The following is a 57,671-nucleotide window of genomic DNA, read 5'->3' on the forward strand; positions in this document are numbered from 1 at the left end:
GCGATCGTGCTGCTGTGCAGCGTCGCGTTCGTGCTGCCGGCGCTGATGCGCCTGGTCACCCCGGCGGTCGCGATCGTCGGCTCCGGCGGTTCCGGTCTGACCGCGGCGGGCGGCACCTTGGTCGCCGCGGCCGCGCTCGGCGCGATGGGCACCAAAGCCGTCGGCGTCAAGGGCACCGCGGCGGCCGGCCGGCCGGGTTACGTCAGCGGCAGTGGCACCGGCGGTCCGCCGGGTGGCGCGGGTGGCCCGCGCGGCGGCGGTGGCGCACCGCGTCCGGTCCCGCCGCCCCGGCCCGGCGGCGGTGGCGGCCAAGCACTTACGGGCGAGTCACCGCGCGCCTCCGGGCCCGGCGGCGCGACGGCCGTATCGTCCGGTGCGGCGCGTACGGCCGGCCGCATCGGCGCGGCCAGAGCCGCGACGAGCGGGCTCAGCAATGCCGAACAAAGCATGGGAGACATGGCCGGTGACCGTTGGGCGAACCGTTCGCCCGACCTCGGGAGGAGCACCATTCCGCGATGACGATTACGGATACCTACGAGCGCCGTTCCTACGGCCTCTGGCAGAAGCCGCGCAGCGCGGGCCTTTTCGGCCTGCGCTGGGAGGAGACCGTGATCGGCTTCGTCGTGGTGATCACGGCGCTGATCACCGCGATGGTCGGCGGTTTCAAATGGGGTCTGATCGTCGGTGGTCTCGGCGTTCTGGTGATGGTGCCACTGGTGTGGCGAACCGGAGGGCGCTCCGGCTACGAGACGGGAATTATGATGTTCAACTGGATGCGCTCGCGTAATCGTGGCGAGCACGTGTACCGCGGCGGGCGGTTCTCCCGGATCCCGGGCGGCGTCACCCGGCTGCCCGGCCTGCTGGCCCCGTCCAAGCTCTACGAGGGCATCGACGCCGGCGGCTACAGCTTCGGCATGATCCACCTGCCCCAATTCGCCCAGTACACCGTGGTGTTGCGGGCCTGGCCGCAGGGCCACGAGGCGGTCGACCAGCCGGTGATCGACCGCTGGGTCTCGGCCTGGGGCACCTTCCTGGCCTCGGTCGGCCAGACCTCCGACATCGTCGCGGTGGTGCCGGTCATCGACACCGTCCCCGAGACCGGAAACCGGTTGCTCACCGAGGTTTCCACCATCACCCGCCCGGACGCCCCCGAGCTGGCCCAGCAGGTGATGTACGAGCTGGCCACCGAATTGCCGCAGGAGCGGGTGCAATTGCTGCCGCGGGTGGCGATCACGTTCAAGGCCACCACCGCCGAGCGCCGCAAGAACCCGGCCGAGGAAGCCGTCGAGATCGGCCGGCGGCTGCCGGGCATCTGCGCGGCCCTGGCCGAGGCGGGCGTGCGGGCGCAGCCGATGTCGGCCGACGAGGTGATCGGGTTCATCCGGCGCAGCTACGACCCGGCCTCGCAGGCCGATCTCGAGGTCGCGGCGTCGGATCCCGAAGGGCACGGGCTGGATTGGGCCGACGCGGGCCCGGTCTCGCACGACGAGAAGTGGGATCACCTGATCCACGACGGTGGCCGCTCGGTCACCTGGGAGATGGACGCCGCGCCCGAGGGCGCGGTGGACGAGCGGGTGCTGCAGCGGCTGCTGGCGCCGAACCCGGAGGTGCCGCGCAAGCGGATCGCCATCGTGTACCGGCCGCACTCGGCCGCCGACGCCGCCGAGATCGTCGACGACGACTTCAAGAACGCGTTGGTGGCCCAGCAGAGCGAGCGCGGTGTCGTCTCGGCGGCCGCGACGCTGCGGGTGGGCGCCACCCAGCAGGCCCGCGAGGAGCAGGCCCGGGGTCACGGTGTGACCCGCTTCGGTGCGCTGGTGACCATCACCGAGCCACTGCGTGGCGACCTGCCGCGCATCGAAGCCATTACGCGCGATCTGTCCACACAGGCGCGCTTGAAGATCCGGCGGTGTTACCGCTATCAGTCGGCGGCCTTCGCGGCTTCGCTCGGCTGCGGGGTGATCTTGCCGGAGCACGCGACCATTCCGAAGGCATTGGCGGGGTAGGCGATTCATGGACCACGACGACGATCTGCGCGGCCCCGGCGGCGAGCCGGGGAGTTCGGGTACCGCCGAGCCCGGCGCGTCCGGACGCGACGAGGCGGCGGGCCGCCGCACCCGCCGCGAGGACGACTGGACGCTGCTGCCGGCCGGTGACCGCCCGGGCCGGCCCGAGGCGCCGCGGGTGCGGCAGCGCTCGGGCATCGAGGAGATGCCGGATCGTCGTCGTGCGCCCCGCGCACCGGAGGCGGCCAAGCCGGCCGCGCCGGGCGCGGATCGTCGCCGGACCGCCGAGGAACTCTCCGAGCGGGATCGCCGGGCGAGCCGCGAGCCCCTGGAGCGCCGCCCGCGCCCGGAGAGCCCCCGTCCGGAGCGGTCCCGGGCCGAGCGCCCGGCGGCCGACAAGCCGAGGGCCGCACGCGGTTCCGGCGGTCGCACCGAACCCGGCGTGCCCTCGCGCGACGCCGCCGTCCCGCGGCCGCCGCGCGGCGAACGGGGCGCGCACGCCGCGCGCACCGACCGTCCGGCCAAGCCGCGGGTGGAATCGCAGGCCCGCAAGGACCGCATGACGCCGCGGACCGAGAAGATCGACTACGCCGCCGACCGCGCCATGGGCACGCCGGTGCCGGACAAGGCGGCCAAGCGCGCGAAAGCCAAGGCGGACCGGCGGACCCGGCAGGGCCCCGCGCTGCTGGACGAGGCCACCCGGTCCCGGCTGGAGGTGGCCAGCCGCGAGGGCAACGGCCCGCGCGCCGCCTGGGCCGCGTTCCGGGTCCGCACCGACGACATGCGCCGGCGCAACTACGCCGCGCGCGCCGAACAGGTCATCGTCGACGGGTTCGACCGCACCACCGCGCAACTCACCGACCGCGGCTTCGCCGGCGCGGGCGGCGGCCGGATGAACGTGGTCGGCCGCCCGGTCGAATACCGCGCCACCACCGCCCAGGTCGCGGGCCTGTGGCCGTGGTCGGTCGGCGCGGGCGCGCCGCTGATCGGCACCCCGCTCGGCTCGCACCTGCACACCGGCGCGCCGGTCTGCTTCGACCCGATGAACTGGTTCCTGCGCGGCAGCTTCATCACCGCGCCCAGCCTGTTCGTGCTCGGCCTCAACGGTTTCGGCAAATCCTCGCTGGTGCGCCGGATCGTGCTCGGCGGCGTCGCGCAGGGCATCACGCCGCTGATCCTGGCCGACGTCAAACCGGACTACCGCAAGATGGTGGAACTGGTCGGCGGCCAGGTCATCGACCTGGGCTACGGCCACGGCAAGCTGAACCCGCTGGCCGCGGGCGTGCTCGGCTCGGTGGTCCCGATGCTGGACGAGTTCCCGCCGCTGCAACTGCAAGTGCTGCAGGATCTGCGGGCCCGGCAGGTCACCCTGATCGCCGGTCTGGTGGAACTGGTGCGCGGCGCCCGCGTGCGCGACTACGAGGAAACCCTCATCGCCACCGCGCTGCGCATCCTCTACCAGCCGGGCAGCGGCTACACCCCGGACCAGCCGCCGATCATGGAGAACCTGCTCGAGGTGATCGTCGCGGGCGGCGACGAACTGCGCCTGGACGCCGGCGCGGACGACGTGGACGAGTACAACAACGCGATCAAGGGTCTGCGCCGCTCGCTGCGCGCGCTCACCCAGGGCCCGTTCGGCGCCATCTTCAACGGCCAGACCTCGGTGCCGATCGACACCAGCTCGGTCGCGGTCTGCATCGACGTCTCGCACATCCCGACCGGCGACAAGAAGCTCAAAGCCGCGGTGATGCTGGCCTGCTGGGCCGACGGGTTCGCCTCGGTCGAGGCCGCGCACGTGCTCTCCGACGCGGATCTGGGTCCGCAGCGCTACTTCCAGGTGGTGATGGACGAGCTGTGGCAGGTGCTCGGCCTCGGCGACTTCATGGTCGACCGCGTCGACGAGCTGACCCGCCTGCAGCGCGGCATCGCCACCTCGCTGATCATGATCAGCCACACCATCAAGGACCTGCAGGCCCTGGGCTCGGAGGCCGCCATCGCCAAGGCGCTGGGCTTCCTGGAACGCGCCCGCGCCAAGATCTTCGGCGCGCTCCCGGGCGAGGAGGTCAAGCGGCTGGACAGCATCGTGCCCTTCACCTCCGCGGAGACCGAGATGGTGACCGGCTGGTCCGCGCCCCAGGCGCTGACCGGTGAGGCGCTCAAGCCCGGCCAGCAGCGGCCCTCGCCGCCCGGCACCGGCAAGTTCCTCATCAAGATCGGTGAGGACCGCCGGCCCGGCATTCCGTTCCACATGGAGTTCACCCTCTCGGAGCGGGAGAGCGGGATCCACGACACCAACTCGCGCTTCAGTGAATTCACGGAATCGACTGCGCGCGGGACGGATTCGCCCGGGAGTGCGGCGTGAGAAAGACCCAGTCATGATGCCGCATCGGTCCTATCGCAGAGTGTCGCCGGAGGTGCGCAAGGCCGCCGTCGAGCAGGTCATCGCGCTGACCGGCAAGCTGAGCAGCGAATCGGAGGCCTGCCGGGTGGTCGCCGAGCAGATCGGCGTGCACACCAACTCGGTGCGCAACTGGGTGCGCGCCGCCGAGGGCCCGGCCCTCGATCGCCTGGACGCGACCGCGCTCCGGCGCAAAGTCGCGCTGCTGCAACAACAATTGGCGGCCGCCGCGGAAATGAATCGCACCCTGGCCGACACCCTCAACGAAACCCGCCGCCAGACGTGAAGCCCGGAACGCTATGAACGCCAGGGGCGTGCTGTGGGCTGCCATGGGCATCGTGGTCGGCCTGATGGCCCTGGTCCTGGTGGTGGTGCTGCCCTCGGTCGAGGATCCGTGCGAGGGGACGGCCGTGCTCGGCCCCTCCCAGACCGCGCTGCCGCCGCTGGGCGGCTGGGCGCCGGGCGATCCGCGCGCGGGCGGAACCACCTCGGCCGATCCGTCCGCCCCGCCGGCCGCGAGTGCCACGCCCCGGCTGGCCGCCGGCGCCGGTGCGGTCAACCGGACGATGCCGCTGGCCACGGGCACGTTCACGGTATCGGACACCTTCGGTTCGCGCGGCGGCGAGCATCGCGGCATCGACATGGCGGCCACCGACGGCACCCCGATCTTCTCGGTGTCGGACGGGAAGGTCGTCGCGGCCGGCCCGGCTTCGGGCTTCGGCAACTGGATCGTGGTCGACTCCATCGACACCAACGGTCGCGGCTACTCCGCGGTGTACGGGCACATGTGGGACAACGGCGTGCTGGTGCGCGTCGGCCAGACCGTGTCCGCCGGCCAGCAGATCGGCCTGGTCGGTTCGGCGGGCGAGTCCAGCGGCCCGCACCTGCATTTCGAGATCGTGCCCGGCGGCCGGTTCACCGGTGGCCGCCACATCGACCCGGTGCCCTGGCTCGAGGGCGCGCCGACGCCGGATCTCGGTGGCGCGCAGTGGTATTCGGCCGACCCGCGGTGCAGCCGCGGCTTCGGCACGCAGGGCGGCGCGCTGGCCGACGGCAAGGTGCCCGAGGAACTCGAGATCTGGTACCGCCGCGCGGGCTCGCTGTGCCCCGAGATCACCCCGTCGCTGCTGGCCGCGCAGGCCAAGCAGGAGTCCGGTTTCCGGCGCGGCCTCACCTCGCCGGCGGGCGCGCAGGGCCTGGCGCAGTTCCTGCCCGGCACCGCCAGGTCGATCAATCCCGACGACGGGCAGCCGTATGTGATCGACGCCGACGGCAACGGCGTGGCCAGCGTGTGGGACGACGGCGACGCCATCATCGGCCAGGGCCGCTACATGTGCGCCATCGCGGGCAAGGTGGGCCAGTGGATCTCCGAGGGGCGGGTGCAGGGCGATGTCACCGCGCTCACCCTGGCCGCCTACAACGCCGGTGAGGGCGCGGTGCTCGCCTCCGGCGGCATGCCGAATCAGTATGCGGCGCATATCTCCGAGACCCAGCCCTACGTCCGCAACATCCTCTCGATGGAGCCGCAGTACCGCTCGCCCGGTGCGCAGGGCCGCTTCACCCCCGAGGAGGGCGCGGCCGGTCCGCAGATCGTGGAGGCCGCGCACGATTGGCTCGGCACGCCCTACGTCTGGGGCGCGGGCGGGCCGCAGGGGCCGAGCGGCGGCGGACTGGACGGTCCGGGTCTGACCGCGGCGGCGGTGTTCGCGGCGTCGTCGGGCACCGTCACCCTGGCCCGCACCGTCGAACAGCAGTGGGAGGCAGGCGCCGAGGTGTCGATGAGCAAGATCCAGCCCGGCGACCTGGTCTTCAGTTCGTTCGGGCCGCGCGGGCCCGCCGAGGTCGGAATCTATTCCGGCAACGGCACGATGATCCAGGCCGTGCCCGGAACCGCGGGCGCCGGCGGCGTCAGCGAGGTGCCGGTGCCCGGCGACGCACGCGCCAGGAGGGTGCTGTGAAACACGCCGGGCCGCGAGTTGGGCACGGACCCGCACAGCGGCGCTCCGGGCGGTTAGCCTGGAAGTACAGGAGTTTTGTGTCCGATAGTCCGATTGCATCCGCAAAGCTGGTGGTGATGCTGGTGGTGAGCGTGGCTGTGCTCGGCGCGGGCTGCTCGCGCGGCGGGGACGCGGATTCCGGTGCGCCCCAGTCCGCTACGTCCACCACCCGGTTGCTCGAGAACGTCCCGGCGCCGGATCCGGTCACTCCCGACGGTGTCGCGGTGACGGCGCTGCGGGAGATCTTCACCTGGCGCCCCGCCGCCGAGGCGCCCGGCGCGTCCCTGGAACGGGCGCGGAAGTGGCTGGGGCCCAGTCTGATTCGGGTGCTGGACGCGCAACCCCTGCTGACCACCACCGAGGCGCCCGCCCCGAGCAGTACCCGGGCCACGGGCGTCGGCCCGTTCGCGACCACCGTCGCACCGACGACAACCACCAGGGCGGCGCCGACCAGCGTGGCCGCCCCGGTGGAAACAGCGCCGAAGGTGACGCTGCAGTGGGCGGACTGGGCGAAGGCGAAAGCCGTCGTCGAGGCGTTCGCCTTCGCCTCGGGGGAGAAGCCGCCCGCCGGCGCCGATCCGAACACCGAGCAGTACAAGATCGGCATCGAGCAGACGGTCGTCTACCCGAACGGGCGCAAGGAAGCACTCCCGTCCAGCACCGTGATCGCCACCGTGGTGCGCACCCCGGCGGGCTGGCGGCTCGACGCATACCGCTGACGCACAACAGTTTCGGTACCGCGCGTCTTGGCAGAAAGGATCGAGGAGGCAGGAATGGCGAAGAAAAAGAAGGTGACAGACCCGGCTGCGGTCGGTCCCGATCACACCCTCATCCTCATCTACGTCGGTTTGGGTCTGCTGGGCGCGCTGTGGGTGGCGTTGCATCTGGGCAACGCGCTCGCGGTGGTCCGGCAGGACGTCCCGGTCAACCCGATCACCATCGTGGTCGAGCTGGTCAAGGGCGAGCTGAGCTGGCCCAAACCCGCCACGGTCATCCTGATCGTGATCGCCGGCCTGATCGGCCTGTTCCTGCTGTTCCGCAAGAGCAAGGCCAAGCGCGCGACCATCGGCAAGCTCCCGGTGGACGACAAGGCCGGGCACATGGGCAACGGCGGCGCCATCGCCTCGCTGACCGAGGCCGGGGTGAAGGAGAAGGCCGAGCAGCTCGGCATGAAGCTGGGCTACAAGGACGCCCCCGGCGTGCCCATCGGCGTCGGTGTCGCCGACGGCGTCATGCTCTACGGCTCCTATGAGGATCTGCACCTGGACATCTGGGGTCCGCGCCAGGGCAAGTCGACCTCGCGGGTGATCCCGGCGATCCTGTCCGCGATCGGTCCCGTGGTCACCACCTCCAACAAGCGCGACGTGGTGGACGCGACCCGCGACGTGCGCGAGAACAAGGGCAGCCCCACCTACGTCTTCGACCCGCAGGGCGTCGCCGACGAGGACCCGACCTGGTACTGGAACCCGCTGGACTGGGTGGACGCGCGCCGGGAGGGCTGCGAGATGCGGGCCCACCGCCTGGCCGGTCATTTCGCCGACGCCGACAGCGGCAACGACAGCGCGAAATCCGACGTGTTCTTCGACCCCGAGGCCGAAGACCTGCTGGCCGGCCTGTTCCTCGCCGCGGCCGTCGCGCACCGGCCCATCGTGCAGGTGTGGGATTGGGTCACCAACCCCGGTGACCACGAGCCCATCGAGCTGCTGCGCGCGGCCAGCCACGACTACACGGCCTCCGGTCTGGCCATGCAGTACAACGCCGATCCCCGGACGCGCAGTGGCATCTTCGGCACCGCGAAGAAGATGATCCGCTGCCTGCAGCTATCCAACGTGCACCCGTGGGTGCTGCCGGGCGGGGACCGCCGCCAGTTCGACGAGCTGGAGTTCGTGGAACGCAACGGCACCCTCTACAGCCTCTCGCTCGAGGGGCGCGGCTCGGCCGCACCGCTGGTCAGCGCGCTGACCGAGGCGGTCGTGGACGTGGCCATGCGCAAGGCGTCGCGCTCGCCCGGCGGGCGGCTGCCCATCCCGTTGCTCGCGGTGCTCGACGAGGCCGCGAACGTGGTGCGCTGGAAGGATCTGCCCAAGCAGTACAGCCACTTCGGCTCGCGCGGCATCGTGGTGATGACGGTGCTGCAGTCCTGGGCGCAGGGCGCGCGCTGCTGGGGTGACGCGGGCATGCTCGCGCTCTGGTCGGCCGCCAACATCAAGGTGCTCGGCAGCGGCGTCGACGACATGAACTTCCTGCGCGACCGCTCCGAGGCCATCGGCGAGTTCGAGTCGATCTCCGCGTCGGTCTCGGAATCCAAAGGCGGCAAGAGTTATTCGCGATCGCTCGGTGCGTCCAAGACGTTCTCCGTGCACGCGCTCACCACCCTGCCCAAGGGGCGCGCGATCGTGTTCACCTCCGGTCAGCCGGCGGTGCTTGTTCGCACGGTTCCCTGGTGGGAAGGCGACTACGCTACTGAGGTCAAGGCTTCGATCGCGCATCACGATCCCACCCGCAAGACCACCATCTCCGACTTGATCGGCTCGCCCAAGCTGACCAAAGTCGTTCCGCCCCAAGACTCCGGGCGAGAAGAGGAGGTTCGTCCGCTGTGACCGAACAGCAGCAACAGCCGATGATCTACACCAATGTCGTGGAGTTCGTCGAAAACTATCTGAGTCTGGTCTATCGGCGTCAGGTGACCGACATCAGCGAGACGGTGTGGTGCCCGGAGTGGTGGAAGCATGCCGAGGCGGTGGCGCGGCTGGACGCGCTGTGGCGCTCCTGGGAGCACTACCGGCTCGAACCCAGTACGGGCCTGAGCATCTGGTTCCTCGACCACGCCGATCCGCACATGACCAAGCTGTTCGATCCGCGCGGCCCGTTCAAGTACTGCAGCGTCCGCAACGGCCACAAGGACATGCTCAGTCCGCTGCCGCTGAAGTCGCCGGCGCAGGGCATGTTCGGTGATCCGACGATCGGCGACTTCCGCATGTGATCGCCAGTCGCACAACGAAAAACGCCCGCTGCGCGCAGCGGGCGTTTTCGGTGGTTCAGCGCTACTGTCGCGCGCGTTCCAGGCCGCGGGCTTCCTGCTCGCGGCCACGGGCCGCGGCGGCCCTGGCTTCCTCGTTACGGGCCCGTACGGCCTCTTCCGGGGGTTGCGCCTGCCCTACCTCGATGAGCATGCGGACCGCGGCCAATTCCGGTGCCACCCCGAGCCGGGTGAGGTGGGCCGCGATGGCCTGGCGGCGTTCCTGGGAGTCGTAGCGGACGAGCGGCTGCTTGGCGGCGCTGGCGTTGGCCGCCATGCGCGTGTCCTGGGCTTGGGCGGAGAAGCGATCCTTCTCCAGCGAAATGCCCTTGGCCGGTCCGCCTTTCTCGACCATGCGGGCGAGCTCGACGTTGCGCGGGTCTTTGGCCTTGGAGTCGCGGGCCTCGCGGATCTGCAGTTCCCGGGCCTCTTTGACGCGGGCCTCGGTGACCTTCACGCGGGCTTCGGCTTCTTTTTGACCACGCTCGCGGGTACGCAGTGCGACCAGAGTCGCAAGCGACAACATAGTCCTCATCATGGCCGCGGTCTCTCGGCCGATGTCGTCCAGTTCCTCGGACATGGCTGCTCCCCGATGCTGCAGTGATCACTATGGATGTTGTGGTGCTTCGTCCGGACATCGCCCGCGCGAACTGTAGCCCGTTGGACAATGCCCCGCCTGCAAACGTGGACACCCGGAGGACTCGTGTCGCGGCTTCCCTAGGGGATCGCCCTTGGTGATTTGGGGATGGCTACGCTACGTGTACTCCTTGGTTCGAGATTACCCGAGAAACGCCAGCACCAACCGTACGGACGTGCCGGATCAAGCATATATCGCACAATTCCGTCCCGCATCGGGAAGTTCAGGAGTTAATCAGGTTTAAGGGCACCCTTACCGGATGATTAGGTGTGCCTTGCCTTTTGGGCGCCTACCTGGGGATACGCCACGGGCCCGGCACCAGAGCGGTGCCGGGCCCGAAGTCAATGGCTCTGATCGGGAGTGTCGCGATCAGTTGTCGAGCAGCACCGACCTGATCTCCACCGGCGTGATCGGCTTGCCGTCGCCGGGGCCGTTCGCGTCGTCGCTGCCGCCCGCGGCGATCTTGTCCAGGGTGCCCAGGCTGTTCTCGTCCACCGAACCGAAGATCGTGTACTGCGGCGGCAACTGGGAGTCGCCGTAGACGATGAAGAACTGGCTGCCGTTGGTGCCCGGGCCGGCGTTGGCCATGGCGAGCACGCCGCGCTTGTAGTCGACCGGCAGCTGCGCACTCTGATCGCCCGACGCGTATTGATCGGTCGGGTACTCGTTGCCGAACTGGTAACCGGGACCGCCCATTCCGGTGCCGGTCGGGTCGCCGCACTGCAGCACCTTCAGGCCCTCACCGGTGGTCATCCGGTGGCAGGAGGTGGCGTCGAAGTACTTCTGGTTGGCCAGGCTGACGAAACTGTTGACCGTGCACGGCGACTCGGCGTTGTTCAGCGTCAGGCCGATCGGGCCCGCGCTGGTGTCCATGCTCATGCTGATCTTGGCGTTCGGGCCGGTGGTCGGCACCTCGGCCTTCTCCGGCTTGGTGGCGGGCTTGTCGGCCGGCTTGGCGCTGTCGGAGTAGGTGCAGTTGACCAGATCGGCCTTGGGCTTCGCGGCCGGCGGCGCGGCGGCGGTCAGCGAGGCGTCCGGGGCGGCGGTGTCGTCGGTCTTGGAGTCATCGCTCTTGGTCAGGAAATACACGCCGGTGGCAGCCGCTACCGCGACGACAACGCCGAGCACCGATCCGGCGATGGTCAGTTGCTTGCGCCTGCGCGCCCGCACAGCACGGTTGGCCAGCTGGCGCTCGAGCTTGCGTTTGGCCGCCGCTCGGCGCTGTTCGTTGGTCGGCACTACCACGTTCCTCCCGTTTTCCGGTTCTTCCGGGGATAGAGTGTGCCATCCCTTCCTGAGACACCCGTGCACTTCCCTGAGAACCTGCGCGGCGCGCGCGCTCGTAACCGGTTGGACTTCGGCGGCCACGGTGGTGGAAACTTGCCACCGTGACCAAGACCAGCAGCTTCTCCGCCCCGAAGGGGGTCCCGGATTACGTGCCACCCGGTTCGGCCGAGTTCGTCGCGGTACGCGACGGTCTCCTCCGCGCCGCCCGACTGGCCGGATACGGGCATATCGAGCTGCCGATCTTCGAGGACACCGGGCTGTTCGCGCGTGGCGTCGGCGAGTCGACGGACGTGGTCTCCAAGGAGATGTACACCTTCGCCGATCGCGGCGACCGCAGCGTGACGCTGCGCCCCGAGGGCACCGCCGGGGTGATGCGGGCGGTCATCGAGCACGGCCTCGATCGGGGTCAGCTGCCGGTCAAGCTCGTCTACTCGGGCCCGTTCTTCCGCTACGAGCGCCCGCAGGCCGGCCGCTACCGGCAGTTGCAGCAGGTCGGCGTGGAGGCCATCGGCGTCGACGACCCGGCGCTGGACGCCGAGGTCATCGCCATCGCCGACGCCGGCTACCGCGGCCTGGGCCTGGACGGCTTCCGGCTCGAGCTCACCTCGCTCGGCGACGACACCTGCCGCCCGCAGTACCGCGAGCTGCTCCAGGACTTCCTGTTCAAGCTGCCGCTGGACGAGGAGACCCGCCGCCGGGCCGAACTCAACCCGCTGCGCGTGCTCGACGACAAGCGGCCGGAGGTGCGGGAGCTGACCGCCGACGCGCCGCTGATGATCGACCACCTCTCCGAGACCGCCAAGGCGCACTTCGATCAGGTGCTCGGCTACCTGGACGCGCTCGGCGTGCCGTACGTGGTGAACCCGCGCATGGTCCGCGGCCTGGACTACTACACCAAGACCACCTTCGAGTTCGTGCACGACGGCCTCGGCGCGCAGTCGGGCATCGGCGGCGGCGGTCGCTACGACGGGCTGATGGCCCAGCTCGGCGGGCAGGCGCTCTCGGGCATCGGCTTCGGGCTCGGCGTCGACCGCACGGTGCTGGCGCTGCAGGCCGAGGGCAAGTCCGCCGGTGATCCGGCGCGCTGCGAGGTCTATGGCGTGCCGCTCGGTGATGCCGCCAAGCAGCGGCTCGTGGTCGTGGCGGCGCAGCTGCGGGCGGCGGGCGTGCGCGTCGACCTGGCCTACGGCGGTCGCGGCGTCAAGGGCGCGATGAAGGGCGCCGACAAGTCCGGGGCGAAGTTCACCCTGGTGCTCGGCGATCGCGACCTGGCCGAGAACACCATCGGCGTGAAGGACATGTCGACCGGTGATCAGCGCCAGGTGACCCTCGACGAGGTCGTCGACGTGGTCCGCCGGTCGTTGTAACCCGCACCGCGAACCCTGGTGCGCGGTACCGTATCTGCGCACCCCTGGGTGCTGACCGTTTCGGGCGACCTGCGAGTAGTCGCCGGCGGTGGTGTCGCGGAGAGGCTGGGGTCGTGCAGAGCAATGCTGGGGGCTCGGAGGAGAATTCGCGGATCGGGCTCGACCTGGTCGCCCCCGAGGTGTACACGCCGATGCTGCGCCGGCTGGCGCTGACCGCCACCGGTATCGGCGTCGGGGCCACCCTGCTGGTGGCCATGGTGGCCAGCTGGCCGGTCGCGCTCGCCATCGGGCTGGCCGTGGGCGCGCCCACCGTCGGATACGCACTGGCCTCGCGGCGGCGCCGGATGTGGATGAGCGGCACCACGGTGCACGCGCAGCGTCTGCTCGGGGCCCGGCAGATCGAGGTGGCCGCGGCCAACGGGGTGGAGCTGCTGGTGTTTCCGGGGCGGCTGAGCCGGATCGCCCTGCGCGTCACCACCGGTCCGGACACCCAGATCATTCCGCTGGCGATGTACACCGACGCCGGCAGCGGGCGCGAACTGCACCTGCTCGGCCTGCGCAAACTCGCCGACGCGCTGGCCGCGAGCCAATTGGCCGCGGCCGTCGCCGTTTCCACCGTGCTGGTGCAGCAGTTGCGGGCCGAGGCGCGGGACGCGGCGCTGGGGGAGCGGCCGCTCTATCGGGCCGTGCGGCTGGCCCGGGCCAAGGAGCTGGTCTCACCGATCGTGCTGTCGGATCGCGAAGTCGCCGAGCTCGCTTGACGCAGCGCGTGCGAGTGCGCATGGGGTGCAATATTGCACTGACTGCAACATTGAACGGAATGCGGAAAGTGTTCGGCGCAAGGATGATTCGCGCAGGTAGATAGCCTATCGGCGGTGGGCGGCGAGCGCGTCGACGTTGTCGGAGACACGCTGGAGCAGTCCGATCAGGGTGTCGTAGCCCGCGGTCCCGATGCCGTCGATCAGGGCGGCGCGTTCGGCGTCGACGAGTTCGGCGACGGCGCGGTATTCGGCGGTGCCGGCATCGGTCAGCGCGTAGCGGCCCGCGGTATCGGCGCTGACCCACCCGCGTGCGGCGAGCGCGACGAGGTAGGGCTCGACGGTCGGTTCGGCCGCATCGAGGAAATGCGCGAGCGCGCTGTCCAGACCGGGCAGATCCGCGGGGCCGCGGCCCAGGGTGTTGAGGATCTGCCAGGAGCGGCGGGCCAGGCCGCGATCGCCGAGCCGGGCGGCGAAGTTCTGTTCCAGGCCGGTGTGGATGTGCAGGAGGTAGTAGCCGAGGGGCTTGGCCATGACGGGCTCCATCCGGCGACAGCGGCCATCGAACGCGCGATGGTCGCCATCCGCCGCAGCCAGACCCGGCGCACGCTCAACCGGCTCCGGACGGACGGGCCCGCCATCGACCCGACGGTGTTCGCGGTCCTCGACGCCGTCGAGGAAAGCGACGGTGCGCGCACGGTCGGCGATATCGCGACCGCGCTGGACGTCGACCAGCCCAGGGCAAGCCGGTTGGTAGCCCGCGCGGTCGCCGAGGGTCTGCTCGAGCGCCGCGCCGACCAATCCGACGCGCGCCGCGTGCTGTTGCATCTGACGCCCGCGGCCCGGGTCGCCCTCGCGCACGCGCACGCCGTGCGGCAGGTGTTCTTCGGCCGCGCCACGGCCGGCTGGTCCGGCGCGGACCGCAGCGAGTTCGCGCGGCTGCTCACCCGATTCGTCGCGGACTTCCAGGCCGGCCCCGGTGCGCCGCCGCACCGTGATCGATGACCCACTGTTCTGTTGCTCACGCCTGCGGTCCGCGCGTGGTGCGAATCGATAGGCTGATCGGTGAGTGTCCTTCTATCGCAAGGAGTTCGTCGTGAGCAGCGTTGCCGTCCGGAAGAGCCCCGTTACCGTCACCGTCACCGGGGGTGCCGGGCAGATAGCCTACGGTCTGCTGTTCCGGATCGCCTCCGGCGCGATGCTCGGCCTCGACACTCCGATCCGGTTGCGACTATTGGAGATTCCGGCGGCGGTCGGCTCGCTCGAGGGTGTCGCGATGGAGCTCGACGACGGCGCGTTCCCGCTGCTGGAGTCCATCGACATCAGCGACGATCCGTGGATCGGATTCGACGGCGCGAATATCGGCATCCTGGTCGGCGCGCGCCCCCGGACCGCGGGAATGGAGCGGTCGGATCTGCTGGCCGCCAACGGGCCGATCTTCACCGAGCAGGGGCAGGCGATCAACGCCAGCGCCGCCGGCGACGTGAAGGTGCTCGTGGTGGGCAACCCCGCCAACACCAATGCCTTCATCGCCATGAGCAACGCGCCGGACGTGCCGGCCGAACGATTCACCGCGCTCACCCGGCTCGACCACAATCGCGCGATCGCGCAGCTGGCCAAGAAGACGGGCACGCCCGCCGCGGCCATCGACCGGGTAGCGATCTGGGGCAACCACTCCGCCACCCAGTACCCGGATATCACCCACGCCACCATCGACGGCCGGCGCGCGCTCGACCTGATCGACGACGAGGCCTGGGTGCGCAGCGACTTCATCCCGACCGTGCAGCAGCGCGGCACCGCGATCATCCAGGCGCGCGGCGCGTCCTCGGCGGCGAGTGCGGCCAGCGCGGCGCTCGACCACATCCACGACTGGGTGCTCGGCACCCCGGCGGGTGACTGGACCTCGATGGCGGTGCCCTCGGACGGGTCCTACGGCGTCCCGGCCGGCCTGATCAGCTCCTTCCCGGTGACCTGCGCCGACGGCGCCTATCGCATCGTCGAGCGGCTCGAGGTCGACGATTTCTCGCGCAGCCGGATCGACCTGAGCGTCGCCGAGCTCGAAGCCGAACGGGACGCGGTGATCGACCTGGGGTTCGCCAAGCGCACCTGACAATGCGAAGGCGGTCCCGGCTTCGGCCGGGACCGCCTTTCGCGTTATCGGACTACGTGCCGACGGACCAGGTTTCGGTGCCGGTGAGCAGCGCTTGCAGGGAATCGGGGCCGACGGGCTTGCGCTCCCGGGCCGCCTCGGACTGGGCGCGGACACCGTCGTCGTAGGTGGGGCGGGTGACGGCGCGGAAGACGCCGGTCACCACGTGGCCCAGGTCCTGATCGGAGAGGCGGGACAGAGCGTAGGCGTATTCCGGGTTGTCGGAGTAGGCGTCGTGCACGATGATCTCGGCGTCCGCGACCTCGGCGGCCGGGGCCACCGCGAGCCCGAATCCGTCCTGGACCACCGCGAATTCGCCGTCCGCGCCGAAGCGGATGGGCATGCCGTGGTGCAGCGGGATGAGCCGTGACTCCGAGTCGCCCTTGCGCAGCACATCGAAGGAGCCGTCGTTGAAGATCGGGCAGTCCTGCAGGATCTCCACGAACGACGTGCCGCGGTGCTCGGCGGCCGCGCGCAAGACCTCGGTCAGGCCCGCGCGATCGGAATCCAGCGCCCGCGCGGCGAACGAGGCTTCGGCGCCCAGCGCCACCGACAGCGTGTTGAACGGGTAGTCCACCGACCCCATCGGGGTGGACTTGGTGACCTTCCCCGGCTCCGAGGTCGGGGAGTACTGGCCCTTGGTGAGGCCGTAGATCCGGTTGTTGAACAGCAGGATGGTCATGTTGACGTTGCGGCGCAGCGCGTGGATGAGGTGATTGCCGCCGATCGAGAGGGCATCGCCGTCACCGGTCACCACCCACACCGACAGATCCGGGCGGGTGACCGCCAGCCCGGTGGCGATGGCCGGGGCCCGGCCGTGGATGGAATGGATGCCGTAGGCGTCGAGGTAGTACGGGAACCGGCTGGAGCAGCCGATCCCGGACACGAACATCAGGTTCTCCCGGCGCAATCCGAGCTCGGCGAGGAACCCGCGCACGGTCGCCAGGATGACGTAGTCACCGCAGCCCGGGCACCAGCGCACCTCCTGGTCGGAGGTGAAGTCCTTCACCTTCTGCGCGCCCTCGGCCGCGGGGACGCCGGACAGCCCGGTCAGCCCCAGATCCGTTCCGGCCAGCGAGGTTTCGGCGATGGTCATCGGGTACCCCCGGTCGCGACGTAGGTGGCCCGCGCTCGCGCGGTGAACGCCTTGGCCTGTTCCAGTTCTTCGATCGACCCGTCCAGCGCGGCATCGATGACGCCGACGAGTTCCTGTGCGGAGAAAGCGGTGCCCGCGACCTTGGTCCACGGCCGCACGTCCACCAGGTACTTCCCGCGCAGCAGCAGCGCCAGCTGGCCGCCGTTCATCTCCGGCGCCACCACCGTGCGGTAGCGCCGCAGCACCGTACCGAGGTTGGGCGGCAAGGGATTCAGATGCCGCAGATGGGCCTGCGCCACCGGAACACCGCGCCGGCGCACCCGGCGGCAGGCCTCGCCGATCGGGCCGTAGGAGCTGCCCCAGCCCAGGATCAGCAGTTCGGCATCGCCGTCCGGATCGTCGACCTCGAGGTCGGGCACCGCGATCCCGTCGATCTTGGCCTGCCGCAGCCGCACCATCAGTTCGTGATTGGCCGGTTCGTAGGAGATGTTGCCGCTGCCGTCGGCCTTCTCCAGACCGCCGATCCGGTGCGCGAGCCCCTTCGTGCCGGGCACCGCCAGCGGGCGGGCCAGGGTTTCCGGGTCGCGGGCGTAGGGCTGGAAGTCCTCGTAGCCTTCCGCGGCGAAGCCGGGATCGATGGGTTCCATGGCCGCGACCTCCGGAATCGACCAGGGCTCCGAGCCGTTGGCGATCGCGCCGTCGGACAGCAGCAGCACCGGCGTGCGGTAGGTGAGCGCGATCCGGGCCGCGGCCACCGCGGTCGCGAAGCAGTCGGCGGGGGAGCGCGGCGCGAGCACCGGCACCGGCGATTCGCCGTTGCGCCCGTAGAGCGCCTGGAGCAGGTCGGCCTGTTCGGTCTTGGTCGGCAGGCCGGTGGACGGGCCGCCGCGCTGCACATCGACGATGACCAGCGGCAGTTCGGTCATCACCGCCAGGCCGATGGTCTCGCTCTTGAGCGCGAGCCCCGGCCCGGAGGTGGAGGTGACCCCGAGCGCGCCGCCGAGCGAAGCGCCCAGCGCCGCACCGATTCCGGCGATCTCGTCCTCGGCCTGGAAGGTGGTGACGCCGAAGTTCTTGTGCTTGCTCAGCTCGTGCAGGATGTCGGAGGCGGGCGTGATCGGGTACGTGCCCAGGAACACCTCCAGCCCCGACAGCTGGCCGGCCGTCACCAAGCCGTAGGCCAGCGCGGTGTTTCCGGTGATCTGCCGGTAGGTGCCCGGGGACAGCTTCGCCGGTGCGACCCGATAGGTGGTGGCGAACGCCTCGGTGGTCTCGCCGTAGTTCCAGCCCGCCCGGAACGCCAGCACGTTGGCCTCGGCGATCTCGGGCTTGGCGGCGAACTTCTCCCGCAGGAACCGCTCGGTGCCGCCGATCGGGCGCCCGTACATCCAGGACAGCAGCCCGAGCGCGAACATGTTCTTCGCGCGCTGGCCGTCCTTCTTGCCGACGCCCGCGGGCTCGGTGGCGCCCAGGGTGAGCGAGGTCATCGGCACCCGGTGCAGCACGAAATCGGTGAGGGTGCCGTCGTCCAGGGGGTCGGCCGGGTAGCCGACCTTGGCCAGGTTGCGCTTGGTGAACTCGTCGGTGTTCACGATCACCGTCGCGCCGCGCGGCAGGTCTTCCAGGTTCGCCTTGAGCGCCGCCGGATTCATCGCCACCAGCACGTCGGGCTGATCGCCCGCGGTGAGGATGTCGTAGTCGGCGATCTGGATCTGGAACGAGGAGACGCCCGGCAGGGTGCCCTGGGGTGCGCGGATCTCGGCGGGGAAGTTGGGCTGGGTGGCGAGGTCGTTGCCGAACGCGGCGGCCTCGTGGGTGAAGCGGTCGCCGGTGAGCTGCATGCCGTCACCGGAGTCACCGGCGAACCGGATGACAACCTTCTCCAATTTCGTTGCGGCGGCATCGCTTTGGTCCGCCGGTTGGGTCCACTGCGCCATCGGCCTCGGTCACTTCCTCGTCCTGGACGGGTGCCATTGGCCAAAGTACTCCGATCGCGGGAGCCGGCTCAGGAGAACAGGGTGAGCTGCGGATCGGCGGTGTGCTCCGGCTTGGTTTCGGCTGCCGACGGTAGCCGGGATTCCCTTGTCAGACCGTGCTTTCGCAAAAGCGGGTCCAGCCGCTCGCGCAACCACGCCGCGTACTCCGGCGTCACGTAGGCGCCGCGCCCGTAGAGCTGCCGGTAGCGGCGCAGCAGCGCCGGATGTTCGCGCGCCAGCCACTCCAGGAACCAGCCGCGCGTCGCGCCGCGCAAATGCATCGGGAAGGCCACCGCCGAGGTGGCGCCCGCGGCGGCGATCGCGGCGAACAGTTCGTCGAGATGGGCTTGGCCGTCGGTGAGATACGGAATGACCGGGGCCACCATGACATTCACGTCGAACCCGGACTCGGTGAGCGCCTGCACCAGCTCCAGCCGGGCCCGGGGCGAGGGGGTGCCGGGCTCCAGGCCGCGGTGCAGCTCCAGGTCGTAGATCGCGATCGAGACCGCGATGCGCACCGGCACCACACCGGCCGCCTGGGTCAGCAACGGCAGATCCCGGCGCAGCAGCGTGCCCTTGGTGAGGATGGAGAACGGCGTGCCGAACTCGGCGAGCGCGCGAATGATGCCCGGCATCAGCCGGTACCGGCCCTCCGCGCGCTGATACGGGTCGGTGTTGGTGCCCAGGGCCACCGGCTCCCGATGCCAGGAACGCCGGCCGAGTTCCTTGCGCAGGACCGCGGCGACATTGGTCTTGACCACGATCTGCGCGTCGAAATCCCGGCCGGCGTCCAGATCCAGATATTCGTGCGTGGGGCGGGCGAAGCAGTACCGGCACGCGTGCGAGCAGCCGCGCATCGGGTTGATCGTCCAGGTGAACGGCAGATTCGACGCCTCGGGCGTCTTGTTCAGCGCGCTCTTGCAGAGCACCTCGTGGAAGGTGATGCCGTCGAATTCGGGGGTCTGCACGGTGCGCACGAACCCGGCCCGGTCGAGGCCGGGTAAGGCGCCGTCGTCGGCGTCCAGGGTCTGGTTCTGCCACCGCACCCCCTCAGTCGAACATGTGTTCTAAGTGGTGTCAAGCGATCCGGCGGGTGGCCAGCGGGGCGAAGCCGGCCGGATTATTGAAGAACGCGACCAGGTCGCGCACCGTGTCCTCGGTGGAACGCGGCTGGTAGCCGAGCTCGGTGCCGGCCTTGGTGTGATCGACGATCGGGGCCGAGACGATCGCGCCCAGCGCGGCCTTGGAGAGCACCTCGCTGCCGATCAGCTTGCCGATCGGTTCCAGCACCGGCATGACGCCGGAAACCAGCTTGGCCGGGATGAGGAAGCGCGGGCCCTTCTTGCCGTTGAAGTTCGCGGCCATCTTGCACAGGTCCATGGTGGTCACCATTTCGCTGCCGAGCAGATAGTTCTCGCCGGTGCGGCCCTGCGCGGCGGCCAGGGTCAGGCCGTGCGCGACGTCGCGCACGTCGACCATGTCGAAGCCGCCGCTGATCATCGCCGGAACCCGGCCCGCCGCGGCGTCTTTGAGCGTGCGATTGACCCGCGAGAGTGGGGTGCAGTAATCGGCCGGGCCGAAGACGCCGGTCGGATTGCAGATCACCGCGTCCAGGCCCTTGTCGATGACCTCGCGCAGTTCGACCTCGCCCTGCCACTTGGAGCGGTCGTAGACCGGCAGCGCAAAATCGGTGGAGCGGACGGTGGACTCGTCGATACTGCCGCCGCAGGTGTACTGGTTGAACGCGTGGATCGAGCTGGTGTGCACCATGCGCCGGACCCCGGCCGCGAGCGCGGCCTCGGCGACCACGCGCACGCCCTCGGTGTTGACCTTCCAGGCCAGATCGTTCTTCTCCGAGAGCGTGATCACCGCGACCAGGTGATACACCAGCTCGTGGCCGTCCAGGGCCTCCCGCATCGAGGCGGGATCGAGCACGTTGCCCGAGACCCAGGTGACGCGGGGGTCGGGATTTTCGGGGGCGACCCGATCGATGGCGGTCACCTCGTGTCCCGCCGCGGTGAGCAGGGGGAGCAGGTTACTGCCAAGGTATCCGGCTGCGCCGGTCACTGCGACCTTCATGTGATCGAGAATATAGAACTTGTTCTAATTTGCAACACGTTCCAGTTAGGCATCCGGACACCTGTATCGGCTCGAAAAGAGTCGCCCTTCTCGGCTATATTGAGCGCCAACCGTAGCGGCAGGCTAGAACGCTAGGTGGCGAAACACGGATGTTCACAACAACTTGGGGGGTGCCAACTTGACGAATTTTCTCTCGGCGGACACGGACGCGGTGCGGGTCTTCGGCGCACAGAACGCGGGAATCGCGAGCCAGATCTTCGGGGTGGCGAATGTCGACTCGGCGGCCAGCGTGGCCGCCATGACACCGGTCTTCGGCGTGATCGGCGCCGACTTCCTGATGAGCTTCGCGGCGGCCCAGGTGCTGCAGTCCAAGGACATGAACGAGCTCGCCGCGAAGTACACCGACCTGGCCACCGGCGCGCAGACCGCGGCTCAGGAATACCTCGCGCAGGACGGCACCAACGCGGTCAATCTGGCCGTGCAGAACAACAAGATCTGAGGCGGGGGATATGAAGCCGATCGATTCCGGCAACACCGGCGTGATCGCGCCGCAGGACATTCCGGCCTCGGACACGTTGCAGCACGCCGCGGCCGGTGCGCACGAGCCCGCGATCGCCGCGGTGCAGGCCACCCAGCAGGGGATTCCGGATGTGCCGCTCGGGCAGTGGCCCGCCGAGGTCGCCGAACCCGAGTCGCCCGCACTGGTTTACGCGCGCAAGCTCGCCGAGGATCAGCAGAACGCCGGCACCATGCCGGCCGGGCTCGGTGGTCTCAACGGCCTCAACGGTGCGCCGATCGCCGATCCGCAGAGCGTGCTCAGTGCCGTCCCGACGGATGTGTCGAGCCTGCTCGGCGGCGCGAACACCGCGATCACCGCCGCGGCCCAGCAGGCCCAGACCGCGGCCACCAGCGCGCTCACCGGCGCCGGCAGCGCCCTCACCTCCGGCGAGCTGACCAAGCAGGTGCAGTCGATCGCCGACACCTCCGGGCTGTCCGCGGCGATCAGCGATCCGGCCTCGGCGGTCGATTCGCTGCTGAGCGGCGTCTCGCTACCCGCGCTACCCGGGGTGGACCAGCTCATCAGCCCGATCCTGGAGCTGCTCAGCAGCTTCGGCTCCGGTGTGCTCGGCGCGTTCGACCCGACCCAGATCATGAGCAGCGCCTCCTCGGTCATCGAATCCGCGATGGAGGTGGGCCAGGGCGCCATCACCAGCGTCCAGCAGCTGTGGGAGGGCACCGCCTCCGAGCAGGCCACCACCGCCGCGCAGCAGGCCAACACCCAGGGCACCGAGACCAGCCAGCGCGGTTTCGACATCTCCGATCTCACCCAGAAGGCCGCGGCCGTGGTGCAGACGGGCAACACCCAGTTGACCGGCATCGCAACGTCTTTCGCCTCGCAGGCGGTCGCCATGGCCCCGGTCCTGCTGACGCCGCCCGGCCAGGCCGCCCTGGTGGCCACGGCCACCGAGCACCTGGGCAACGCGGTCTCGGTCGTCAACGCCACCCGCGGTGATCTGTCCGGCAAGACGACCGAGCTGAACGCCATGCTCTCGAACCTGGTGGGCCAGAGCGGATTGCCCTCGGCGCAAGAGGTCGCGGAGACGGTGGCGCAGAACGTCAGTGAGCCGCTGTCCAGCACGGCGCAGGAAGCGGCGACGCAGGCTCAGTCGGCGCTCGGCTCCGGCTCGCCGTCCTCGACCGCGCCGACCACGCCCGCCTCGACGAACCCGTCGGCCGCCACCACCGCCGCACCCGGTACGAGCAGTCTGCTGGGCACGGGCACGCCGAGAACCTCCACGGGCACGCCGCGCACCGGAACCGGCAGCGGCAGTCCCTCCAACGGGAATCCGGCGGCCAAGGGCGTCTCCGGCGTGCCCGGCACCGTCTCGCCGCTGCGCGCCGCGACCGTGCCCACGGGCCTGGGCAGCGGCCTCAACGCCGCGACCACCCCGGCCGGCACGGGTAACTCGTTCATGGGCAACCCGGCCGGCGCCGCGAACCGCGGCAACAACGACGACGACGAGCACGATCGCAACGTCTCGCCGTACCAGAGCCTGACCGGCAACGACGATCTCACCGGCCCGCTCGGTGAATCGACGCCGGATGTCATCGGCGCCACGCACTCCGATGAGATGCTCGGGATGGATTACGAGCAGGATCAGTTCTAGCGGCTCGAAAAACGGTGCCCCGCTTCCGGTTTCCGGAGGCGGGGCACCGTCGCGTTCGGGTCAGTCCTGGACGAAGGCCTCGAGCATCCGGCGATACAGGGCGGTGAAGCGGATCCGCCCGTCCTGCTGCTCGGGCGAGAGGTCCGCGGTGGCGCCCGGGGCGTACAGGATCAGATGCATTTCCTGCCCCTGCTTGGCGGGCATCAGGTCGATGATCTGCTTGCCTTCGTCCTTGACGTCGGGCTCACCCAGGTCGACGTCGTAGAGGGCGCGGATCTCGGCGCGCGCCGCCCGCAGCGCGTCCGGGGGGATCGTCCCGCTGAACTCCTGCGGCGGCACGTCCGGCGCCCGGGCGATATCGAGGACGTCGGGCCGGCGGATCGCCCGCCCGTCGGCATAGATCTCCAGCTCCGGGCGCAGATCGTGGCGCCCGGTCCAGCCGTTCGGGATGAAGGTCAGGATGATCTCGGCCAGGGCCGGCGTGCTCGGCGCGGGGGCCGGGGCCGGCTCGGGCTCGGCGGCGGCCAGGCCGGAACCGGCCGCGCACAGCAGAACCAGAAGCAGAAGAACCGATTTCGTCTTGCGCATAGAACCCCTTATCCGTTGGAACCCGGGTATTGCCTCGACGGTCGACGCGCGGGAACCGGAAGGTTCCCGCGCGTCGGGTGGCGATCATTCTGACAGCGTGGCGCTGCCGGCCGGAGCCGGATCAGCGCACGGCGGGCGGATTGCGTAGATCCGCGGCGCCGAAGGTGTCGCAGCCCTTCAGCTGGCCGGACTTGTAGCCGGACAGGAACCAGGCCTGGCGTTCCTCGGAGGAGCCGTGCGTCCAGGCCTCCGGATTCACCCGGCCCGAGGTCTTGCGCTGGATCCGGTCGTCGCCGACCGCCGCGGCGGCCGAGAGCGCGTCCTGCACGTCCTGATCGGTCAGCGTCTTCAGGAACGGCTGGTCACCGCCCGGTGCGTTCTGCTTGTCGGCGTAGTGCGCCCAGATGCCGGCGTAGCAATCGGCCTGCAGTTCGGTGCGCACCGCGCCGGATTCGGGACCGTTCGGATCCTGCTGGGCCCGGCCCAGATCGCCGAGCATGTTCTGCAGGTGGTGCCCGATCTCGTGCGCCACCACGTACTCCTGGGCCAGCGGGCCGGTGCTCGCGCCGAAGCGGGTGGTCAGCTCGTTGAAGAAGGTGACATCGAAGTAGGCGGTCTGATCGAGCGGGCAATAGAACGGGCCGACCTCGCTGGTGGCGTTGCCGCACCCGGTGGAGGTGGCGCCGGAGAACAGCACGACCTGCGGCTTGACGTACTTCTGGCCGCCGGTCTGCTTCGGAAACTCGGTGCCCCACACCGCGTTCAGGCTGGTGGTGGTGGCCGCGACCCGGCAGTCCAGGAACTTGTTGGCGTCCGCGCCGGTCTTGCAGTGCTCGGGGGTGCCCGCGGTGGGCCCCTGGGCGGTGTCGTCCGCGCCCGTCAGCCCGCCGACGACCGAGCCGGGATCCCCGCCCAGCAGCAGGATGACCACCGTCAGGATCAACCCGCCCAAGCCGCCGCCCAGCGCGATCTTCCCGCCGGGGCCGGGACCACCCCCGCCGGACCTGACCGCGCCCGGATCGATCTGTGTGCCCTCGTTGAAGGTCATGGGTGTCGCTCCTGTGAATCGAGTGGCCGGACGGGCGCGGTTCGTCGCGATGGAGCTAGCGCGCCTACAGCTTTACATGTGATACCCAGCAATCCGGGACTCACCGCTACCGTGTCGCACCGGTCTCGCGCCGCTGCCCTTATTAGGGCTTGGGCCTGCGTCATCGCTACGATGGCTAGGCACCGGGACGGGGAGAATGCCCGGTGCCCGCAATCGTCGAAAGGAATACCGTGCTGCGCACCCACTTGGCTGGTTCGCTGCGAAGCGAGCACGCCGGTCAGACCGTCACCCTCACCGGATGGGTGGCCCGGCGGCGTGACCACGGTGGCGTGATCTTCATCGATCTGCGCGATGCGTCGGGTGTTTCGCAGGCGGTCTTCCGCGAAGGTGCCGCGGCCGAGCAGGCGCACAAGCTGCGCGCCGAGTTCTGCGTACAGATCACCGGCGTGGTCGAGCAGCGGCCCGACGGCAACGAGAACCCGGATCTGCCCACCGGCCAGATCGAGGTGAACGTCGCCGAGCTCGAGGTGCTCAACGAGAGCGCGCCGCTGCCGTTCCAGCTCGACGAGCAGCCCGGCGAAGAGGCCCGCCTCAAGTACCGCTACCTGGACCTGCGCCGCGAGGGCCCGGCCCAGACCATGCGGCTGCGCTCCAAGGCCAACGCCGCCGCCCGCGAGGTGCTCGCGCGCCACGAGTTCGTCGAGGTGGAAACCCCGACGATGACGCGCTCCACCCCCGAGGGCGCCCGCGACTTCCTGGTGCCCGCCCGCCTGCGGCCCGGCAGCTTCTACGCGCTGCCGCAGAGCCCGCAGCTGTTCAAGCAACTCCTCATGGTCGGCGGCATCGAGCGCTACTACCAGATCGCGCGCTGCTACCGCGACGAGGATTTCCGCGCCGACCGCCAGCCCGAGTTCACCCAGCTCGACATCGAGATGAGCTTCGTCCGCCAGGACGACGTCATCCTGCTGGCCGAGGAGATCCTGGTCGCGCTGTGGAAGCTGATCGGCCACGACATCACCACGCCGATCCCGCACATGACCTACGCCGAGGCCATGCGCCGCTACGGCTCGGACAAGCCGGACCTGCGCTTCGAGGTCGAGATCACCGAGTGCGCCGAGTACTTCAAGGACACCCCGTTCCGGGTGTTCCAGTCGCCCTATGTCGGCGCGGTCGTGATGCCGGGTGGCGCGAGCCAGCCGCGCCGCCAGCTCGACGCCTGGCAGGAGTGGGCCAAGCAGCGCGGCTCGCGTGGCCTGGCCTACGTGCTGATCGGCGAGAACGGTGAGCTGACCGGCCCGGTCGCCAAGAACCTGTCCGAGGCCGAGCGCGAGGGCCTGGCCAAGCATGTCGGCGCGGCCCCGGGCGACTGTGTCTTCTTCGCCGCCGGCGAGGTCAAGGCCGGCCGTGCCATCCTCGGCGCGGCCCGCGGCGAGATCGCGCGCAAGTGCGGCCTGATCGACGAGAACGCCTGGGCGTTCGTGTGGATCGTGGACGCGCCGATGTTCGAGCCGGCCGCCGACGCCACCGCCAGCGGCGATGTGGCGCTGGGCCATTCGGCCTGGACCGCGGTGCACCACGCGTTCACCTCGCCCAAGCCGGAGTCGGTCGACACCTTCGACACCGACCCGGGCGCGGCGCTGGCCTACGCCTACGACATCGTCTGCAACGGCAACGAGATCGGCGGCGGTTCCATCCGTATCCACCGCCGCGAGGTCCAGGAACGCGTGTTCGAGGTGATGGGCATCAGCCAGGAGGAGGCGCAGGACAAGTTCGGCTTCCTGCTCGACGCCTTCGCCTTCGGCGCTCCGCCGCACGGCGGCATCGCCTTCGGCTGGGACCGGATCACCGCCCTGCTGGCCGGCGTGGACTCGATCCGCGACGTCATCGCGTTCCCGAAGAGCGGCGGCGGCGTCGACCCGCTGACCGACGCCCCGGCGCCGATCACCCCGCAGCAGCGCAAGGAAGCCGGGCTGGACTTCAAGCCCGAGGACAAGAAGAAGCCGAAGACCGAGGAACCGGTCGCGGCCGCCGAGTAACTCGGCCGTACGCGCAACTCCGCCCCGCGCTCGACAGAGCGCGGGGCGGAGTTCTTTGTTCAGGCGACGGGTGCGACCGTGCGCTCGGTGAGAATCCGGTAGGCGTAGGTCACCGCGATAACGGAGATCGGCGCCGCGACCAGCAGGCCGAAACCGCACAGCAGCGCGCCGAGGAACGTGATCACCATGACCGCCAGGGTGAGCAGCAGAACCGGCACGACATTGGCGATCACCAGGCGCGCGCTGGCCTGGATCGCCTGTACCGGGCCCAGATCCTGGTCGATCACGAAGTGCAGCGCGAAGATGCACAGGAACCCGATGATCACGCCGGGCAGCACCAGCAGGGCCAGGCCGATGAAGGTCGCCGCGAAGGCGAGCAGCGAGGTCAGCAGCACGTTGCCCGCGTTGCCGAACTGGAAGAACGAGCCGAAAACCGGTGGGGTGCCGTCGGTTTCGTAGAGCGCGCCGCGCACCATCGCGGCCTGGAGCAGCCACAGCCCGGCCATCACCGCGAGGAACAGCACCATCAGCACCAGTACCGAGTTCGGATTGAACAGCGCCACGAACAGCCAGTACACCAGGTAGATGGCGAAGCCGAGCGCGGTGACGCCGAGCCAGGGCGCGATGTTGGCGCGGAACTTCTCCAGGCCGTAGCCCAGCGCTGCGCCGACGTCGAGGCCGGTGCGCTGATCCGAGCCGGCGGCCTGGTAGCCGTAGGTGGGGCGGTTGGCGGACGGCTCACCGGCGGGCGGCTGCTGACCGGGCTGGCCGTAGCCCGGGGGCGGCTGCTGGCCCGGCTGCCCGAATCCGGGCGGCGGCGGCTGACCGTAGCCGGGGGGCGGTTGCTGCCCGTAACCCGGAGGCGGCTGCTGGCCGTAACCAGGGGGCGGTTGCTGCCCGAACCCGGGCGGCGGGGGCGTTCCGGGCGGGCCGTAGCCCGGCTGCGGGGCGTACCCGTGCTGCGGCTGGTAGCCCTGCTGCGGCGGAAAACCCTGCTGGGGCGGATAACCCTGCTGCGGTGTGCCGACGTTCGGCGGCGGCTCCACCGGCTCGTTGCCGTACTGCGGCGCGCCGGGCCCGTCGAACTGTGGGTACCCCGCGCCGCCCGGTAACTCGTGCCTGCTGTGCCCGCTGTGCCCGGGATCGGGCTGGGCGGGCGGGGGCGCGCCTTCGTGCTGCCCGGATTGCGGCTCGGACCGCCCCCCACCCCCTGATTCGGGCGCGTCGCCAGTCGGCTCCTTCTGCGGATCTCTGGGAGTGGAATGCGGTGTGTCGGACATTGTCGTCGACCTTTCCGGCGCAACTGGTTTGCGGTGTGGCGCACAACAGTTCAGGATGAGAAAACCGGACTATCACGCCTCGTGTCAAGCGGACAGCGCAGCTCCGGCAACTACATCACAGACACGCCGAGCGACGCGGAAAGGTTGTGTAACCGCTCGCTAGAAGTGACCCCATGCGAGTAGCTTGAGAGGCGATGACCGCACTATTGGCCGAACGCGCCGCCGAAGTCGTGTCCGCAGCACAGCAATTGCTCACAAAGCGAATGGGTGCTCCGGTAAAGCTGAGCGATCCGATGGAACTCAGCGGTAGTGGTAGGACGACAGTCCTACGCGTGCGCGTTTCAGAAAACGCCTTCTCGCTGCCCCGCACCCTGATCATCAAGCAGGTCCGTGGCAACGCCGAGGAGCGCCGCACCGGCGGCCTCGCTCCCGGCGTCGCCAGCATCGATTCGGCATTCCTGCGCGAAGCGGTCTCCTACCAATTCACCACCGCCCTCAGCCGCGATCAGCGCCCCGGCGCCTATCTCATCGCGCACAGCCTGCCCGAGCGCCTGCTCATCCTCAGCGATCTCGGCGAGAACTCGCTGCTGACCCAGCAGTTGCAGTCCGGCGCCGAACCGGCCACCCGCAACGCGCTGATGGCCTTCGCCCAGGCGATGGGCCGGATGCACGCGGCCACCGTCGGGCGCGAGGCCGACTTCGTGGCGCTGCTGCGCCGCGTCGACGTGATGCACCGGGTGGACGGCATCGCCCAGCAGGCCGAGACGGCCATCGCCGAGGTGCCCGGCCTACTGCGCCGCGAGCTCGGCATCGAGGTGCCCGGCGAGATCGCCGAGCGCATCGTGCGCGGCAACCGGCTGTTCTCGGCCGGCCGCTTCCGCGCGTTCAGTCCGTCGGATCTGTGCCCGGACAACGTCATTCTCAACGAGGAGGGCGCCCGCTTCCTCGACTACGAGTGGGGCGGTTTCCGCGACGCCACCCTGGACATCGCCTACGCGCTGGTGTCCTTCCCCGGCTGCCTGTGCGATTTCGAGCTGGCCCGGGAACGCGCCCGGCAGATGGTCGAGGCGTGGCGCTCCGAGGTGGTCGGCGTGTGGCCGGCCCTCGCCGACGACACGGTGCTAGACGAGCGCATCCTGGAGGCCCGGTTCATCTGGGTCTGGCTGAGCACCTACTGGTTCCTGCCCGCCGACCACGCGCGCATCGCGGCGGCCCGCGAGCACGGCATGTCGGTGCCGCGCTCGGAGGCGCTGATCAACCGCTGGGCCGCGCTCGCGGAGGACGCGCGCTGCACCGGGGACGACGTCATCGGCGATTTCGCCGACGAGGTGTCCGCGATGCTCGAGGAGCGCTGGTCCGAATAGCCCAAAGCCGGGCTCGGCGCTAGATCACCGGGGCGGGGCGCGGTTCCAGGCGCCCGCCCGAGCGCACCGCGAACGAGGCGCCGTGGCGGACGCCGGTATTGGGGTCCTCCACGTTCAGCACGTAGAACCAGTCCATCTGGGTCTGCTCGGCGGTTACCTCGAGCACGCCGTAGCCGTGCGACTCCAGTTCCACGTAGCGCAGATGATGGTTGACGCCCTTGATGCTCTCCTCGATCGGCACCGCCGCCGTGCGGGGAGCCGCCTTCAGCAGTTCTCCGATGCTGGAGGAGGTGACCGACGGGACGACGAATTCCGCGCCGACGGTCGGGCCGCCCGGGTAGGTCGCGGCCTCCACCGGGAGATCGGCCGCCCACGAGGAATGGATGTCGCCGGTCAGGAAGACCACGTCGAAGACCTGATTGTCGGTCAGCGTGGCGAACAGGGTGCGGCGGTCGGCGGTGTAGCCGTCCCACTGGTCCGCGTTGGCGGGGATGCCGGACTGCGGCAGTCCGAAGGTGTCGGTGAACGCCTTGCTCGCGGCCGGGTCCAGCGGCGGGAACACCAGCGGCGCGACCATCACCGAGTTGCCGATCAGCTTCCAGCGCACCGGCGCGGAGGCCAGGCCCGCGGTGAGCCAGGCCATTTGGGATTTGCCGGTGATGGTGCGGGCCGGATTGTCGATCTGGCGCCAGCCCGCGCCGGGGGTGGCCTCTTCGTCGCGGTAGCTGCGCAGGTCCAGCATGGACAGCTCGGCCAGCGTGCCGAAGCGCAGCCGCCGGTAGATCTGCACGTCGGCGCCGGAGCCCTTGGCGCGCACCGGCATCCACTCCAGGTAGGCCTGGGCGGAGGCGGCCCGGCGGGCGGGCCAGGGGCCGTTCACGGCCGGGTCGTGGTGGTTGGCGCCGCCGGACCAGGAGTTGTCGGCGGATTCGTGGTCGTCCCAGGTGCAGATGAACGGCACCAGCGCGTGCAGGGCGGCCAGGTCGCCGTCGGTCTTGTACTGGCCGTGCCGGATCCGGTAGTCGGCCAGCGTGACGATCTCGTTGACCGGGTCGTGCCCGCGCACCGACCCGCTGCGGCCGCCGTACTTGCCGCGGCCGTACTCGTAGATGTAGTCGCCGAGGTGGATGACGGCGTCCAGGTCCCCGCGCGCGGCGAGGTGGCGGTAGGCGCTGAAGTACCCGGCTTCCCAGTTGGCGCACGAGACCACGCCGAAGCGCAGACGGTCGGGGGTGTCGGCGTCGGCGGGCGCGGTGTGGGTGCGCCCGGCGGGGGAGGTCTCACCGAGCGCGGTGAAGCGGTAGTGGTAGCCGGTGCCCGGCGTCAGGCCGGTCACGTCGATCTTCACGGTGTGGTCGGAATCGGCGGTGGCGGTGTGTGTTCCGGACGCGGTCGGGGATTCGAAGCCGGGGTCGGCCGAGATCTCCCAGCGCACGGGTGTCGCGGCGCCCAGGCCCGAGCCGGGGGTGGCGTCCGCGGCCACGGTGACCCGGGTCCACAGGACGACGCCGGTCGGGAGCGGGTCGCCCGAGGCGATGCCGTGCCGGAATACCGAGTCCTGAGCGCGGGCGGTGCCGGCGCTCAGCAGGGTGGTCGCGGCGGCAGCGGCGGCGCTGCCTTTCAGTAGCGTCCGCCGGCCGATCGAACCCGGCCCGGCAGAATCTGAAACAACTGTGTTTTCGGCCACGGCTATTGATTTCAGTCGATCGGCGGGCGCGAGGCAAGTCGAAACGCCCGCCTTTCTGGTCGCATGTCCAGATCGACGCCAGTGTTCGCCTCCGGTTCACCCCGGCGTCGCGCCCTCGACCCGCGGACTTGTCGGAGCCGCCCGGTACGGTCGCCACCATGACCGAGCGCATCTCCCCCCGGCGTGCCCCCAGGCGGGGGCGGGCATGACCGACGGGCTGTTCGAGGTACCCGGGCAGGCGGCGGGGGAGTCCGACGGCCGGGGCCGCGTCGAATTCCGCGGCGCCGGTGATTCCGTGCCGCTGGCGGTCCGCATGCGCCCGGCCTCGCTGGAAGAGGTTGTCGGGCAGCAGCATCTGCTCGGCCCCGGCTCACCGCTGCGCCGCCTCGTCGAAGGGTCGGGCGCGGCCTCGGTGCTGCTCTACGGCCCGCCCGGCACCGGCAAGACCACGCTGGCCTCGCTGATCTCGCAGGCCACCGGCCGCCGCTTCGAGGCGCTGTCCGCGCTGTCGGCGGGCGTGAAGGAGGTGCGCGCGGTCATCGACCTGGCGCGCCGCCGGCTCACGGTGGGCGAGCAGACGGTCCTGTTCATCGACGAGGTGCACCGCTTCTCCAAGACCCAGCAGGACGCGCTGCTCGCGGCCGTGGAGAACCGCATCGTGCTGCTCGTCGGCGCGACCACGGAGAATCCGTCGTTCTCGGTCGTCTCGCCGCTGCTGTCGCGCTCGCTGGTGCTGCAACTGCAGTCGCTGACCGACGCCGACATCCGCCAGGTGCTGCAACGCGCCATCGACGATCCGCGCGGTTTCGCCGGCGAGTACGCGGTCACCGAGGCGGCGCTCGATCACATCGTGCGCATCGCCGGCGGTGACGCCCGGCGCGCGCTGACCGCGCTGGAGGCCTCGGCCGAGTCCTCCCTCGACGGCGCCGTCGACGTGGATCTGGTCGAGGCCAGCGTGGACAAGGCGGCCGTGCGCTACGACCGCGGTGGCGATCAGCACTACGACGTGGTCAGCGCCTTCATCAAGTCCATTCGCGGCTCCGATGTCGACGCGGCGCTGCACTACCTGGCGCGGATGATGAGCGCCGGCGAGGATCCCCGCTTCATCGCCCGCCGCCTGGTCATCTCCGCCAGCGAGGACATCGGCATGGCCGATCCCACGGCGCTGCAATCCGCGGTCGCGGCGGCGCAGGTCGTCCAGCTGATCGGCATGCCGGAGGCGCAGCTGACGCTGACCCACGCCACCATTCATCTGGCCACCGCCCCGAAGTCCGGTGCGGTGCCCGCCGCGCTGGGCGCCGCCATGTCCGATATCGCCGCGGGCAAGGCGGGCCTGGTGCCCCCGCATCTGCGCGACGGGCACTACGCGGGCGCCGCGAAACTCGGCAACGCCCAGGGCTACCGGTACCCGCACGACGACCCGGACGGCGTGCTGGCCCAGCAGTACCCGCCGGACGAACTGGTCGGCCGCGATTACTACACCCCCACCGATCACGGCACCGAGCGCGAGATCGGCCCGCGCGTGCAGAAGCTGCGGCGCATCGTCCGGGGGCGCTGAGGCGGTCCGATCGATTACCACATCACGCGTGGATAACGTTCCGGCCCAACGGTATCCACGCGTCGCAGGGTGTCGCCGGTGCGGCGTCCGGGGCGCCGCGAAATCGTGAGTGCGGAGTGGTTGCCGGGCGTAGGGTCGATCCGCATGGGTATGCCCCACCCGACCGGAGGAGGTGCTCGGTGACGGTTCGGCCGGATCGACCGCAGATGTCGGAGCAGGACTTCCACGAGCTCTCGGGGCACGCACCCGCCGCCGTCCGGCTGGCATTCGAGGCCGGCAAGCTCACCGGGCAGGGCGGCCCGCAGTTGCTGATCGAGGAGTTCGAGGAGCTGGCCCGGTGCGCCCCCGCGGCGATAGCGCTGGAGTTCCTGGACGGGCAGCTCGGCGCGAAGGTGGCGCCGGACCGCACCGGCGTGGAGATCCGGCGCGCGATCACCCAGCAGATCCTGCGGCAGCGCGGCGACTTACGGCTGTATCCGTCCCTCGATCTGAAGGTGCAGGCCGATCGCGAGGGCCGGGTGCGCGCGGACGGCGCGCTGGCGCCCGACGGCACGTTCGGGCGGCGCACCGGCTGGGCCGAACCGGACGAGGTGCTGCTGGTCGTCGAGATCACCGCCGACGAGTCCGCGACCGACCAGCGGGCCCGGGTCCGCAAGACCCAGGCCTACGCCGAGGCCGAGATTCCGCTCTATGTTCTGGTCGACCGCGCGGTGCGTGGCGTCTTCGTCTTCAGCCACCCGATCAAGGGCTGGTACGCCCAGACCGCGCGCACCGAGTTCGGCCACGCGATGGAGCTGCCGGAGCCGGTCGGCGTGGTGCTCGAAACCGAGGCGTTCGGTGCGGCGGTAGGCGCTTCCGGCCCCTGAAAAACCGGATGCGCCGTCCCGGTAGGCTGGATACCTGTGCAGACCCACGAGATCCGACGGCGATTCCTGGAACATTTCGTCCGTGCCGGCCACACCGAGGTGCCCAGTGCCCCGCTGAGCCTGGACGACCCGACCCTGCTCTTCGTGAACGCGGGCATGGTTCAGTTCAAGCCGTACTTCCTGGGTCAACAGGCAGCGCCGTACCCGCGAGCTACCAGTGTGCAGAAGTGCGTGCGCACCGGTGACATCGAAGAGGTCGGCGTCACCACCCGGCACAACACCTTCTTCCAGATGGCCGGCAACTTCTCCTTCGGCGACTACTTCAAGGAAGGCGCCATCACCTTCGCGTGGGAGCTGCTGACCAAGTCGCAGGCGGACGGCGGCTACGGCTTCGATCCCGAGCGCCTGTGGGTCACCGCCTACAACGAGGATCCCGAGGCCGCCGAGATCTGGGCCGCCAAGATCGGCATCCCGGCCGAGCGGATCCAGTTCCGCGACGGTGAGGACAACTACTGGGACATGGGCGTGCCCGGCCCGGGCGGCCCGTGCTCGGAGATCTACTACGACCGCGGCCCGGAGCACGGTCGCGACGGCGGCCCGGTGGCCGACGAGGACCGGTACCTCGAAATCTGGAACCTGGTCTTCATGCAGGACATTCGCGGTGATCTGAGCCCGAAGAAGGGGCACCCGCCGATCGGGTCGCTGCCGAAGAAGAACATCGACACCGGCATGGGCATCGAGCGCGTCGCGATGCTGCTGCAGGGCGTGGACAACGTCTACGAGACCGACCTGCTGCGCCCGATCATCGCCAAGGCCGAGGAACTGACCGGCAGCTCCTACGGCGTCGACGCCGAGGGCGACCGCCGCTTCCGCGTCATCGCCGACCACGCCCGCAGTGGCGCCATGCTGATCGCCGACGGCATCAACCCCGGCAACGACGGCCGCGGTTACGTGCTGCGCCGCCTGCTGCGCCGGATCGTGCGCTCGGCGCGGCTGCTGGGCGCGGACAAGCCGGTGATCGGCGAGTTCATCAAGGTCGTCAGCGACCTGATGGCGCCGTCCTACCCCGAGCTCGGCACCGACTTCGCGCGGATCCGCGATGTCGCCGTCGCCGAGGAGGCCGCGTTCCTCAAGACGCTCAACACCGGTTCCAAGCTGTTCGCCGACGCGGTCGACGAGGTGGAAACCAAGGGCGCCAAGACGATTCCGGGTTCGGCGGCGTTCAAGCTGCACGACACCTACGGCTTCCCGATCGAGCTGACCCTGGAAATGGCTTCCGAGGCCGGGCTTTCCGTGGACGAGGACGGTTTCCGCTCGCTGATGGCCGAGCAGGTCGCGATGGCCAAGGCCGACGCGCAGGCCCGCAAGCACGGGCACGCCGACCTGTCGATCTACACCGAGCTGGTCGACCGCGGCGAAACCGAGTTCACCGGATTCGACGAGCTGACCTCCGAGGCGACGGTGCTCGCGCTGATCGCCGACGGCGTGCGCGTCCCGGTCGCCACCGCGGGCCAGGACGTCGAGGTCATCCTGGATCGCAGCCCGCTCTACGCCGAGTCCGGCGGCCAGATCGCCGACCGCGGCTCGATCACCGCGACCGGGGTGAAGCTGGCCGTCAACGACGTGCAGAAGATCGCCAAGAAGCTGTGGGTGCACAAGACCACGGTCGAGCAGGGCCAGATCACCGAGGGCGATGTCGTGCTGGCACAGGCGGATCCGGCCTGGCGCCGGGGCGCCACCCAGGGCCACTCCGGCACGCACATGGTGCACGCGGCGCTGCGCCAGATCCTGGGCCCGAACGCGGTGCAGGCCGGCTCCATGAACAAGCCGGGCTACCTGCGCTTCGACTTCAACTGGACCGGTCAGCTCTCGGAGGACCAGAAGTCCGATATCGAGGCCATCTCCAATGACGCGGTGGGCGCGGACTTCCCGGTGAACACCTTCGTCACCGACCTGACCAAGGCCAAGGAGATGGGCGCGATGGCGCTCTTCGGCGAGAACTACGGCGCCGAGGTGCGCGTCGTGGAGATCGGCGGCCCGTTCTCGATGGAGCTCTGCGGCGGCACGCACGTGCAGCACTCCTCGCAGATCGGCCCGATCACGCTGCTCGGCGAATCGGCCATCGGTTCCGGCAAGCGCCGCGTGGAAGCCTTTGTCGGCCTGGACTCCTACAAGTACCTGGCCAAGGAGCGCGCGCTGCTCGCCGGCGTCGCGTCCTCGCTCAAGGTGCCCTCGGAGGAGGTCCCCGGCCGCGTCGAGCAGCTGGTGGAGCGGCTCAAGGTGGCCGAGAAGGAGCTCGAGCGCACCAAGATGGCCGCGGTGCTGTCCTCGGTGTCGGCCTTCGTCGAGCAGGCCGAGCGGATCGGCGGCGTGCTGCTGGTCGCGGTAGCCGCGCCCGAGGGCGTCGGCGCCGGTGATCTGCGCACCCTGGCCACCGACATCCGCGGCCGCTTCGGCACCGAGCCCGCGATCGTGGTGCTGCTCGGCAACGCCGACGGCAAGGTCCCGTTCGTGGTGACCGTGAATAAGCCCGCCCAGGAGCTCGGCTACAAGGCCGGCGACCTGGTCGGCGCGTTCGGTCCGAGCATCGCGGGCCGGGGCGGCGGCAAGCCGGAGATGGCGCAGGGCGCCGGATCGGATCCCTCGGGCATCGCTACCGGTCTAACGGCGGTCCGGGCGCGGGTGGCCGAACTGGCCTCCTGATGGACGATTCGGAAACTTCACATACAGAGTTGCCCGCGGGTGGTCACCGGCCGGATCCGGCGACCGACCCCGGGCGGGGGCGGCGCATCGCGATCGACGTGGGCAGCGTCCGCGTCGGCGTGGCGTCAAGTGACCCTGACGGCATCCTTGCGACACCGGTCGAGACCGTGCCGCGCGCGAAATCCGGTGCGCGCGGCGGCGGTCCGGCACCCGATATCGCGAGGATTGCCGAAATTGTGCGCGAGTACGAGGCCGTGGAGGTTATTGTCGGCCTGCCCCGGACATTACGCGGGGAAAAAGGCACTGCGGCCGGGTTGGCCATCGCATTCGCCAAGCGTTTGCAGGCCAGTATCGCCCCGGTGCCGATCAGGCTTTCCGACGAACGTTTGACTACGGTGTCAGCTGCACGTGCATTGCGGGACAGTGGAGTACGCACGCGTGGCCAGCGCCAAGTAATCGATCAGGCGGCGGCCGTGTCGATCCTGCAAGGATGGTTGGACGAACGGAGTGCGGTGTTGAGGTCGGGCGAAGAGGTACGTGGTGCGTCGTCGGAGGGCGATGCATGACGGATCGATGGGCGCGGGCCGAGGAACGCTTCCGGCAGCGCGAGGCTGATCGCCGCTACCGGCGCGACGACCGGGCGTGGGCCAACGACCCCCGGGCCCGCAAGTCGACCGGATCGAACCCGGACGCCTGGGCCGATTACGACGACGACACCACCGTCATCCCGCGCTACACCGACGACGAGCCGTTCTACGAGGGTCCGGCGCTCTACGACCCGGCCAAGGACGACGACGGTTACGACGCCGCAGACGATTTCGACGCCGACTACGACGACGAGCTCGACGAACCGGAGCCCCCGAAGCGGGGCAAGCAGGCGGTGCGCGCGAACTCCCGCGCCGGCGGCCGGGGCAAGCCGGACCGGCCCGCCAAATCCTCGCGCGGCAAGCGCTCGCGTGCCGCCTCCCGCAAAGCGGCCGAGCGCAAGCGCCGCCGCCGCAACATGTGGGTCATCGCGGGCGTGCTCGTCGTCCTGATCGTCGGCGCGGCCGGTTTCGCGGTCAAGCAGTTCGCCGAATCCTTCGGCCCGCCGGCGGATTACGCCGGTCCCGGCGGCCCGCTGGTGGTGGTGCAGGTGCATCCCGGCGACACCGCGACCCAGATCGCCGACTCCATGCTGGAGCGCGGCGTGGTGAAGAGCAGCTCCGCGTTCTACCAAGCGGCCATGCGCAATTCGAACATCACCTCGGTGCAGCCGGGCTACTACGCCATCCCCAGCGAGAGCCCCGCCGCGGAGGCGGTGACGACCCTGGTCGGAAAGAGCTCGCGCGTCGGCAATCTGGTGGTCGCCGAAGGCCGGCTGCTGCACGACCAGCACGACGTGCAGACCGGCGCCAAGACCGAGGGTCTCTACACCAAGATCTCGGCCGCCAGCTGTGTCGGCATGGCCTCCCAGCAGAAGTGCGTCAGCGCCGAGCAACTCGCCGCCGCGGGCGCGAGCACCGATCTGGTCTCGCTCGGTGTGCCGTCCTGGGCCGTGGAGTCCGTGCGCGCCGCGCCCGACCGCTCCCGGCAGCTCGACGGCCTGTTCGCCGCGGGCACATGGGATTTCGATCCCAGCGGCACGCCGCAGCAGATCCTGCGGCAGCTGATCAGCCAGAGTGCGGCCAGCTACGAGCAGACCGGGCTGTTGCAGTCCGGCGCGGAGACCAAGCTGACGCCCTACCAGACGCTCATCGCGGCGTCCCTGGTCGAACGCGAGGCGTCGCCGGAGGACCGGGCCAAGGTCGCCCGCGTCATCCTGAACCGGCTGAAGGTGAACCAGCCGTTGCAGTTCGACTCCACGGTGAACTACGCCCTGGACACCACCGAACTGGCCACCACCGACGACGACCGGGCCACGAAGACCCCGTGGAACACCTACGCCATGCCCGGCCTGCCCGCCAACCCGATCGCCGCGCCGTCGCTGGATTCGTTGCGCGCCATGGAGAAGCCGGAGCCGGGTGACTGGCTCTACTTCGTCACCATCGATTCGAAGGGCACCACGCTGTTCACCGAGAGCTACGCCGAACACCTGCGCAACATCAGGAAGGCCCAGGAGAGCGGAATTCTCGACAGTGGGCGCTGAGGTACGCAAGGCCGCGGTCCTGGGTCAGCCGATCGCGCATTCCCGGTCGCCGCAACTGCATCTCGCGGCCTACCGCGCGCTCGGCCTGCCGTGGACCTACGAGCGCATCGAATGCTCCGCCGCGCAGCTGCCCGGGCTGGTGGACGGCCTCGGCCCGGAGTGGGTCGGTCTCTCGGTCACCATGCCGGGCAAGGAAGCCGCCCTGGCCTACGCGACCGAGCGCACCGAGCGCGCCGTGCTGGTGGGCTCGGCGAACACGCTGGTGCGCACCGGAAGCTGCTGGCGGGCCGACTGCACCGATGTCGACGGCGTGCTCGGCGCGCTGCGCGCCGGGGGTGTCGGCACGCTCACCGAGGCGGTCGTGCTCGGCGCCGGCGGCACCGCCCGCCCCGCGCTGCTCGCGCTGTCCGAACTCGGTGCGAAGGCGGTGACCGTGCTCGCGCGCGATGCCGGAAGAGCCCGTGGCGCAGTGGAACTCGCCGAACGGCTCGGTATGAGCGCCGCGGTCATCGGGTTCGAGCCCGAGGCCGTGCGCGCGGTGTGCGCGAGCGCCGGTGCGGTGGTCAGCACCATTCCCTACGAAGCCGCCGCCACCGTGGCCGAGCAGGTCGCCGTGGCCCCGGTGGTGCTCGACGCCATCTACAACCCCTGGCCGACTCCGCTCGCCGCGGCCGTCGAACGTGCGGGCCACACGGTGGTCAGTGGGCTGCAGATGCTGCTGAACCAGGCGTACGGCCAAGTGGAACAGTTCACCGGCCGCCCGGCCCCGCGCGCGGCGATGGCCGCAGCGGTCGACGCCTGACGCGTCTTCTCCCATGCCGGGAAATTTCTAGTACCGGTTCTAGTTAGGTTTCCTCTAGCTGCGGGTTATGGTGTTGGCCATGACTGGTTGGGTTATGCGGGCCGTGCTGCTCGGTGGGCTGGTGGTGGCCATGCGCGCCCTGCTCGGGTTCGCGATGGTGTACTGGCCGACGCAGGGCTCGTGGCTGCGGCTGCTGTGCCTGGCGGTGCTGATCGGTGTCGTCGTGATGTGGGGCGTGCTCGACGGGCGCAAGGACCGCGAGGTGCATCCGGATCCGGAACACGGCTCCGATCTGACGATCGTGTGGCTGAAGGCGGGCGTGGTCGGCGGGCTCGGCTCGGGGCTGGTCTCCTGGCTGCTGGATCACCTGCCGCGCTTCGACCTCGGCGACAACGGGTTGCTGTTCGAGATGACGGCGGCGGCCTCGTTCATCGTGCTGCTGATCTTCCTGCCCGCGCTGGCCGGTGTCGGCATCGGGCGCATGGTCGCCGAACGACGGCTGGAGAAGGCGCGGAACTCCGGCGTGCGGGAGCACGCGGGCACCGCGAGCTGACTCGCCCGGACGCACAACGCCCCGGCATCCGCTCGTCGGATGCCGGGGCGTTCTGCTGAATCAGCGGCCGCTACAACAGGATCGCGCCGCTGGAGGGCGTGTCCTCGCGGGCGATGGCCGAGTAGGCGGCGGCCAGTAGCGTCGGATCCGGGCCCTCCAGGCGGCCCGGCTTGGCCAGGCCGTCCAGCACCACGAAGCGCAGGACGCCGGAGCGGGTCTTCTTGTCGGTCTGCATGGCGTCCAGCAGCTGGGGGAGCGCGTCGGCGTCGTAGGTGGTCGGCAGGCCGACGCTTTCCAGCACGGCCCGGTGCCGATCGGCGGTCGCGTCGTCGAGGCGACCGGCCAGGCGGCCCAGCTCGGCGGCGAACACCAGGCCCACCGACACGGCGGCGCCGTGGCGCCAGCGGTAGCGCTCGCGGCGCTCGATGGCGTGGCCCAGGGTGTGGCCGTAGTTGAGGATCTCGCGCAGGCTGGATTCCTTGAGGTCGGCGGCGACCACGTCGGCCTTCACCTGCACGGCGCGGCGGATCAGCTCCGGCAGCACGTCACCGGTCGGGTCGAGGGCGGCCGCGGGATCGCGTTCCACCAGATCCAGGATGACCGGGTCGGCGATGAAGCCGGCCTTGAGGATCTCGGCCATGCCCGCGACGATCTCGTTGCGCGGCACCGTCTCCAGGGTGGCCAGATCGACCAGTACCGCGGCGGGCTCGTGGAAGCAGCCGACCAGGTTCTTGCCCGCCTCGGTATTGATGCCGGTCTTGCCGCCGACCGCCGCGTCCACCATGGCCAGCAGGGTGGTCGGCACGTGCACGATGTTCACGCCGCGCATCCAGGTGGCGGCGACGAAACCGGCCAGGTCGGTGGCCGCGCCGCCGCCCAGGCTCACGATGACGTCGTTGCGGGTCAGCCCGATTCGGCCGAGCACCTCCCAGCAGAAGCCGGCGACCTGCAGGTCCTTACCGGCCTCGGCATCGGGGATCTCCACCCGGTGCGCGTCGAGCCCGCTGTCGGCCAGCGCCTTGCGCACCGCCTCGGCGGTCTCGGCCAGCGGCGGCTGATAGAAGATCGCGACGGTACGCACCCCGTTGGTCGCGGTGCTGACCGACTCGACGAGTTCACCGAGCAGACCGCGCCCGATGATCACCGAATACGGGTCTGCCGTGCGTACCTCGATACGGGTCGGCTCGCTCACGTTGTCTGCTCCGATTCTGTTCGTGCCGAAGGCTCTTGGTCGCGCGCGCGGGCGCGGCGCGAGCGGGCGCGCCGCGCGCGCCCGGTGGCGGGTTTGTCACTGGAACTACCGGTGGTCCCGGCCGTGGGGGAGGCCTGCGCCGGGGCGGAGCCCGCCGAGTCCTCCGCGTTGTTCGATCCCCGCCGGGCCGATCGAGTCGTGGCGTCGGCGGTGGTGCTCGTGGCGTCCGCGCCGGCGGGCGCGCCCGCCGCACGGCGAGCACGCCGTGGGCGGCGTGGCATCTGCCGCCCGGGCTCTGTTGCCGCGCCGGTGGATTCGCTCTCGGGCGATCCGTGATCGGCGGACCGGCTGATCGGTGCGGGTTCGGTTCCGGTGGGGGTTCGCCTGCCTCGCCGGCGACCGCGGCCGCGGCGGCGGGTCTGGCCGCCGGTCTCGGATTCCGCCGGGGTGGTGGGTGTTTCGACGGTGTCGGGGATTTCGGCGGTGCGGCGGGCGGCGGCCGCGCGGGCCCGGGCGCGGCGGCGGGCCCGGGAGCGGCTGCTGCCGGAGGGCGTTGCCACCGTGCCGGTTTCGGGCGCGACCGGCTCGGGGGTCGACGGCTCGACGCCCAGTTTGGCCAGGATCATCCGCACGACCCGGCCGGGGCTGCGGCCGTCGGTGCGTACCCGGATGGAGGCGACCTCGCGGTAGAGCGGGCGACGCTTGCGCATCAGCTCCCGGTACTTGGCGCCGGGGTCGGCGCCGTTGAGCAGGGGGCGCTGGGTGCTCGCGCCGGTGCGCCGAAGCCCTTCGGCCACACTGATTTCCAGGTACACCACAGTGCGGTTGCGCAGCAGCGCGCGGGTGTCGTCGGACAGCACGGCGCCGCCGCCGAGCGAGACGACCCCGCGTTCGTTCAGGATGGCGCGGCGCACCACCCGTTCCTCGATCTTGCGGAACTCCGGCTCACCGTCGTTGGCGAAGATGTCCGGAATGGTGCGACCGGTGTCGGACTCGATGCCGGCATCGGTGTCGAACAGCTCGACACCGAGTTCCTTGGCGAGCTTGCGGCCGATCGTGGATTTCCCCGCCCCGGGCGGTCCGACCAGCACCACGCGCGGTGCGCGTGGATCGGTCTGCACGATCATGGCGCTGTCGGAACGTGTGGCCGGCTGCTGATCCGCTTGACGTAGCTGTTGACGTTGTCGACGGTCTCGGTCAGCGAATCGCCGCCGAACTTCTCCAGCGCGGCCTGCGCGACGACCAGCGCCACCATGGCCTCGGCGACGACGCCCGCGGCGGGCACGGCGCAGACATCGGAGCGCTGGTGGATGGCGACGGCTTCCTCGCCGGTGGTCATGTCGACGGTGGACAGCGCGCGCGGCACCGTGGAGATCGGCTTCATCGCGGCGCGCACGCGCAGCGGCTCACCGTTGGTCATGCCGCCTTCCAGGCCGCCCGCGCGGTTGGTGGAGCGCAGCACGCCGTCGGGGCCGGGCTTCATTTCGTCGTGCGCCTGGCTGCCGCGGCGGCGGGCGGTCTCGAAGCCGTCGCCGACCTCGACGCCCTTGATCGCCTGGATGCCCATGAGCGCGGCCGCGAGGCGCGAATCGAGGCGGTCGGCGCCGGAGACGAACGAGCCGAGGCCGACCGGCAGGCCTTCCACGACCACCTCGACGACGCCGCCGAGGGTGTCGCCGTCCTTCTTGGCGGCTTCGATCTCGGCGATCATCGCGGCCTCGGCGTCCTTGTCGAACGCGCGCACGGGGCTCTCGTCGATGGCCGCGAGATCGGCGGCGGTGGGGACGACACCGGTGGTGTTGGCGGCGGTGCCGATGGAGACGACATGCGAGATGACCTCGACGCCGAACGCCTGGCGCAGGAAGTTACGGGCGACGGTGCCGGCGGCGACGCGGGCCGCGGTCTCCCGCGCGCTGGCGCGCTCGAGCACGTTGCGGGCGTCGTCGAAGTTGTACTTGAGCATGCCGGAGTAATCGGCGTGCCCGGGGCGCGGCCGGGTGAGCGGCGCGTTGCGGGCCAGGTCGGCCAGCTCGGCCGGGTCGACCGGATCCGCGGACATGACCGTGGTCCACTTGGGCCATTCGGAATTGGCGATCTCGATGGCGACCGGCCCGCCCATGCTGCGGCCGTGGCGCACGCCGCCGACCATGGTGACCTTGTCGGCCTCGAACTTCATCCGGGCGCCGCGCCCGTATCCGAGCCGCCGGCGCGCCAGCTGTGCGGAAACCTCGTCGGACGTCACTTCGACACCCGCGACCATCCCCTCGAGGATGGTGACGAGAGCGGGACCATGGGATTCTCCGGCAGTTATCCAGCGCAACACGCCTTATATCCTTTCATGTGAGTACCCGACCTCCGGAATCCGGTCGATTGTGATTGCGGGCACGTGTCTGAGCGGCGGGGCCGGTCGGCTTCACAGAGCTCATCGCGATCGGTAGGGGGTAGCGCAACCGCGCCCGGGCCATCGTGGCTCATGTCGGCGCCAGGACCAAGGCGAGCAAGGTGGCGGCACACATCGCGGGCCCGTGTGGCAGCGCCGGTCGCCGATCGGGTTCGCTCGCTCCGGTTTTTCGGCGCAGCCGCGCGGTACCCAGCGCCGCGATTCCGGCCCCGGCCGTGAGTACCGGCGCGGCGAGCGCCGCCCACACCCAGGCCTGCGTGCCACCGATTCCGGCCGCCGCGCCCAGCCCGGCCGCCAGTTTCACATCCCCCGCGCCGAGCGCGGCGGGAGCCAGCAAGTGGAGCAGGAGATACGGCACCGCCAGCAGGACCGCTCCGAGGGCGGCCACCGTGAATTGCGCGGTGCCGAGGGCATATCCGAGCACGCCCAGCAGCAGCGACCCGGTGAGCGCGTTGGGCAGCCGCCGCCGCAGCAGATCCCATCCGCTCAGCACCGCGCACCACCCCGTGAGCACCGCGAACGCGAGAATCGTCATGGCTTCCAGCTTCGTCCGCGCGGCACGCGAAACCATCCCCCGATTCGAAAATGGGGATAACTTCCGCCGATGTGAATATCTCGTCTCCCGCCACGGCGGGCAGGTCACAGCGGCAAGTCCGGCGGGAGTTGCATGGCGACGGCGATGAGTGAATGCACCCGGGTGGCAATGATATTGAGCAGGCCGTGCACCTCGACAGGCGCGGACTCGGTCACTGTCTGCAGGCTCTTCAGGTCGTCGTCGATGCGCGCGAGGACCTCGTTGATATCCCGGGGGCCGGCGCTCAGCGCCGCCGCGATCTCCTCCAGCGGTATGCCCTGGGCTTCGAGACGTTGGATGAGGTGGATGCGTTCGACGTCGGCGGGGCTGTAGAGGCGGTAGTTGCCGGCGCTGCGCTGGGCCGGGGCCAGCAATCCCATGGTGGTGTAGTAGTCGACCGTGCGCGCGCTGACCTCGGCGCGTGCGGCCAGTTCACCGATCTTGAGCAACGTCTCGGTCATCATGGCCTCCTTCCGAGGAGACAAATACCATACAGCGGCACGTGCCACCGGCGTGCGCGCCGAAGCGCAGCCCAAACCATACAGTGCTGCGTGCTACTGTGTGGCATGTCTGCTCTTGCTAGCGCGGTGACCACGGATCTGGCGCTGCTGCCGGGCTTTCTGGACCCGGTGAATCTGCTCAATTCCTTCGGCACCTGGATGCTGGTCGGCCTGCTGGTCGTGGTGTTCATCGAGTCGGGTCTGTTGTTCCCGCTACTGCCGGGCGATTCCCTGCTGTTCACCGCGGGGCTGGTCGCCGCCGCGAAATCGGCCGAGATCGAGCCGTTCGCGCCGATCGGCGTACTGCTGGTGCTGATTCCGATCGCCGCGATCGCCGGCGACCAGGTCGGCTATCTCATCGGCGCCCGCGGCGGCACCGCGCTGTTCAAGAACGACGACGCGCGCTTCTTCAAGAAGCGCTACATCGACGAATCGAACGCCTTCTTCGTCAAGCACGGGCCGATCACCATCGTGCTGGCCCGGTTCGTGCCGATCGTGCGGACCTTCGCCCCGGTCGTGGCGGGCGCGGCGGCCATGAAGTACCGAGTCTTCGTCACCTACAACGTGATCGGCGGCGTGCTCTGGGGCGCGGGCCTGACCTACCTGGGCTACCTGCTCGGCCAGATCGCCGCGATCCGCGACAACATCGATCTGATCTTCCTGCTCATCGTCTTCGTCTCGGTGCTGCCGATCATCGTCGAGGTGAGCAAGCGCATCCTCGGAAAGCGGCGCGCCGACGCCGATTCCCCGACCTGAGAGAGTCCATGAAACGCCCGCGTAAACGCCGAAAACCCGGCCCGTCCCCGGCGGACCGCCCCCCGCGAGGTAGCTCGGAGGTGTGGGCGTGCTGACCGTCGCGAGCCTGCTGCTCGGCATCCTGGTCGTCCTGCTCATCACCGCGTTGACCGGCTACTTCGTCGCGCAGGAATTCGCCTACATGGCCGTCGACCGGTCCCGGCTGAGGGCCCGCGCCGAGACCGGTGATGCCGGTGCCGGGCGCGCGCTGGCCGTCACGCGCCGCACCTCGTTCATGCTGTCCGGCGCCCAGCTCGGCATCACCGTCACCGGGCTGCTGGTGGGTTATGTGGCCGAGCCGCTGATCGGCCGCTCGCTCGGCGAACTGCTCGGCGGTGTGGGTGTGCCCCAGGCCGTCGGTATCGCGACGGGTACCGTGCTGGCGATCGCCTTCTCCACCCTCGCGCAGATGGTGTTCGGCGAACTGTTCCCGAAGAACCTCGCGATCGCCCGGCCCGAGCCGGTGGCCCGCTGGCTGGCCGGGTCCACCACCCTGTATCTGAAGCTGTTCGGGTGGCTGATCCGGCTGTTCGACCAGTCCTCGAATCTGCTACTGCGGGCATTGCGCATCGAACCGGTGCACGACGTCGAGCACTCGGCCACCCCGCGCGACCTCGCGCACATCGTCGCCGCCTCGCGGGCGGCCGGGGAATTGCCGCGCGAGCTGTCGACGCTGCTCGACCGGATCCTGGACTTCCCGGCCGCCACCGCCGAGCACGCGATGATCCCGCGCGCGCGGGTCGACACCGTGCAGCTCGGAGATCCGGTCACCGCGGTCCTGGCCCGCATGGGGTCGGGTCATACGCGCTATCCCGTGGTCGGCGACGGCAGCGACGATCTGCGTGGCGTCATCCACCTGCACGACCTGCTCGACGGCCCGCCGACCGGCGTAGCTGCCGACCGGTTGCGGCCCGCGGTACTGGTGCCCGCCTCGCTGCCACTGACCGAGGTGGTCGCTCAGCTGAGTGCGGCGCGGGAGGAGATGGCACTGGTCGTGGACGAGTACGGCGGGTTCGCCGGAATCGTCACCGTCGAGGACATCGCCGAGGAACTCGTCGGCGAGATCGCCGACGAGCACGACCCGGGGACCGCGGCCGAGATCGTCGCCGAGGGCGCGGGCTGGCTGATCGCCGGTGATGTCCATCTCGACGAGGTCGAACGCCGGCTGGAACTGCGCTTGCCCACCGGGGACTACGAAACCCTGGCCGGCTTGGTGATCGCCGAGTTCGGCGGCCTGCCCGGGATGGGTGACTACGTGTCGATCCCGTTGCCGCGCAACGGTGCCGACTACGCCACCGTTCAGCCTCCGGTCGCTCGCGCCGTGCGCGCGGAGGTCCGGGAGGTGGGCAATTACGTGCCGGTTTCGGTGTTCCTCAGTGTCGAACCGGAGGTGAACTTCGATGAGTAGCCCGTGGGCAATCGCGGCGATCACCGTCGTCTTGATCGCGGCCAGCGCGTTTTTCGTCGCCGTGGAGTTCGCGCTCATCGCCGCGCGCCGGCATCGCCTGGAGGACGCGGCCCCGACCAGCCGTTCGGCCCGCGCCGCACTGCGCAGTTCGGCGGAGCTGTCGGTGCTGCTGGCCGGATCCCAGCTCGGGATCACCGTGTGCACCCTCGCCCTCGGCGCGATCACCAAACCCGCTGTGCACCACTGGCTGACGCCGGGGCTGGCCACGCTCGGCGCTCCGCTGTGGCTCGCCGACGTCGCCGGTTTCGTGCTGGCGCTGATCGCGGTGACCTTCCTGCACCTGGTGGTGGGGGAGATGGCGCCCAAGTCGTGGGCGATCGCGCATCCGGAGCGCTCGGCGACGCTGCTGGCGCTCCCGATGCGGGCGTTCATGGCGTTGACCCGGCCGCTGTTGACGGCATTGAACCGGATCGCGAATCGGTGCTTGCGCAAGGTCGGGGTGACCCCGGTCGACGAGGTCGACGCCGGGCAGGATCCGGCCGCGCTGCGGCATCTGATCGAGCACTCGGCCACCGTCGGCACGCTCGACGAGCGCTATCACGGAAACCTCACCAGCGCGCTGGAATTGGAACGGCTCACGGTCGCCGACATCGTGCGCCCGAATGCCACGCCCAGCGCCGTCACCCCGGATGCCGGCCTGCCGGCAATCAAGGCGGCCACCCGCACGACCGGCCACCTGCGTCTGCTGATCCGCGACGGCGGCGGCATCCACGGCATGGTCCACGTGCGCGACAGCCTCACCGCCGACCCGGACGCGCGGGCCCGGGATCTGGCGCGGCCGGTGCTGACCATGGCCGCGGACCTGCCGGTCTACGAGGCGCTGCGGCGGATGCGGGAAACGCGCAACCATCTCGCCGTCGTCACCGACGCCGGCGCGCTGGTCGGGCTGATCACCATCACCGATGTGCTGCGGCGTCTGCTGCCCGGCGCGGCGGCCGAACTCCGCTGATACCGGCTCCCACCAGGGCATAGAGCGGCAGTACGGACAACCGTACAGTGCTACGTGATAGTGTTGAGCCGGCATGACAGGGGCTGTCCCCGAACCATTTTGGGTGATAGACCGAGCTGTGGCTAGGGCCGAAGGTCGCCTCTAGCGCTGATCGAAGGAGATCGATATGGGTGTCAGTCTGTCCAAGGGCGGCAATGTCTCGCTGAGCAAGGCTGCGCCTGGCCTCACCAAGGTGGCCGTCGGTCTGGGCTGGGATCTGCGCAGCACCACCGGCACCGACTTCGACCTGGATGCCAGCGCCATCGCGCTCGGTGCCGACAAGAAGGTCGTCTCGGACAAGCACTTCGTCTTCTTCAACAACCTCAAGTCGCCAGAGGGCGCCATCGAGCACGCCGGTGACAACAAGACCGGTGAGGGCGAGGGCGACGACGAGGTCATCAACGTCGACCTGGCCGGCACCCCGCCGACCATCGAGAGCATCGTGTTCCCGGTCTCGATCTACGAAGCCGACACGCGCTCACAGAGTTTCGGCCAGGTGCGCAACGCCTACATCCGCGTCGTGAACCGCGACAGCGGCGAGGAGCTGGCCCGCTACGACCTCTCCGAGGACGCCTCCACCGAGACCGCCATGGTCTTCGGCGAGCTCTACCGCAACGGCGCGGAGTGGAAGTTCCGGGCCGTCGGCCAGGGCTACAGCTCCGGTCTGACCGGTATCGCTCGCGATTTCGGTGTCGCCGTCTGATCTCGTGTTGTGGCTCCTGCCGACGGCGTGTCGGCGGTAGCTTGGTTCCATGTGTGCTGATCACGTGGGCCCCGGGCCCGACTACGCGGCGCGCCGTAGCGCGTTGCGGAGCTTGCTGATAGAGAACGAGGTCGACGCCCTGCTGGTCACCGACCTGGTGAACATCAGGTACCTGACCGGTTTCACCGGATCCAACGCGGCGCTGCTGGTGCACGCGTGGGAGATGCGCAACGCCGAGGAGCGCACGGTGATCGGCACCGACGGGCGCTATCGCGATCAGGTCGCCCAGCAGGTCCCGGACCTACGGGCCGAGATCTGCCGGGCCACCGCGCGCCGGATCGTGGAGCTGGCCGGGGAGTGGCAGGCGGGCCGGGTCGGCTACGAGAGCCACATCGTCACCGTCGATCAGCAGCGCGGGTTCGCCGAGCAGAAGACCGGTCTGGAACTGGTTCCGGTCGCCGGGCTGGTCGAGCAGCTGCGCATGGTCAAGGACGAGTACGAGATCGCCCAGCTCCGCGCCGCCTGCACCGCGGGCGACGCCGGGCTGGCCGCGATCCTCGAACGTGGCGCGCTGCGCCCGGGCCGCACCGAACGCCAGGTGGCCCGGGATCTGGAATGGGCCATGTACGAGCACGGCGCGGAGGCGATCTCCTTCGAGACCATCGTCGCGGCCGGCCCGAACTCCGCCATCCCGCATCACCGCCCCACCGGCGCGATCCTGCAGGCCGGTGACTTCGTCAAGCTCGATTTCGGCGCCGTCATCGGCGGCTACCACTCCGATATGACCCGCACCTTCGTGCTCGGCGCGCCCAGCGACTGGCAGCGCGAGGTGTACACGCTGGTCGAGGCCGCACAGCGGGCGGGCCGCGAGGCGCTGCGCCCCGGCGCCGAGGTGGTCGCGGTGGACGCGGCCGCGCGCTCGGTGATCGAGGCCGCGGGGCACGGCAAGCTGTTCGCGCACGGACTGGGCCACGGCGTCGGACTGCAGATCCACGAAGCTCCCGGAATCATGAAAACCGGAACCGGTACACTTCTCTCCGGCGTGGCGGTGACCGTCGAACCCGGTGTGTACTTTCCCGGCCGCGGCGGGGTCCGGATCGAGGACACGCTCGTGGTACGCGAAGGGGGCCCGGAGTTGCTCACCAACACCAGCAAAGACCTGACCGTCGTCGAATGACGACGGCTTTACCTGTGACGAACGAGGAGATCCGAGAACCGTGGCGGACACCAGCGACTTCAAGAACGGCCTTGTGCTGAAGATCGACAACAATCTGCAGCAGATTGTCGAATTCCAGCACGTCAAGCCGGGTAAGGGCCCCGCGTTCGTGCGGACCAAGCTGAAGAACGTGGTGTCGGGCAAGGTTGTCGACAAGACCTTCAACGCGGGCGTCAAGGTGGAGACCGCCACCGTCGACCGTCGCGATATGACCTACCTGTACCACGACGGCTCGGACTACATCTTCATGGATGGCGAGACCTACGACCAGATCCACCTCCAGGAGAAGACCGTCGGCAAGGCGGGCGGCTTCCTGATGGAGAACATGGGCGTGCAGATCGCCATGCACGAGGGCGAGGCGCTGTTCATCGAGCTCCCGGTCTCGATCGAGGTCGTGGTCACCCACACCGAGCCGGGCCTGCAGGGCGACCGCTCGAGCGCCGGCACCAAGCCCGCCACCATCGAGACCGGCGCCGAGGTGCAGGTCCCGCTGTTCATCAACCAGGGTGACAAGCTCAAGGTCGACACCCGCGACGGCAGCTACATCAGCCGCGTCAACTCCTGACGCGCGGATAAGGTAACCGTGCCTCAGCAGCCTGAAGACAAGAAGTTCAAGAAGCTCGGCGCCCGGCACAAGGCCCGGCGGCGAGCGGTCGACCTGCTCTTCGAGGCGGAGGCCCGCGATATCGACGTGGCCGACCTGCTGAGCGAGCGGGTCGAACTGGCCCTCGGTGACCAGGCGGTGGCCCCGGTGCACGCCTACACCCACATCCTGGTCGAAGGCGTCGCCAGCGACCTGGACCGGGTGGACGGCACCATCGAGTCCTACCTGCAGGACTGGACGCTGTCGCGTCTGCCCGCCGTCGACCGCGCCATCCTGCGCATCGCGGTGTGGGAGTTGTTCCACGCCAACGATGTTCCGCCGGTGGTGGCGGTGGACGAGGCCGTGGAGCTGGCCAAGGAACTGTCCACCGACGATTCGCCGTCGTTCATCAACGGCGTGCTCGGCCAGGTCGTCCTGGTGGCCCCGCAGGTCCGCGCCGCCGCCGCGGCGACCCGCGCGCCGCGCCCGGAGGCCGACGCCTAGTTCGCGAAAAGCCAACAGCCGCACCCTCTTCGCTGAGTGTGCGGCTGTTTCGCGTCCGCCGGTGGGTGTACGGGACCCGGCGGCCACGAACTCCATCCTCATTCCTCAACCACACTCGAGGTCAAGGGAATCCGGTGTGTGCGCGGCCACGTTGCCCCTATCCTGGTGGAAACACGGGGAGGGTGGTGCATGGCTCGGTTTCTGACCTGGTTCCGCAACAACGTCGACGGTTTGGTCGCGTTGGTCCTGGCTTTGATCGTCGGGGTGCTGGCGGTCGTCGACGTGCTGGGCACCGACACGGTGAACGCGGCGGTGCTGCTGGTGCTCGCGCTGCTCGCGACGACGCTGCTGCGGGACCGGCATCTCTCGGCCAAGGCGATGCGCGACGCGTCCTCGGTGCAGATGCTCAACGGTCCCGAGATCGGGCACCAGCACACGCTCGCGCGCCGCGACACCGAGAAGTGGATCTTCAAGGGCGGCACCGGAACCTACATTCGCGCGGTCACCCTGCGCGAGTGCGTGCGCAACGCGCGCCAGGCCCAGCGCAGTCTGCGGGTACGGCTCGAGATCCTGGACCCGACCAACGAACTGCTCTGCAAGACCTACGCGGAGTTCCGGGCCTCGGTGGCGCCGGACGCCATCCGCACGCGCGACCCGTGGACCACCCGGCGGGTGCAGCAGGAATCCTTCGCCACCGTGCTCGCCGCCTGCTGGTACAAGCAGCAGTACAGCCCGCTCGACATCGCCGTGGGCTTCTCCTCGGTGATGACGACCTTCCGCTGGGACCTGGCCACCTCCTGCGTCATCATCACCCAGGACAATCCGAACACCCCGGCCATGATGTTCGAGCGGGACAAGCCGTACTACCGCGATTTCAGCCGGGAACTGGATTCCAGTTTCGACCAGGCCAAGAAGGTGCCGCTGAGCAACGCGCGCGACGTGCAGCTGGACGACCCGCCGACGGTCGAGCAGGTCCGCGCCGTGTTCGACGCGCTGGGCCTGTCGCTGCCCGCGTCTTTCGAGGATCGTGACGTCGCCGAGATCGTGCGTCGTGCGTTGAACCCGGAGAATCCATTCTGATGAATCCCTATGCTCGACTACGCAGTTCGTTCGCCTCCGCCGCGGCGGCCCGCGAAGTGGGTAGCTGGGTGCGGGAGTATCTGACGCCGGTGGCGGCGGGTACCGAGACGGTGCCGGTGCTGCGGCATCCGCTGGGGTTCCTGTGTTTTCCGGTGTGGCGCGACGGCGATCTGGGGGTCTGCCTGCACGTGTGGGCCGAGGGGATGCGCGCGCGGCCCACTACCTCGCCGATTCACGCGCACAGCTGGGATCTGCTCAGCATCGTGCTCTACGGTGCGGTCGGCAACGACATCTTCGAGGTCATCGACGCGCCCGAACGCCCGACACACCGGATCTTCGAGATCCAGAGCGGCCCCGAGGGCGATCTGGTCCGGGCGACGTCGCAGGTCGTGGCCTATCGGCTGCGCTCGCATGAACTTTTCCGGGCCGGCGACGCATATACCCTCCCGCACGGTGTATTCCACGTCTCGGAGGTGGCCGGTGCGGCTGCGACCGTCGCGTTGGGCGAGTACCGTCACGGCAAGCCCGATCGATCACTGGGCGGGCTCGCCACCGACGACCACTGGGTACATCGCGTTCCGTGCACCGCGGCGGAGACTCGCCGCGCCGCACGGACCGTATTGGAACAGCTGACCCTGCCGGCTCACCTGGAGGAGCAATGGGACCGAGCGACGTCTTGAATCCCGTCCGTAGCGATCTCGTCGGTACGGGGCAGCCGGGTCTGGCCCTACCGCCGGGTCTGGCGGTGGATGTGGCGATCGCGGCGGCCGAGGAGGCGGGCGCGGCGATCCGCACCGGTCTCGGTGGCGCGCTGGCGATCCGCGCGAAGGGGTCCGCGGGTGACCTGGTCACCGATCTGGATCTGCGCGCCGAGGACATCATTCTCGGCCATCTGCGCCGGGCGTTTCCCGAACACCGGATCCTGGCCGAGGAATCCGGCCTGCTGGCCGGCGCCGACGACGCGTGGTGCTGGGTGGTCGACCCACTCGACGGCACCAACAACATCGCCATCGGGCTGCCGGTGTGCACCGTCGGTATCGCGCTGTGCCACTACGGAACTCCGGTGGTCGGCGTCGTGCACGAGCCGCTCACCGGGCACACCTGGTCGGCGCTGCGCGGGCGCGGCGCGGCCGGTCCGGACGGCCGGTTGTGGCAACCGCCCTCGCCGCGGCCCGATACCGCGCCGGTGCTGGCCTGGTTGCAGGGCTATCCGGTCGGGCGCGCCGACGCCGTGGCGCGTGCCATGCGGCTGTCGCTGGAGGCGAATTCCCGCCGGCTGATTCAGCTCTGGTCGCCGCTGCTCTGCTGGATCATGCTGGCGCGCGGCGACATCGACGGGTTCGTCGGCTACCGCGCGGGCGTGGTCGACCTGCCCGCGGGCAGTCTGATCGCGCGCGAATCCGGTGTCGAGATCACCGATTTCGGTGGCGCGCCGCTGGACGACACCATCGATCCGCTCGGCGGCGAGATCGACTTCATCGCGGGCAGCCCGCAGATGACCGCGGAGCTGTCGCGCTGGGTGAAAGCCGCCGCCGAGGTCGCGGTGACCGGCCTGCGCTGACGCGGCCTAGCCCGTAATCAGCAGTGCCGCCACCGAACCGGCGGTCGCCAGGGTCGCCAGCACCAGACCGGTGCCCACGAACCGGCCCATCGGCACGCGCACGCTGTGCGTGCGGCAGAACTCCAGGCACAGCAGCGTCGCCAGCGAGGCCCACGGGGTCACGACCGGCCCGACATTGGTGCCGATCAGCAACGCCAGCAACTGATTCCGGTTCTCGGCCGGGACGACCGCCTCGCCCGCGGTATAGGCGGGCAGGTTGTTGGCCACGTTGGACAGGCCCGCGCCGGCCGCCGCCGCGCGATACGCACCCTCGGCTCCGGGGTCGGAACCGATCAGCAGGTGCATCAGATCGGAGAGCCCGTGCCTGCTCAGCGTGGGAATCACCAGGAACAGCCCGACCACGAAAACCAGTAGCTGCCACGGGAACAGCGATAACTTCAGCGCGGAGCGGTCGAACACCGCGAACGCGAGCAGGGCGATCGCCGCGGCGATGAGCGCGGCGACGTCGATCCGCTCGCCGACGAACGGAATCGCCAGGATGAACAGCAGACACGCCCCCGCGGTGGTGTACAGCAGCGCCCGCTCGCGCGAGTTCTCCGGGCGCACCGGCGCCGGCGGCACATACCGGTCCGCGTCCCGCAGCCCACGCCGCCAATAGAACACCCACAGGCACAGCATCGTCGCCGCGATCGACACCAGTTGCGCCGCCCACATCCGCCCGGCGAACTCGGTGGCGTGCAGCGCCACCCGCTCGGCCGCGAGCAGATTCGTCAGATTCGACACCGGCAGCAGCAGACTCGCGGTGTTGGCCAGCCACAACGTCAGCATCGCCAGCGGGAGGGGCGGAATCCGCGCGGGGCCCGCCAGCGCCAGCATCACCGGGGTGAGCAGTACCGCGGTGGTGTCGAGATTGAGCAGGATCGTCGTAGCGGACGCGAACAGCACACAGAGCCCGAACAGCGCCGGGTAGTACCCGCGCCCCAGAATCGCCAGCCGGTGCGCGATCACATCGAAAACTTTCGCCTGCCGGGTCAGCTCGGCCAGGATGATCACCGCCCCGAGAAACACCAGCAGCGGCCAGATCCGCCGCATGTTATCGGCGGCCTCGTCGCGGGGCAGCGCCCCGGTGAGCACACACAACAGCCCGGCTACCAGCAGCGCGACCCGGACCCAGTCCAGCGTCGTCAGTCCCCAGTACCGCCGGGTCGCCGCGCCGGGCGGCGTGTCGGGCACGGCGGAATCGACCTGCTCAGGCATTTGATCATGGTCTCATCAGCTCGGCCACAGGGTGTTCAGACCCAGCAGCATCAGGCCGAACGATGCGGCGAAGGTGCCGCCACCGTGGGCGATCGCGGTCGTCCACTGCCTGCTGCGGTGCATGGCAACGGCGGCGGCGACGAGGGCGACTATGACGCTGAGCAGTGCCAGGACCGTGGCCACGAGAGCCTTGATGAGCAGTGCCTCCGAATTGTCGGTCATGGTGTTCCAGTCTTCGAGCAAATGAGGGAGTGGGATCGAGCGCTCGATTGCATGATCGCATCGGGTGCGCGATCGTCGTCTGCCCGCTGATTCCGGTGTCTCCCAAGATGATCTAGTAGACGGGCATACTGGGAGGGTGACGCAGCCCGGCGCCCAGCCTCGTGACTTCTTCATCAGTTACTCCCCGGCGGACGAACGGTGGGCCACCTGGTTGGCCTGGCAGCTGGAATCGGCGGGGTTCCGGACCCTGATCCAGGCGTGGGATTTCGTGCCCGGCACCAATTTCATCGACTTCATGGATCGCGGTGTGCGGGAGTCGGCGGTCGTGGTGGCGGTGCTGTCGGAGAATTATCTGAATTCCAAGGGCGGCACGCAGGAGTGGCAGGCCACCTATCGCACCGAGCCGGGCAAGCTGTTGCCGATCCGGATCGCCGAGTGCGAGCTGACCGGCCTGCTCGCCACCCTCACCTATGTGGATCTGGTCGGGGTGGCCAGCGCCGAGGTGGCGCGGCGCACGGTGCTGGAGCGGCTCGGGCATCTGCTGGCCGGGCGCGCCAAACCCGGTCTGGCCCCGGCATTTCCGCTCGACGCGGTGCTGGAGCAGCCGCTCACCGAGGAGTCCGACAATGTCGAAAGGCCCTGGCATCGGCGCACTCCGGTCGCCGCACCGGATTTTCCCGGCGCCGGCACGGTGCCCGGTGACCGGCACGAGGGCGTCTCGGTGCTGCATGTGGCGGGCCCGCGCTTCGGTCGCGGCCTGCTCGGTCGCGACGACCCCGCGACCGCCGGTGAACTGCAGGCCCACATCTGGGCGAACGTCACCCAGCTGGTGGATCAGGGCGTGCCCAAGCCGGATCTGATCGTGGTCACCGGTGATCTCACCGAATCCGCGCGCCCGAGCCAGGTCGACGAGGCGCTGCGCTTCCTGACCGGGCTGCGGGTGCTGCTCGGCCTGGAGCCGAGCCGCCTGATCGTGGTGCCGGGCAACCACGACGTCTCCAAGGCCGCCTGCCAGGCCTATTTCCTCGACCAGGAGGCCAACGAGCGCAAGCCGCAGCCGCCGTATTACCCGAAGCTGAAACAGTTCTCGCGGCTGTTCGGTGAGCTGTATCAGGGCCTGGACCATCTGGTTTTCGATATCGGGCAGCCCTGGACGCTGTTCCCGATTCCGGAATTGCGGGTGGTGGTCGCCGGAATGAATTCGACGATGGCGATGACGCACCGGGTCGGCGACGACTACGGCGAGATCGGCACCTCGCAGGCGGCCTGGTTCGCCCAGCAGCTGCGCGAGTTCGAGCGGCTCGGCTGGCTGCGGCTGGGCGTGCTGCGCCACGATCCGCTGCCGGGCCCCGCCGCCGCGCCCGAGGACCCGACGGTGCTGCGCGATGCCGCCGGGCTGTCCCGGCTGCTGGCCGGGCGCCTGCATCTGCTGCTGCACGGCCCCGGGCCGGGTGGCCGGCACCTGGACCGGCTCGGCGGCGTGCTCCCGGTGCTGCCCGCCGCCGCGCCGGGCCGCGACGAGATCGTGCACATCACGCTGGAGGGACTGGCCCGCTACAGCGCGGCCGAGGCGAAACCCGGTGAGCCGTGGGCGAAGCTGACCCAGACCTGGGCACACGCCGCGGCCGCGCTGCCGCCGGTCACCGCGCTGGAACTGGCCGTGCCCGAGGAACTCGAGCTGGAGCAGCCCGAGCAGGCCGACCCGGAGATCGTCGATCCGCACAGCCGGCTGCTCGAACGCGTCGCCGAGGTCTGCGAGACCCGGTTCCCGGGTGCCCGGATTCGGCGCGTGCAGGCCGATCCGCCGCATCTGCTGATCATCCACAAGGAAGGCGATGTGGTGGGCGTGCGGCGGGTGGGCGTGCACGTCGGGGACATGACCCGCCAGGTGGTGGAGGAATTCCTGGCCCAGGACCCGGAATACGGTTCTGATCTGGTGTATCGCGGTGCGCCGCCGCCACTTTCGCTGCGTGAGGAGGCCGCCAGTCACGGCGTGTGGCTGCGTAGCTTCACCGATTTCCAGGGTCTGCTGGATCTGGATCACTATCTGGCCGACCAGCTGGCGCGGCTGCGCACCGACCGCCGCTACCCGCCGGATCTGTATGTGCCGCAGCGCTTCCGGATGCTCGAACACGGTGACGAGCAGGCGCACGAGGACCTGGTGGGGGAGCTGCTGCGCGTGGTGTCGGCCGATCACGGCCGATTTGTGCTGCTGCTCGGCGATTTCGGGCGCGGCAAGACCTTCGCGCTGCGCGAGCTGGCCCGCCGGATCACCGAATCCCGGCCCGCGCTCATCCCGATCCTGATCGAGCTGCGCGGGCTGGACAAGTCGCACACGGTGGACGGCCTGGTCGCCGCGCACCTGGCCAATCACGGCGAGGGCCGCATCGACCTGGACGCGCTGCACTACATGCTGCGCGAGGGCCGGGTGGTGCTGCTGTTCGACGGTTTCGACGAACTCGCCACCCGCATCAGCTACGAATTCGCCGCCCAGCACCTGGAAACGCTGCTGGCCGCCGCGGCCGGCAAGGCCAAGATCATCGTGGCCAGCCGGACCCAGCATTTCGAGTCCCGCTCCCAGGTGCTCTCCGCGCTCGGCGAGCGGGTCGGCATGCTGCAGGATCGCCACATCCTGAGCATCGAGCCGTTCGGGCGCGAACAGATCCGCGCCTTCCTGGTGAACCGGTACGGCGGTGACCTGGTCCGCGCCGACGACCGGATGCGCCGCATCACCGGCATCCAGGACCTGCTCGGCCTGGCCCGCAATCCGCGGATGCTCAGCTTCATCGCCGACCTGGCGGACACGCGCCTGCGTGCGGCCGCCGACACCGAGGGCGCCGTCGGGCCCGCCGGGCTGTACCGCGAAATACTGGATACCTGGCTGGAATTCGAGGCTCGGCGCACCGGCTCGGTGGCGGGCACGCTGCCGGGGCTCACCGCCGCCGAATTGTGGCTGGCGGTCACGGCTTTCGCGCTGCGCTGCTGGGAATCCGGCGAGCAGTATCTGCGGATGGCCGAATTGACCGATGTGGCACAGGATCTGGTGGAGATCACCGGGTCCAATCGGATGACCCCGG

51 protein-coding genes and 1 pseudogene (2 of these 52 cut by a window edge) are annotated in these 57,671 nt (G+C 69.9%); 34 read left to right on the plus strand and 18 right to left on the minus strand.

The features are described from left to right. The 8 genes from AB0H76_RS07605 to AB0H76_RS07640 all read left to right on the plus strand — a co-directional run. A protein-coding gene (locus AB0H76_RS07605; RefSeq protein ID WP_357320502.1) for a hypothetical protein crosses the window boundary here: on the plus strand, positions 1-519 show its end. 936 nt of this gene lie to the left of the window's left edge; 519 of the gene's 1,455 nt are visible here — the last part of the coding sequence; its start codon lies beyond the left edge, outside the window; it ends in the stop codon at positions 517-519. After that, entirely contained in the window at positions 516-2,006 is a 1,491-nt protein-coding gene (locus AB0H76_RS07610; protein ID WP_357318780.1) for an SCO6880 family protein, read from the plus strand. The genes AB0H76_RS07605 and AB0H76_RS07610 overlap by 4 nt, the downstream gene beginning before the upstream one ends. A gap of 7 nt (positions 2,007-2,013) precedes the next feature. Further along, complete coding sequence (locus AB0H76_RS07615; RefSeq protein WP_357318781.1) at positions 2,014-4,368, plus strand: hypothetical protein; 2,355 nt, start codon at positions 2,014-2,016, stop codon at positions 4,366-4,368. A gap of 13 nt (positions 4,369-4,381) precedes the next feature. Further along, on the plus strand, positions 4,382-4,690 hold the full coding sequence (locus AB0H76_RS07620) for a transposase (RefSeq protein WP_357318783.1): 309 nt from the start codon (positions 4,382-4,384) through the stop codon (positions 4,688-4,690). A gap of 13 nt (positions 4,691-4,703) precedes the next feature. Further along, a complete protein-coding gene (locus tag AB0H76_RS07625) occupies positions 4,704-6,362 on the plus strand; it encodes a peptidoglycan DD-metalloendopeptidase family protein (RefSeq protein WP_357318784.1) in 1,659 nt (552 codons plus the stop codon). Between the two features lie 116 nt (positions 6,363-6,478). Beyond that, positions 6,479-7,120, plus strand: a complete 642-nt coding sequence (locus AB0H76_RS07630; protein ID WP_357318787.1) for a hypothetical protein — start codon at positions 6,479-6,481, stop codon at positions 7,118-7,120. Positions 7,121-7,174: 54 nt separating this feature from the next. Beyond that, positions 7,175-9,001 carry a TraM recognition domain-containing protein gene (locus AB0H76_RS07635; protein ID WP_357318790.1) on the plus strand — a complete coding sequence of 609 codons (1,827 nt, stop codon included), beginning with the start codon at positions 7,175-7,177 and terminating at the stop codon, positions 8,999-9,001. Continuing rightward, on the plus strand, positions 8,998-9,384 hold the full coding sequence (locus AB0H76_RS07640) for a DUF4913 domain-containing protein (RefSeq protein WP_357318793.1): 387 nt from the start codon (positions 8,998-9,000) through the stop codon (positions 9,382-9,384). The genes AB0H76_RS07635 and AB0H76_RS07640 overlap by 4 nt, the downstream gene beginning before the upstream one ends. A gap of 61 nt (positions 9,385-9,445) precedes the next feature. Here AB0H76_RS07640 and AB0H76_RS07645 read toward each other — a convergent pair whose 3' ends face one another. Both AB0H76_RS07645 and AB0H76_RS07650 read right to left on the minus strand, forming a co-directional pair. Beyond that, on the minus strand, positions 9,446-9,946 hold the full coding sequence (locus tag AB0H76_RS07645; protein ID WP_357318796.1) for a hypothetical protein: 501 nt from the start codon (positions 9,944-9,946) through the stop codon (positions 9,446-9,448). 480 nt (positions 9,947-10,426) lie between these two features. Further along, positions 10,427-11,296 (minus strand): peptidylprolyl isomerase, encoded by an 870-nt coding sequence (locus AB0H76_RS07650; RefSeq protein WP_357318799.1) that lies wholly within the window; start codon positions 11,294-11,296, stop codon positions 10,427-10,429. A 149-nt stretch (positions 11,297-11,445) separates the two neighbouring features. Between AB0H76_RS07650 and hisS the strand changes: the two genes are divergently transcribed. Beyond that, a complete protein-coding gene (hisS, locus tag AB0H76_RS07655) occupies positions 11,446-12,711 on the plus strand; it encodes a histidine--tRNA ligase (protein WP_357318802.1) in 1,266 nt (421 codons plus the stop codon). 113 nt (positions 12,712-12,824) lie between these two features. Beyond that, the gene (locus AB0H76_RS07660; protein WP_357318805.1) at positions 12,825-13,472 is read left to right on the plus strand and encodes a hypothetical protein; all 648 of its coding nucleotides are present in this window, start codon (positions 12,825-12,827) and stop codon (positions 13,470-13,472) included. A 105-nt stretch (positions 13,473-13,577) separates the two neighbouring features. On the opposite strand, the gene AB0H76_RS07665 is transcribed toward AB0H76_RS07660, so the two are convergent. Next, positions 13,578-14,003 (minus strand): hypothetical protein, encoded by a 426-nt coding sequence (locus AB0H76_RS07665; protein WP_357318808.1) that lies wholly within the window; start codon positions 14,001-14,003, stop codon positions 13,578-13,580. 39 nt (positions 14,004-14,042) lie between these two features. On the opposite strand from AB0H76_RS07665, the gene AB0H76_RS07670 reads away from it, so the two are divergent. Further along, entirely contained in the window at positions 14,043-14,474 is a 432-nt protein-coding gene (locus tag AB0H76_RS07670; protein WP_357318811.1) for a MarR family winged helix-turn-helix transcriptional regulator, read from the plus strand. Between the two features lie 91 nt (positions 14,475-14,565). Then, complete coding sequence (locus tag AB0H76_RS07675) at positions 14,566-15,579, plus strand: malate dehydrogenase (protein ID WP_357318813.1); 1,014 nt, start codon at positions 14,566-14,568, stop codon at positions 15,577-15,579. A 52-nt stretch (positions 15,580-15,631) separates the two neighbouring features. On the opposite strand, the gene AB0H76_RS07680 is transcribed toward AB0H76_RS07675, so the two are convergent. The 4 genes from AB0H76_RS07680 to AB0H76_RS07695 all read right to left on the minus strand — a co-directional run bounded on the left by AB0H76_RS07680 (position 15,632) and on the right by AB0H76_RS07695 (position 20,769). Further along, positions 15,632-16,714, minus strand: a complete 1,083-nt coding sequence (locus AB0H76_RS07680; protein ID WP_357318816.1) for a 2-oxoacid:ferredoxin oxidoreductase subunit beta — start codon at positions 16,712-16,714, stop codon at positions 15,632-15,634. Then, the gene (locus AB0H76_RS07685; RefSeq protein WP_357318819.1) at positions 16,711-18,651 is read right to left on the minus strand and encodes a 2-oxoacid:acceptor oxidoreductase subunit alpha; all 1,941 of its coding nucleotides are present in this window, start codon (positions 18,649-18,651) and stop codon (positions 16,711-16,713) included. Before AB0H76_RS07685 ends, AB0H76_RS07680 begins: the two co-directional genes overlap by 4 nt. Before the next feature lie 68 nt (positions 18,652-18,719). Further along, positions 18,720-19,736, minus strand: coding sequence for an Rv2578c family radical SAM protein (locus AB0H76_RS07690; protein ID WP_357318821.1), 1,017 nt, complete (start codon positions 19,734-19,736; stop codon positions 18,720-18,722). Between the two features lie 31 nt (positions 19,737-19,767). Next, a complete protein-coding gene (locus tag AB0H76_RS07695) occupies positions 19,768-20,769 on the minus strand; it encodes an NAD-dependent epimerase/dehydratase family protein (protein ID WP_357318824.1) in 1,002 nt (333 codons plus the stop codon). Between the two features lie 178 nt (positions 20,770-20,947). Here AB0H76_RS07695 and AB0H76_RS07700 point away from each other — a divergent pair, with 178 nt between their 5' ends. Further along, complete coding sequence (locus tag AB0H76_RS07700; protein WP_357318827.1) at positions 20,948-21,268, plus strand: type VII secretion target; 321 nt, start codon at positions 20,948-20,950, stop codon at positions 21,266-21,268. A gap of 10 nt (positions 21,269-21,278) precedes the next feature. Further along, positions 21,279-22,937 (plus strand): hypothetical protein, encoded by a 1,659-nt coding sequence (locus AB0H76_RS07705; protein WP_357318829.1) that lies wholly within the window; start codon positions 21,279-21,281, stop codon positions 22,935-22,937. 60 nt (positions 22,938-22,997) lie between these two features. On the opposite strand, the gene AB0H76_RS07710 is transcribed toward AB0H76_RS07705, so the two are convergent. Together AB0H76_RS07710 and AB0H76_RS07715 are read right to left on the minus strand one after the other, a co-directional pair. Then, positions 22,998-23,525 (minus strand): hypothetical protein, encoded by a 528-nt coding sequence (locus AB0H76_RS07710; RefSeq protein ID WP_357318831.1) that lies wholly within the window; start codon positions 23,523-23,525, stop codon positions 22,998-23,000. 121 nt (positions 23,526-23,646) lie between these two features. After that, positions 23,647-24,573, minus strand: a complete 927-nt coding sequence (locus AB0H76_RS07715; RefSeq protein WP_357318834.1) for a neutral zinc metallopeptidase — start codon at positions 24,571-24,573, stop codon at positions 23,647-23,649. A 230-nt stretch (positions 24,574-24,803) separates the two neighbouring features. On the opposite strand from AB0H76_RS07715, the gene aspS reads away from it, so the two are divergent. After that, complete coding sequence (gene aspS / locus AB0H76_RS07720; protein WP_357320504.1) at positions 24,804-26,609, plus strand: aspartate--tRNA ligase; 1,806 nt, start codon at positions 24,804-24,806, stop codon at positions 26,607-26,609. Positions 26,610-26,668: 59 nt separating this feature from the next. On the opposite strand, the gene AB0H76_RS07725 is transcribed toward aspS, so the two are convergent. Beyond that, positions 26,669-27,889: a hypothetical protein gene (locus tag AB0H76_RS07725; RefSeq protein WP_357318836.1), complete on the minus strand. Its 1,221-nt coding sequence runs from the start codon at positions 27,887-27,889 to the stop codon at positions 26,669-26,671. A gap of 194 nt (positions 27,890-28,083) precedes the next feature. Between AB0H76_RS07725 and AB0H76_RS07730 the strand changes: the two genes are divergently transcribed. Then, positions 28,084-29,253 carry a kinase gene (locus tag AB0H76_RS07730; protein WP_357318839.1) on the plus strand — a complete coding sequence of 390 codons (1,170 nt, stop codon included), beginning with the start codon at positions 28,084-28,086 and terminating at the stop codon, positions 29,251-29,253. A 19-nt stretch (positions 29,254-29,272) separates the two neighbouring features. On the opposite strand, the gene AB0H76_RS07735 is transcribed toward AB0H76_RS07730, so the two are convergent. Beyond that, a complete protein-coding gene (locus AB0H76_RS07735) occupies positions 29,273-30,940 on the minus strand; it encodes an alkaline phosphatase D family protein (protein WP_357318842.1) in 1,668 nt (555 codons plus the stop codon). Positions 30,941-31,145: 205 nt separating this feature from the next. Between AB0H76_RS07735 and AB0H76_RS07740 the strand changes: the two genes are divergently transcribed. The 7 genes from AB0H76_RS07740 (at position 31,146) to AB0H76_RS07770 (ending at position 39,550) form a co-directional block, all read left to right on the plus strand. Next, complete coding sequence (locus tag AB0H76_RS07740) at positions 31,146-32,498, plus strand: replication-associated recombination protein A (protein ID WP_357318845.1); 1,353 nt, start codon at positions 31,146-31,148, stop codon at positions 32,496-32,498. A gap of 179 nt (positions 32,499-32,677) precedes the next feature. Then, complete coding sequence (locus tag AB0H76_RS07745; protein ID WP_357318847.1) at positions 32,678-33,364, plus strand: Uma2 family endonuclease; 687 nt, start codon at positions 32,678-32,680, stop codon at positions 33,362-33,364. 36 nt (positions 33,365-33,400) lie between these two features. Next, positions 33,401-36,067, plus strand: coding sequence for an alanine--tRNA ligase (gene alaS / locus AB0H76_RS07750; protein ID WP_357318850.1), 2,667 nt, complete (start codon positions 33,401-33,403; stop codon positions 36,065-36,067). Further along, positions 36,067-36,633 (plus strand): Holliday junction resolvase RuvX, encoded by a 567-nt coding sequence (gene ruvX / locus AB0H76_RS07755; RefSeq protein ID WP_357318852.1) that lies wholly within the window; start codon positions 36,067-36,069, stop codon positions 36,631-36,633. Before alaS ends, ruvX begins: the two co-directional genes overlap by 1 nt. Beyond that, positions 36,630-38,195, plus strand: a complete 1,566-nt coding sequence (mltG, locus tag AB0H76_RS07760; protein WP_357318855.1) for an endolytic transglycosylase MltG — start codon at positions 36,630-36,632, stop codon at positions 38,193-38,195. The genes ruvX and mltG overlap by 4 nt, the downstream gene beginning before the upstream one ends. Further along, a complete protein-coding gene (locus AB0H76_RS07765; protein ID WP_357318858.1) occupies positions 38,185-38,997 on the plus strand; it encodes a shikimate dehydrogenase in 813 nt (270 codons plus the stop codon). The genes mltG and AB0H76_RS07765 overlap by 11 nt, the downstream gene beginning before the upstream one ends. A 79-nt stretch (positions 38,998-39,076) precedes the next feature. Beyond that, positions 39,077-39,550, plus strand: coding sequence for a B-4DMT family transporter (locus tag AB0H76_RS07770; RefSeq protein ID WP_357318861.1), 474 nt, complete (start codon positions 39,077-39,079; stop codon positions 39,548-39,550). Positions 39,551-39,620: 70 nt separating this feature from the next. On the opposite strand, the gene aroB is transcribed toward AB0H76_RS07770, so the two are convergent. From aroB to AB0H76_RS07795, 5 genes and pseudogenes are all read right to left on the minus strand, one after another. Next, on the minus strand, positions 39,621-40,742 hold the full coding sequence (gene aroB, locus AB0H76_RS07775) for a 3-dehydroquinate synthase (protein WP_357318864.1): 1,122 nt from the start codon (positions 40,740-40,742) through the stop codon (positions 39,621-39,623). Between the two features lie 608 nt (positions 40,743-41,350). Next, positions 41,351-41,869, minus strand: a pseudogene (locus AB0H76_RS07780) (shikimate kinase); the annotation flags it as partial. Continuing rightward, on the minus strand, positions 41,866-43,065 hold the full coding sequence (gene aroC / locus AB0H76_RS07785) for a chorismate synthase (protein ID WP_357318867.1): 1,200 nt from the start codon (positions 43,063-43,065) through the stop codon (positions 41,866-41,868). The pseudogene AB0H76_RS07780 and the gene aroC, both read right to left, overlap by 4 nt. A gap of 148 nt (positions 43,066-43,213) precedes the next feature. Next, complete coding sequence (locus tag AB0H76_RS07790) at positions 43,214-43,678, minus strand: prepilin peptidase (RefSeq protein WP_357318870.1); 465 nt, start codon at positions 43,676-43,678, stop codon at positions 43,214-43,216. A gap of 104 nt (positions 43,679-43,782) precedes the next feature. After that, positions 43,783-44,178, minus strand: a complete 396-nt coding sequence (locus tag AB0H76_RS07795) for a MerR family transcriptional regulator (RefSeq protein ID WP_357318873.1) — start codon at positions 44,176-44,178, stop codon at positions 43,783-43,785. Between the two features lie 105 nt (positions 44,179-44,283). On the opposite strand from AB0H76_RS07795, the gene AB0H76_RS07800 reads away from it, so the two are divergent. From AB0H76_RS07800 to AB0H76_RS07845, 10 genes are all read left to right on the plus strand, one after another. Continuing rightward, complete coding sequence (locus tag AB0H76_RS07800) at positions 44,284-44,973, plus strand: VTT domain-containing protein (protein WP_357318876.1); 690 nt, start codon at positions 44,284-44,286, stop codon at positions 44,971-44,973. Positions 44,974-45,061: 88 nt separating this feature from the next. Beyond that, positions 45,062-46,420, plus strand: a complete 1,359-nt coding sequence (locus tag AB0H76_RS07805) for a hemolysin family protein (RefSeq protein ID WP_357318879.1) — start codon at positions 45,062-45,064, stop codon at positions 46,418-46,420. Continuing rightward, the gene (locus tag AB0H76_RS07810) at positions 46,413-47,429 is read left to right on the plus strand and encodes a hemolysin family protein (protein WP_357318882.1); all 1,017 of its coding nucleotides are present in this window, start codon (positions 46,413-46,415) and stop codon (positions 47,427-47,429) included. The genes AB0H76_RS07805 and AB0H76_RS07810 overlap by 8 nt, the downstream gene beginning before the upstream one ends. A 166-nt stretch (positions 47,430-47,595) precedes the next feature. Continuing rightward, on the plus strand, positions 47,596-48,171 hold the full coding sequence (locus AB0H76_RS07815; RefSeq protein ID WP_357318884.1) for a TerD family protein: 576 nt from the start codon (positions 47,596-47,598) through the stop codon (positions 48,169-48,171). Between the two features lie 49 nt (positions 48,172-48,220). Beyond that, a complete protein-coding gene (locus AB0H76_RS07820; RefSeq protein WP_357318887.1) occupies positions 48,221-49,348 on the plus strand; it encodes a Xaa-Pro peptidase family protein in 1,128 nt (375 codons plus the stop codon). A gap of 40 nt (positions 49,349-49,388) precedes the next feature. Then, positions 49,389-49,952 carry an elongation factor P gene (gene efp / locus AB0H76_RS07825; protein WP_357318890.1) on the plus strand — a complete coding sequence of 188 codons (564 nt, stop codon included), beginning with the start codon at positions 49,389-49,391 and terminating at the stop codon, positions 49,950-49,952. Positions 49,953-49,970: 18 nt separating this feature from the next. Then, positions 49,971-50,474, plus strand: a complete 504-nt coding sequence (gene nusB, locus AB0H76_RS07830; protein ID WP_357318893.1) for a transcription antitermination factor NusB — start codon at positions 49,971-49,973, stop codon at positions 50,472-50,474. Between the two features lie 189 nt (positions 50,475-50,663). Then, positions 50,664-51,554, plus strand: a complete 891-nt coding sequence (locus AB0H76_RS07835) for a hypothetical protein (protein WP_357318896.1) — start codon at positions 50,664-50,666, stop codon at positions 51,552-51,554. Next, on the plus strand, positions 51,554-52,234 hold the full coding sequence (locus tag AB0H76_RS07840) for a hypothetical protein (RefSeq protein ID WP_357318898.1): 681 nt from the start codon (positions 51,554-51,556) through the stop codon (positions 52,232-52,234). Before AB0H76_RS07835 ends, AB0H76_RS07840 begins: the two co-directional genes overlap by 1 nt. Next, positions 52,213-53,115 (plus strand): inositol monophosphatase family protein, encoded by a 903-nt coding sequence (locus tag AB0H76_RS07845; protein WP_357318900.1) that lies wholly within the window; start codon positions 52,213-52,215, stop codon positions 53,113-53,115. The genes AB0H76_RS07840 and AB0H76_RS07845 overlap by 22 nt, the downstream gene beginning before the upstream one ends. Before the next feature lie 6 nt (positions 53,116-53,121). Here AB0H76_RS07845 and AB0H76_RS07850 read toward each other — a convergent pair whose 3' ends face one another. After that, positions 53,122-54,372 (minus strand): SLC13 family permease, encoded by a 1,251-nt coding sequence (locus AB0H76_RS07850; RefSeq protein WP_357318903.1) that lies wholly within the window; start codon positions 54,370-54,372, stop codon positions 53,122-53,124. Positions 54,373-54,387: 15 nt separating this feature from the next. Further along, complete coding sequence (locus AB0H76_RS07855) at positions 54,388-54,594, minus strand: hypothetical protein (RefSeq protein ID WP_357318906.1); 207 nt, start codon at positions 54,592-54,594, stop codon at positions 54,388-54,390. A gap of 136 nt (positions 54,595-54,730) precedes the next feature. Here AB0H76_RS07855 and AB0H76_RS07860 point away from each other — a divergent pair, with 136 nt between their 5' ends. After that, a protein-coding gene (locus AB0H76_RS07860; RefSeq protein WP_357318907.1) for a TIR domain-containing protein crosses the window boundary here: on the plus strand, positions 54,731-57,671 show its 5' portion. 2,795 nt of this gene lie beyond the right edge of the window; 2,941 of the gene's 5,736 nt are visible here — the first part of the coding sequence; the start codon lies at positions 54,731-54,733; its stop codon lies off the right edge, out of view.

The organism is Nocardia sp. NPDC050712 (assembly GCF_040654295.1).
Taxonomy (GTDB): Bacteria; Actinomycetota; Actinomycetes; order Mycobacteriales; family Mycobacteriaceae; genus Nocardia.

What these genes read in the sequence shown, in the direction of transcription:
- AB0H76_RS07610 (WP_357318780.1), top strand. Translation starts at nt 516, where the DNA reads ATGACGATTACGGATACCTACGAGCGCCGTTCCTACGGCCTCTGGCAG.
- AB0H76_RS07615 (WP_357318781.1), top strand. Translation starts at nt 2,014, where the DNA reads ATGGACCACGACGACGATCTGCGCGGCCCCGGCGGCGAGCCGGGGAGT.
- AB0H76_RS07620 (WP_357318783.1), top strand. Translation starts at nt 4,382, where the DNA reads ATGATGCCGCATCGGTCCTATCGCAGAGTGTCGCCGGAGGTGCGCAAG.
- AB0H76_RS07625 (WP_357318784.1), top strand. Translation starts at nt 4,704, where the DNA reads ATGAACGCCAGGGGCGTGCTGTGGGCTGCCATGGGCATCGTGGTCGGC.
- AB0H76_RS07630 (WP_357318787.1), top strand. Translation starts at nt 6,479, where the DNA reads ATGCTGGTGGTGAGCGTGGCTGTGCTCGGCGCGGGCTGCTCGCGCGGC.
- AB0H76_RS07635 (WP_357318790.1), top strand. Translation starts at nt 7,175, where the DNA reads ATGGCGAAGAAAAAGAAGGTGACAGACCCGGCTGCGGTCGGTCCCGAT.
- AB0H76_RS07645 (WP_357318796.1), bottom strand. Translation starts at nt 9,946, where the DNA reads ATGTTGTCGCTTGCGACTCTGGTCGCACTGCGTACCCGCGAGCGTGGT.
- AB0H76_RS07665 (WP_357318808.1), bottom strand. Translation starts at nt 14,003, where the DNA reads ATGGCCAAGCCCCTCGGCTACTACCTCCTGCACATCCACACCGGCCTG.
- AB0H76_RS07670 (WP_357318811.1), top strand. Translation starts at nt 14,043, where the DNA reads ATGGTCGCCATCCGCCGCAGCCAGACCCGGCGCACGCTCAACCGGCTC.
- AB0H76_RS07680 (WP_357318816.1), bottom strand. Translation starts at nt 16,714, where the DNA reads ATGACCATCGCCGAAACCTCGCTGGCCGGAACGGATCTGGGGCTGACC.
- AB0H76_RS07685 (WP_357318819.1), bottom strand. Translation starts at nt 18,651, where the DNA reads ATGGCGCAGTGGACCCAACCGGCGGACCAAAGCGATGCCGCCGCAACG.
- AB0H76_RS07695 (WP_357318824.1), bottom strand. Translation starts at nt 20,769, where the DNA reads ATGAAGGTCGCAGTGACCGGCGCAGCCGGATACCTTGGCAGTAACCTG.
- AB0H76_RS07705 (WP_357318829.1), top strand. Translation starts at nt 21,279, where the DNA reads ATGAAGCCGATCGATTCCGGCAACACCGGCGTGATCGCGCCGCAGGAC.
- AB0H76_RS07710 (WP_357318831.1), bottom strand. Translation starts at nt 23,525, where the DNA reads ATGCGCAAGACGAAATCGGTTCTTCTGCTTCTGGTTCTGCTGTGCGCG.
- AB0H76_RS07715 (WP_357318834.1), bottom strand. Translation starts at nt 24,573, where the DNA reads ATGACCTTCAACGAGGGCACACAGATCGATCCGGGCGCGGTCAGGTCC.
- AB0H76_RS07725 (WP_357318836.1), bottom strand. Translation starts at nt 27,889, where the DNA reads ATGTCCGACACACCGCATTCCACTCCCAGAGATCCGCAGAAGGAGCCG.
- AB0H76_RS07730 (WP_357318839.1), top strand. Translation starts at nt 28,084, where the DNA reads ATGACCGCACTATTGGCCGAACGCGCCGCCGAAGTCGTGTCCGCAGCA.
- AB0H76_RS07740 (WP_357318845.1), top strand. Translation starts at nt 31,146, where the DNA reads ATGACCGACGGGCTGTTCGAGGTACCCGGGCAGGCGGCGGGGGAGTCC.
- ruvX (WP_357318852.1), top strand. Translation starts at nt 36,067, where the DNA reads ATGGACGATTCGGAAACTTCACATACAGAGTTGCCCGCGGGTGGTCAC.
- mltG (WP_357318855.1), top strand. Translation starts at nt 36,630, where the DNA reads ATGACGGATCGATGGGCGCGGGCCGAGGAACGCTTCCGGCAGCGCGAG.
- AB0H76_RS07770 (WP_357318861.1), top strand. Translation starts at nt 39,077, where the DNA reads ATGACTGGTTGGGTTATGCGGGCCGTGCTGCTCGGTGGGCTGGTGGTG.
- AB0H76_RS07790 (WP_357318870.1), bottom strand. Translation starts at nt 43,678, where the DNA reads ATGACGATTCTCGCGTTCGCGGTGCTCACGGGGTGGTGCGCGGTGCTG.
- AB0H76_RS07795 (WP_357318873.1), bottom strand. Translation starts at nt 44,178, where the DNA reads ATGACCGAGACGTTGCTCAAGATCGGTGAACTGGCCGCACGCGCCGAG.
- AB0H76_RS07800 (WP_357318876.1), top strand. Translation starts at nt 44,284, where the DNA reads ATGTCTGCTCTTGCTAGCGCGGTGACCACGGATCTGGCGCTGCTGCCG.
- AB0H76_RS07810 (WP_357318882.1), top strand. Translation starts at nt 46,413, where the DNA reads ATGAGTAGCCCGTGGGCAATCGCGGCGATCACCGTCGTCTTGATCGCG.
- AB0H76_RS07815 (WP_357318884.1), top strand. Translation starts at nt 47,596, where the DNA reads ATGGGTGTCAGTCTGTCCAAGGGCGGCAATGTCTCGCTGAGCAAGGCT.
- AB0H76_RS07820 (WP_357318887.1), top strand. Translation starts at nt 48,221, where the DNA reads ATGTGTGCTGATCACGTGGGCCCCGGGCCCGACTACGCGGCGCGCCGT.
- AB0H76_RS07835 (WP_357318896.1), top strand. Translation starts at nt 50,664, where the DNA reads ATGGCTCGGTTTCTGACCTGGTTCCGCAACAACGTCGACGGTTTGGTC.
- AB0H76_RS07840 (WP_357318898.1), top strand. Translation starts at nt 51,554, where the DNA reads ATGAATCCCTATGCTCGACTACGCAGTTCGTTCGCCTCCGCCGCGGCG.
- AB0H76_RS07845 (WP_357318900.1), top strand. Translation starts at nt 52,213, where the DNA reads ATGGGACCGAGCGACGTCTTGAATCCCGTCCGTAGCGATCTCGTCGGT.
- AB0H76_RS07850 (WP_357318903.1), bottom strand. Translation starts at nt 54,372, where the DNA reads ATGCCTGAGCAGGTCGATTCCGCCGTGCCCGACACGCCGCCCGGCGCG.
- AB0H76_RS07855 (WP_357318906.1), bottom strand. Translation starts at nt 54,594, where the DNA reads ATGACCGACAATTCGGAGGCACTGCTCATCAAGGCTCTCGTGGCCACG.